Below are 55468 nucleotides of genomic sequence, written 5' to 3'. Positions count from 1 at the left end.
GCCGAAATCAAGGACCGCGAGAACGCGCTTATCATGGACACGACCAAGGGCAAGGTCGTCATCGAATTGTTTCCAGATCTGGCGCCCGGCCATGTCGGCCGTATCAAGGAGCTGGCGCGCGAAGGCGCCTATGACGGCGTGGTCTTCCACCGCGTCATCGACGGCTTCATGGCGCAGACCGGCGACGTGAAGTTCGGCAATTCCAACAAGCCGTCTTTCGCGCCATCGCGCGCCGGCACTGGCGGTTCCGACAAACCCGATCTGAAGGCCGAGTTCTCCAACGCCAACCACGGCCGCGGCACCTGCTCGATGGCGCGCTCGCAGAACCCGAACTCGGCCAATTCGCAGTTCTTCATCTGCTTCGACGATGCCGCCTTCCTCAACCGCCAGTACACGGTATGGGGCCAGGTCATCGAAGGCATGGACAACGTCGACAAGATCAAGCGCGGCGAACCGGTGCAGGATCCTGACAAGATCGTGTCGCTCAAGGTCGCGGCCGACGTGAAATGACCGGCCGGGCTGTCGCGGCAATCGCATTTGTGCTCGTCGCGGCGGCCACTCCGGCGCTGGCAACGGAATCGATCGTCTGCAGCGCCGACGGCGGCGCGGCATCGATCGACGTTTTGATGGGACACACGGCCGTCATTGCGGTCGCGCGTGTGTGGCTGGATGCCGGCGGCAAGACATGGACCACGGATGGACAGCCAGGCTCAACGAAAGTCATCGTTGGACAGGCATTCGAAGACGACGAGCGCATGCTGATCGACCTCACCGACGAAGGCATCAGCTCGATCGTCGCCAAATTGCGGCTGGTCAAGGCCAGCGAGCAGTCCAGCTTCGCGATGGGCGGCACATTGAGCATAGACGGTGTCGGCGCCTGGGCGGTGACCTGCCCGGAACCTTGAGGCGGGGATCTCTTGCGCGTCGACCTTTTCGACTTCGATCTGCCGGAGGAGCGCATCGCGCTTCGCCCAGCCGAGCCGCGCGACAGTGCCAGGATGCTGGTGGTCAGGCCGGGTGAGGGGCTCGAAGACCGGACGGTGCGCGACCTGCCGGCCCTGCTCAAGGCCGGTGATGTGCTGGTCTTCAACGACACCAAGGTCATTCCGGCACAGCTGAAAGGCATCAGGCGGCGCGGCGAGGCGGCGGCGCAGGTCGAAGCCACGCTGCATATGCGGATGGCGCCCGACCGCTGGCTCGCCTTCATGCGTCCGGGCAAGCGCATCGCCGCCGGCGATCGTATCCATTTCGGTCATGACGCCAATTCCTGCCTTCTCGGCCAGCTCGACGCGAACGTGATCGAGAAGGGAGAAGGCGGCGAGGTGCTGCTCGGCTTCGACCTGTCAGGTCCGTTCCTCGACGAGGCGCTGCATGCAGTCGGCCACATCCCGCTGCCGCCCTACATCGCCTCCAAGCGTGACGACGACGAACGCGACCGCAGCGACTATCAGACCATTTATGCGAGGGAGGAGGGCGCGGTCGCCGCGCCGACGGCAGGGCTGCATTTCACGCCGGAGCTGTTTGCGACGCTCGACGCCAAGGGCATAGAGCGCCGTTTCGTCACGCTGCATGTCGGCGCCGGCACGTTCCTGCCGGTGAAGGCGGACGACACCGCCGACCACAAGATGCACGCCGAAACCGGTTCGGTCAGCCCGGAAACCGCCGAGGCGCTGAATGCGGCGAAAGCAAAAGGAGGGCGCATTATCGCCGTCGGCACGACATCGCTGCGCTTATTGGAGAGCGCGGCTGGCGAGGACGGCAGGCTGGCCGCATGGTCAGGCCCGACAGACATCTTCATCACGCCCGGCTATCGTTTCAAGACCGCAGACTTGCTGATGACCAATTTCCATCTGCCGCGTTCGACGCTGTTCATGCTGGTTTCGGCCTTCTGCGGTTTGCAGACGATGCGGGCGGCCTATGCGCATGCCATCGAGAATCGCTACAGGTTTTATTCCTATGGAGACGCAAGTCTTCTGTTCAGGGAGGATACCGATGGACGATGACCTGGAAACCTTCGACCGGGAAGCCTTGATCGCCGAGGTCAGGAAACTGCGCGCCGGCATCCGCCAACACCGCGACGCCACCGGCCATGATCTGTGCTGGCACCATCCCGACCTCTGGTCACTTTTGCCCGAAAAGACCGACCCGGCGATTGCCGTGCCGCCGTGGCCGAAATTCATGCGCGGCTGCATCCGCTACCGGCAATCACTCGACAAGCAGGCCCCGGACGCGCCGGTATTCGACAAGGAGTTCGATGGCTAGGGAATTCAATGACTGACGCATTCACCTTCAAGGTGCTGGCGACCGACGGCAGGGCGCGGCGTGGTGCAATCACCATGCCGCGCGGGGAAATCCGCACGCCTGCCTTCATGCCGGTCGGTACCGGCGGCACGGTGAAGGCCATGTATATGGATCAGGTGCGCGGCGTCGGCTCGGACATTATCCTCGGCAACACCTACCACCTGATGCTAAGACCCGGCGCCGAGCGCGTGGCGCGGCTCGGCGGCCTGCATGAATTCGCCCGCTGGCCGCATCCAATCCTGACCGACAGCGGCGGCTTCCAGGTGATGTCGCTGTCGAAGCTGCGGAAACTGACCGAGAACGGCGTTACCTTCCGTTCGCATATCGACGGCGGCGCCTACGAGATGTCGCCGGAGCGTTCGATAGAGATCCAGGGGCTGCTCGATTCCGACATCCAGATGCAGCTCGACGAATGCACGGCTCTGCCGGCCAAGCAGAACGAGATCGAGCGTGCCATGGAGTTGTCGTTGCGCTGGGCCGAGCGTTGCAAGACGGCATTCGGCGAGCAGCCCGGCAAGGCGATGTTCGGCATTGTGCAAGGCGGCGACGTGCCGGATCTGCGGCTGCGCTCGGCGCAGGCGCTGAAGGCAATGGAGCTGAAGGGCTACGCGATCGGCGGGCTGGCTGTCGGCGAGCCGCAAGCGGTGATGCTGGAGATGCTCGACATCACTTGCCCGGAGCTGCCGGCTGACCGGCCGCGCTACCTGATGGGCGTCGGCACCCCGGACGACATTTTGAAGTCGGTGGCGCGCGGCATCGACATGTTCGACTGCGTGATGCCGACGCGGGCAGGGCGCCACGGCCTAGCCTACACACGGCGCGGCAAGGTCAATCTGCGCAACGCCCGCCATGCCGACGATCCGCGTCCGCTCGATGAGGCAAGCGACTGCCCGGCCGCACGCGACTATTCGCGGGCCTATTTGCATCATCTGGTGCGCTCGCAAGAGGCGCTTGGGGCGATGCTCCTGACCTGGAACAATCTGTCCTATTACCAGCAGCTGATGCGCGACATTCGTGAAGCGATCGAGGCTGGCAGGTTCGCCGAAGAAGCCGAGATCATCACGCAGCAATGGGCAAACGGTGACCTCGCCGTCCGGTAGGCATGCTCGCCAGGAATCCGGCTCCAGGGAGGAGTTGTCCCTGCCATGAACTGTTTTGAAACGACTGCCCAATAAGCATTGCCGGACGACATCGGGCGAGGATCAAGAACCTGTTCGTTTCGCGGCAAGTTTCAGTTCCTGGCACGACGGTGCGGACGAACGGCATCGCCGAGCCTTCGCCTTCGACCCCCATCGCGGTTCAGCGATGGACGGCTGGGTCGTTGCTTGCGATTCTGGCGATCGCAGTGACCGGCCTGGTCTTGCGCTTGCTTGGCGCGCGCGGCGACCTTTGGCTGGACGAGATCTGGAGCTTTGCGCTGATCGAGCCGCTGACCTCGATCGACCAGATATTCTGGCGCGTCAATCACGACAACAATCATTTCCTCAACTCGGTCTATCTCTATCTCATTGGCCCCGATGCTTCGCCGCTGATCCAGCGAGGTCTGTCGATAGCTTTAGGTGTTGCCACGATCGGTGCGGCGGCAGCGAGCGCCGCATCGCGCGGACGACAGGCGATGATTGCCACAAGCCTGTTGTTTGCCGTGAGCTACCCAATGGTCCATTACGGCTCGGAGGCGCGCGGCTATGCCGGCCTTGTGCTGTTCACGCTGCTCTCGGTGGTTTTTCTGGAGCGCCGGCTCGACAATAGACGGTGGTCTGGCGCGGCCTTGGCAGCGGCGATCCTTTTCGGCTTCCTGTGCCATCTCACAATGATCGGAATGGTGGCGGTCCTCGCAATCTGGACCGCCTGGCTCGCCTGGCAGCGTACGGCGAAGGTCGGCCGCGTCGTTGCGGACCTGGCGTCGATCTTCCTGCCGGGCTTGCTTGCCGTGCTGCCGCTGGCTGTCGGCGTGTTTGTCGGCTGCAGGCTGTTCGGCTTCAGTGTCGGTGGTGTTTCGCCATTCTCGATTGCCGCCTTCGCGCAGGGCTATGGCGGGATGATCCGCTCTCTGTTCGGCCTGCCACCCTGGTTTGGCGACGGGCCTTATATCGTTGCCGCCTGCGGTCTTGTCGGCCTCTCCGCCGGTGTCTGGCGCGGTCGTCGAGCCAGCCTTTATGCCATCGGGATTATCGGACTGCCTTTGCTCATGGCGGCGGCGCATCTGCCCAACCTTGAGTTCCCGCGCTATTTCATCATCAGCGGAACATTGCTGCTGCTCTGGGCCGGCGAGATGATTGGCCGCGGCTTGGATGCTCGCGGGACTGCCAGGCTGCTTGCGATGGGAGCGCTGGCGATCGTGGTGAGTGGAAGCATTTCGTCGCTGCTTCAGTTCTATCAATATGGACGCGGCTCCTACGCCGCTATCGTTGATGAAATGACCAGGAACGGCGCAACCACCTATGCCAGCGACGGTAATTTCCGCACCCCCATTGTCGTCAACTATTTTGCGGCGCGAATGGATCGTCGGGCATTGCTGGTCACAGACGACGGGATGTGCACCGAACGGCCCGCCTGGCTGGTCCTCGAGGGGGACGTGGACAAACAAGCCGAACATGTCCAACCGACGGCCGCATGCGCTCTGGCGTATGAACGGGCCGATGCGTCGAGGCATTGGGGGTTTTCTGGCCTGAGCTGGACGCTCTACCGGCGACAGGATTGAAACACCCCTTTAGGTGCTGAGCGACGTGGACGCACGCAGGCTGCAGCCGGTGATCCGAAAGCTGTCGTCAGGCTGTAGTTCGAGCGTGTAGACCGCCTCGTAGTCCTTGCCATCCGGGCCGACGATCAGCACTTGCTGGATGATCGAGGTCGGGCTCGTCTCACGAACCTTGCCGAAGGAGTAGGTCTGCGGTTGGCGCACCGGTGGATAGCCTTTTGTCACCATGTTCATGAAGGTATCGACGGTCGGAAAGATGCGTTTCACATTCGGTGCGGCAAAGCTGTAGGCCGTCATTCCGTCATTGGCGATGAAGGCCCTCAACTGCCCATCGATGACTGTCTGCGCCGCTTTGACTTCGGCGTCGCCAGCAAAGGCCTGGGATGCGAAAATGAATGGAACGACTGCGAATGCGAAAAACGCGCGGCGCATGGCCTGTCTCCGTTGTCCCTGAGAAATCGCTGCCTGAAGGTACATGATACCATACGCTTTGCAGTGCTTCAGGGTTTCAGCCGAGCGCAAACATTCGGCGTGGCAGTCCGTGTCCGAGCCGAGAAAGCATTGTCGAGGCGAGAACAGCCTGAGCGATTGCCGATGCTTGAAAGGCGAACGGCAGTCTGCCACAAGGGCCGCTCGATTAGAGCGTGCGATGTGAGCAGGACCAGGCAATGAAGGCATTTTTCGTGCAGATAAAGTGCGATCTGGGCAAGGCCTACGACGTTGCCAGCGCCCTGGCCGATGCCGAGATTGCTTCGGAAATCTACTCGACAGCCGGAAACTACGACCTGCTCGCCAAATTCTATGTCGACGACGAGGAAGACATCGGCCACTTTGTCAACGAGAAAGTGCAGATTCTTCCCGGCATCAAGGACACGTTCACGGTCGTCACCTTTCGCGCGTTTTGATCCGCATCCGGCATCTGCCCGGACACCAGGCAAAGCCTGATCAAGGCCCTATTGGTGCTGCCTTAATTTTAGGCAAGTGCGATATACTGATCGCCGGCGCCCAACAAATCACCGATTGCGCTTGATTTTCTCCAGCCAGGCCAGTGAAATGGCGCCACAGGGGAGTATGCGATTGGCAGCGTTCGATGAAATGCTTCCGGAAGTTTCCGGGCTGAGAAAACCGTATTCGGCTTACGATCGCTGGCTGAAGGAACAGGACCCGGCCAGACTTACCGAGAAGATGCAGGACGCCGAACGCGTCTTTCGCAAGACAGGCATCACTTTCGCCGTCTACGGCGAGCAGGAAGCATCGGAGCGGCTGATACCCTTCGATATCGTTCCGCGCATCATTTCGGGCAATGAATGGCGACGGCTGACGCAAGGCATCGAGCAGCGCGTCCAGGCGCTGAACGCCTTTCTCGACGACATCTACCATCGCCAGGAGATCTTACGCGCCGGCCGGGTGCCGAAGGAGTTGATCGCCAAGAACGAGGCGTTCCTGCCCGAGATGATCGGGGTGCGGCCGCCGGCCGGCGTCTATACCCACATCATCGGCGTCGACATCGTACGCATCAGCGAGAACGAGTTCTACGTGCTGGAGGACAATGCGCGCACGCCGTCCGGCGTCTCCTACATGCTGGAGAACCGCGAGACGATGATGCAGCTCTTTCCCGAGCTGTTCCAGCAGATCAAGGTGCGGCCAGTTGAGAATTACCCGCAGCTCTTGCGCCAGTCGCTGGCGGCAGTGCGGCCGCAAAGCACCAAGGGCGCGCCGACCATTGCCGTGCTGACGCCGGGCAGCTTCAACTCGGCCTATTTCGAACATGCTTTCCTTGCCGACCAGATGGGCGTGCAGCTTGTCGAGGGGCAGGATCTGCGCGTCGTCGATGGCCATGTCGCGATGCGCACCACCGAGGGCTACAAGCAGATCGACGTGCTTTACCGTCGTGTCGACGACTCGTTCCTCGATCCGCTGACCTTCCGCCCCGACTCGGCACTTGGCGTGCCGGGCATTATGGACGTCTACCGCGCCGGCAACATCACGATCGCCAATGCGCCGGGAACCGGCATCGCCGACGACAAGGCGATTTATTCCTACATGCCCGAGATCGTCGAATTCTATACCGGCCGCAAGGCGATCCTCGGCAACATCCCGACCTGGCGCTGCTCGGAGCCGGACAGCCTGAAATACGTGCTCGAGCACATCGATGAATTGGTTATCAAGGAGGTCCACGGTTCCGGCGGTTACGGCATGCTGGTCGGTCCGGCGGCGACCAAGAAGGAATGCGAGGAGTTTTCCAAAAAGCTCGCGGCAAAACCGTCGAACTACATTGCTCAGCCGACGCTGGCGCTGTCGACCTGTCCGATCCTGACGGACAAGGGGCTGGCGCCGCGCCATGTCGATCTGCGCCCCTATGTGCTGGTTTCCGACCGTATCCAGATCGTGCCCGGCGGGCTGACCCGAGTAGCGCTCAAGGAAGGCTCGCTGGTCGTCAATTCCTCGCAAGGCGGGGGCACGAAGGATACGTGGGTGTTGGATGATTAGAGTTGAAGTAGCGAGTAGTGAATAGTGAATAGTGAATAGTGAATAGGTAAGGATACGGGTCGTTGATGTTGGTGAAATGCCCTGAAGTGAAGCGCGCGGAATCGTGCCCTGGGATCTGGATAGTCACCATTCACCATTCACCTTTCACTATTCACCACAGGACCGCCTGACATGCTTCTCGGCCGCACTGCCAACGGGCTCTACTGGATGAACCGCTATATCGAGCGGGCGGAAAACATGGCGCGGCTGGTGGATGCCGGCTTGCGCATGGCGCTGACTCGTACCCAGAACGCTTCGGAGGAGTGGAATTCGGTGCTGCTCAGCGCCGGTTCGGACGCCAGCTTCACGCAGAAATATTCCGACTACACCGCCGCCAATGTCGCCGACTATCTGCTGCGCGACACATCGAACCCGTCGAGCACGATGTCGTCTATCGAAACGGCCCGTAACAATGCCCGCATGGTGCGTACCGCACTGACGCGTGAAACCTGGGAAAGCATCAACGAGGCCTGGATGTCGCTGAAGCGGATGCTGGCCAAGCCGATCGACGAGCGCGACCTGCCCAACGCGCTCGACGCAATCAAGCGCGAGACGGCGCTGATCCGCGGCTCGTTCTACGGCACGATGCTGCGCAACGAGATTTTCGATTTTTCGCAGCTCGGCACGTATGTCGAACGCGCCGACAACACCGCGCGCATCCTGGATGTGAAATACTACGTGCTGTTGCCGTCGATCTCCTGGGTCGGCTCGACGCTCGACAACTACCAGTGGGAATCGATCCTGCGCTCGGTGTCGGCGCACCGTTCCTATCGCTGGGTCTATGATGCCGACTACAAGCCGAGCAACATCGCCGATTATCTGATCCTCAACGTCCGCATGCCGCGCTCGCTGACCTTTTGCTACCGCTTCCTGACGGAGCATCTCAAATTCCTGGGTGACGACTATGGGGAGCGCCACGCCTGTCATGCGACGGCTGCCAAGACCCAGGCCATGCTGACGGCCGGGTCGATCAAGGATATTTTCGACGCCGGCCTGCACGAATTCCTGGCCAATTTCATCCGCGACAACACCAGGCTCGGCGACGAGATCGCGCAGGATTACAGGTTCTATTGAGCATGATCCCAAAAAGCGGAGACCGGTTTTCGGAAAAGCTCATGCTCCAGGGACGAGTGCGATGCGGCTGAAGATCACCCACCGGACCGAATACCGCTACGATGCGCCGGTGCATTATCTGTTGCAGCGTTTGCGGCTGCTCCCGGTGAACGGGCGCACCCAGACGGTGCTGTCCTGGGCGCTGAGGATCGAAGGCGCACGCGAGGAAGTGCGCTTCACCGACCATTTCGGCAATGATACCCGGCTGTTGAGCGTCGAGGGCGAGCGCGACTTCATCACCGTCGAAGCAGCCGGCGAAGTGGTGACGCGCGACACCGCTGGCGTCTGCGGACCGCACCAGGGTTTCGCGCCGCTCTGGCTGTTCGGCCAGGAAACGCCGCTGACGACGATCGGAAGCGGCATTCGCGAGCTTGCTGCCTCGGTCGGCAAGGGTACCGACATCGAAAGGCTGCACCGGTTGATGGCGGTGATCGGCGAGCGCGTCGCTTATACGCCGGACACCACCAACGTGACGACGCCGGCCGAAGAGGCCTTGGCGCTCAAGACCGGCGTTTGCCAGGACCACAGCCACATCTTCGTTGCCGCGGCGCGTGCCATGGATTTTCCGGCCCGCTATATCAGCGGCTACCTGATGATGGATGCGGCCATCGAGCAGGCGGCAAGCCACGCCTGGGCCGAGGCGCATATCTCGGGCCTCGGCTGGGTCGCCTTCGATGTCGCCAACGGCATTTCTCCGGACGAGCGTTATGTGAAGGTGGCGACCGGCCGCGATTATCGCGACGCCACGCCGGTATCTGGAATTCGGCTGGGACAGGCGGAAGAACAGCTTGCGGTCACCGTCACCGTGGAGCAGTAATCCCCGGCAAGATTGTTGCCAAAGAGATTCGATGACCTATTGCGTCGGCCTGAAGATCGATCGCGGGCTCGTGTTCATGTCGGACACGCGCACCAACGCCGGCATGGATTCGATCTCGACCTTCAGGAAGATGCATGTCTGGGAAGAGCCGGGCGAGCGCGTCATCGTTTTGATGTCGGCCGGCAATCTGGCGACGACGCAGGCCGTGGTCAGCCTGCTCGACGAACGCACCAAGGCAGTGGCGGAGCGCCGTGCCACACTGCTCGAAACGCCCTCCATGTACCAGACAGTCCGGTTGGTCGGAGACACCGTCAAGGAGGTCATCGCCAGTTCGTCGCCGGCGGGCGAAAAGGCGGATTCCTACTTCAACGCCTCCTTCATCCTCGGCGGTCAGATCAAGGGCAGCGCGCCGCGCCTGTTCATGATCTATCCGGAAGGCAATTTCATCGAATCCACCGACGACACGCCGTTCTTCCAGATCGGTGAGACCAAATACGGCAAGCCGATCATTATCCGTGCGTATGAAAGGACCATGAGTTTCGCCGAGACGGTGAAGTTGCTGCTGGTGTCGTTCGACTCGACGCTGAAGTCGAACCTGTCGGTCGGCCTGCCGCTCGACCTGCTGTTCTATGAAAAGGACACTTTCAAGGTCGGCCTCAAAAAGCGAATAACCCAGGACGATCAATATTATCGTACGATCTCGGATAGCTGGTCGAACGCGCTGAAGACCGCCTTTGCCAGTCTGCCTGATTTTCCCGAATGAAAACCTTCGTTTTTCGTGCTCTTTGATCGCGGCTCGATGAGGCGCTACGGAGGCGAAGATGAATAGCAACGAATTCCGCGAATGGTCGCTGCGAGCGGCTGAATGGGGCGTCGACTACAGAAACGGCCTTCGCGAAACACCGGTGCGGCCGCTTGTCGAGCCGGGCGAAATCTTCAAAAGCATCGATGCCGCGCCGCCGGAAGACAGCGAAACGATGCAGGCAATCTTCGCCGATTTCGAACAAAAGATCTTGCCGGGCATGACGCACTGGCAGCATCCGCGTTTCTTCGCCTATTTCCCGGCTAACGCGGCACCGGTCTCCGTGGTGGCCGAGTATCTGGTTTCCGCGATGGCCGCGCAATGCATGCTCTGGCAGACCTCGCCGGCGGCAACCGAGCTCGAGACGCGTGTCGTCGACTGGATGCGGCAGGCGCTTGGTTTGCCGGAGGGATTTTCCGGCGTCATGCAGGATCGGCGACGCTTGCCGCCGTGCTGACAATGCGCGAGCGCGCGCTCGACTGGCAAGGCAACAAGAACGGCTTGCAAGGGCAGCCGGTCGTGCGGATCTATTCTTCCGACCAGGTCCATACTTCTATCGACCGGGCGATCTGGGTGTCGGGCATCGGCGAGGCGAACCTCGTGCGCATTCCGGTCGCCGGACGCTTCCGCGCCATGCAGACGGCGGCTCTGGAAGCCGCGATCGTTACCGACCGCGAAAACGGCATGCTGCCGGCGGGCATCATCGCCAGCGTCGGCGGCACAAGTACCGGCGGCACCGACAATGTGGCGGCTGTTGCCGAGGTGGCGAAGCGGCACGGGCTCTACCTGCATGTCGATGCCGCATGGGCCGGCTCCGCCATGATCTGCCACGAGTTCCGGCATTTCTGGACCGGCGCCGAAAATGCCGATTCCATCGTCTTCAACCCGCATAAATGGTTGGGGGCACAGTTCGATTGCTCGATGCAGTTCATCCGCCAGCCGGAAGAGCTGGTCCGCACGCTGGCGATCAAGCCCGAATTCCTGAAAACGCATGGCCGCGACGGGGTCATCAACTACTCCGAATGGTCGGTGCCGCTCGGACGGAGGTTCCGCGCTCTGAAACTTTGGTTCCTGCTGCGTGCGCATGGCTTGGAAAATCTGCGGAACATGATCCGCAACCATGTTGCCTGGAGCGAGAGCCTCGCCGCGCGGCTGGCTCGGGAACCGGATTTCGAGATCGTCACGGAACCCATGCTGTCGCTATTCTCATTCCGCCATCTCGCGGCTGCGGCCATCGACTCTGACGAGCACAATTTGCGGTTGGTCAGCGCGATCAACGATGACGGCCGCATTTACCTGACGCAGACCCGGGTGGACGGGCAGGTGGCGATCCGCTTTCAGGTCGGGCAGTTCGAAACGACTGCGGCGGACGTCGATACTGCTTTCTCGGTCATCACTGAGATCGCGCGGGGGCTGAGTTGATAGCCTCGTCGAGATTGCACCGGAGCTTTTCTCGCTGCAGTCGCCCGATTTTCATTAGCCGGCCCATACCTGTTCATGGCTTTCGTTTTCAGCTATAGACGAGAAAAACGAAAATGAGAGGTTGCTAGATGTATCTGTCGCCGCGTCATTCCGAAATCATCCAGATGGCCAAGGACCATGGCCGCGTACTGGTCGAGGAACTGGCGACGCATTTCAACGTGACGCCGCAGACGATCCGCAAGGATCTCAACGATCTCTGCGACCAGCGGCTTTTGTCCCGCATCCATGGCGGGGCATTGTTCCCCTCCGGCATCGAGAACATGGAATATGAGGCTCGGCGCAAGATCGCCGCCGAGGAGAAGGAGGCGATCGGCCGCGCAGCAGCCCGGCTGATCCCCGATAACGCGTCTCTGTTCATCAATATCGGGACAACGACGGAAGCTGTCAGCAAGTCGCTGCTCGATCACAGCGGCCTGATGGTCATCACCAATAACATCAATGTTGCCAACAGGATGCGCATATATCCTTCGATCGAGGTGGTGATCGCCGGCGGTGTCGTGCGCGGTTCCGACGGCGGTGTGGTCGGCGAGGCCGCGGTCGATTTCATCAGGCAGTTCAAGGTCGATTTTGCGGTGATCGGCGCCTCGGCCATCGACCATGACGGCGCACTGCTCGACTTCGATTTTCGCGAGGTTAAGGTGGCTCAGGCGATCATCGCCAACGCCCGACATGTGATCCTGGTGTCGGACCAGACCAAATTCGAGCGCACCGCGCCCGTCCGCATCGGCCATCTGTCGCAGGTCAACACCTTTATCACCGATCGTTGCGACATCCCGTCGGTGCGTAAGATCTGCCAGGAGGCAGAAGTTCAGCTGATCGAAACGTCGCTATCCTAGAGATGCCGTCGCGGCATCTTCCGCCTATCACATTTCGTTTGACATTCGTTATCATTTCGAAATAATTCCCGTACGGTTTCGCAAGAACCCAAAAATGCTGCAATGCGAAATCGAGGGAGGATTCTTTGAGCGCATCACCGATTCATGACATTTTCGTCATCGGTGGCGGCATCAATGGCTGCGGCATCGCCCGCGATGCCGTTGGACGTGGCTTTTCGGTTTTTCTTGCCGAGATGAACGATCTGGCCAGCGGGACCTCTTCCGGCTCGACCAAACTGATCCACGGCGGCTTGCGCTATCTCGAATTCTACGAATTCCGTCTGGTGCGCGAAGCGCTGATGGAACGCGAGGTCCTGTGGAGGAACGCGCCGCACATCATCTGGCCGATGCGCTTCGTGCTGCCATACGCCAAGGGACTGCGTCCGGCCTGGCTGATCCGGCTCGGGCTTTTCCTCTACGACCATATTGGCGGGCGCAAATTGCTGCCGCCGACGAAAACGCTGGACATGGCCAAGGATCCGGCCGGCAAGCCGCTGAAGCCGCTGTTTCGAAAGGCGTTCGAATATTCGGACGGTTGGGTCAACGATGCCCGGCTGGTTGTGTTGAACGCCCGCGACGCTGCCGAGCGCGGCGCAACCATTCGAACCCGAACAAAGGTCGTCAGCGCACGCCGCGAAGGCAATCTCTGGACGGTCAGGCTTGAAAATGTGCGGACCGGCGATACCGAGGAGGTCAAGGCGCGGCTGCTGGTCAATGCCGCCGGCCCGTGGGTCGATCAGGTGCTGTCGGCCACCGTCGGCTTGAACGACGTGCACAATGTCCGCCTCGTACAAGGCAGCCACATCGTCGTGGGCACGAAATTCGACGACCCACGCGCCTATTTCTTTCAGAACAAGGACGGGCGCATCATTTTCGCCATCCCTTACGAGGACGAGTTCACGCTCATCGGCACCACCGACCGTGACTATCCCGGCGATCCGCACAACGTCAGGATCAATGACGCCGAGATCGACTATCTCTGCGCTGCGGCAAGCGAATATTTCGTGCAGCCGGTCAAGCCGTCGGATATCGTCTGGACCTATTCCGCGGTGCGACCGCTCTACGACGATGGCGCCTCAAAGGCGCAGGAAGCCACCCGAGACTATGTGCTGAAGGCCGATGGAGGCGAGGGTGCCGCCCCGATCGTCAACGCCTTTGGCGGCAAGATCACGACCTACCGCCGATTGTCGGAATCGATGCTCGAGAAGATCGAGGGTTTTCTCGGCAAGCGCGGCAAACCATGGACGGCAAACGCGCCGCTGCCCGGCGGTGACTTTCCCGTCACCGGCTTCGATGCCGAGGTGGCGAAACTGAAAACGGCGTACCCGTTCCTCGACGCCCGGCTGGCCCGCCGGTTGACCCGGCTCTACGGCACCCGCGCAAGGAAGCTGCTGGGCCTCGCCAAGTCGAACGTCGATCTTGGCCGCAACTTCGGCGCCGATCTCTACGAAGCCGAGGTGCGCTACCTCGTCGAAAACGAATGGGCGATGACTGCCGAGGATGTATTGTGGCGCCGGACCAAGCGCGGCCTGCGTCTCAGCCGTGAGCAGGCGGCAGTGCTCGACGAGTTCATGCGCGGAATAAGCCGGCAGCACGTAGCGGCTGCCGAATAGGAACGGCCGACTGATGCAGAAAGCCTGGGAGGAGGCATCATGCTTGAACTGAGAAATGTGACGAAGACGGTGGGTGCGGCGGAACATATCCGCGACGTCTCGCTGACGCTTCAGCACGGCTCGCTCAACGTCCTGCTCGGGCCGACGCTCTCCGGCAAGACCAGCCTGATGCGGCTGATGGCGGGCCTCGACGTGCCGACCTCGGGCTCGGTCTGGTTCGATGGCAAGGATGTCACCGGCATGCCCGTGCAAAAGCGCAACGTCGCCATGGTCTACCAGCAATTCATCAATTATCCGGCGATGACGGTCTACGAAAACATCGCCTCACCGCTGCGGGTGGCCGGCACTGAGCAGGCAACGATCGACAGGGAGGTGCGCAATGCCGCCGCCCTTCTCAAACTAACGCCCTATCTCGACCGGACGCCTCTCAGTCTGTCGGGCGGCCAGCAGCAGCGCACCGCGCTGGCCCGCGCGATCGTCAAGAATGCCAGCCTCGTGCTGCTCGACGAGCCGCTCGCCAATCTCGACTACAAGCTGCGCGAAGAATTACGCGCGGAACTGCCGAAAGTCTTCGCGGCCGCCGGTACAATCTTTGTCTATGCCACGACCGAGCCGCACGAAGCCTTGCTGCTCGGCGGCAACACGGCGACGCTTTCCGAAGGCAGCATCACCCAGTTCGGGCCGACCATCGAAGTGTTCCGCAAACCGGTTGATCTGGTGACGGCGAGAACCTTCGCCGATCCGCCGCTCAACACCATCGTGCTTGCCAAGAAGGGTCTGGATTTCCTGCTCGAGGGCGGCGTGAAATTGCCGGTGCCGGCGGAACTCTTCGGCATTGCCGATGCGATCTATACGATCGGCTTCCAGCCGCATCATCTGTCCCTCGATCGGCCCAACGCCGCCGCAGTGCCGGTGCGCGCAAAGGTGACGATCACCGAGATCACCGGATCGGAAAGCTTCGTCCATCTCGATTTTGCCGATGCGCGCTGGGTCATGCTGACCCATGGCATTCGCGACTTCGAGCCGGACGAGGAGGTCGAGGTGTTCATCGACCCGCGCCACATCATGGTCTTCGACGAGCACGGCCGTGCCGTGGCCGCGCCGAAGCTGGCGGCCTAGGAGGAAGCGATGGCGCGCATCGATGTTAATCATATCCGCCACTCCTATCTGCAGAACCCGCGCACGGATGCCGATTTCGCGCTGAAGGAAGTGCACCACACCTTCGAGGATGGCGGCGCTTATGCGCTGCTCGGCCCATCCGGCTGCGGCAAGACCACGCTGCTCAACATCATTTCGGGATTGCTGCATCCCTCGCATGGCCAGCTGCTGTTCAACGGCAGGGACGTGACCAATCTGTCGACCCAAGAGCGCAACATCGCCCAGGTCTTCCAGTTCCCGGTGATCTACGACACGATGACCGTCTACGACAATCTGGCGTTCCCGCTGCGCAATCGCGGCGTGCCGGAGCCCGACGTCGACCGCAAGGTGCGCGAGACGCTGGAGATGACCGGGCTGGCCGATATGGCCAAACGAAAGGCGCGCGGACTGACCGCCGACCAGAAGCAGAAGATCTCGCTCGGGCGCGGGCTGGTGCGCTCCGACGTCAACGCCATCCTGTTCGACGAGCCTTTGACAGTCATCGACCCGCATATGAAATGGGTGCTGCGCTCGCAGTTGAAGCAGCTTCACCGCCGCTTCGGTTATACCATGGTCTATGTCACGCACGACCAGACCGAGGCGTTGACCTTCGCCGACAGGGTGGTCGTCATGTATGACGGCGAAATCGTGCAGATCGGCACACCGGCGGAGCTGTTCGAGCGCCCGCGCCACACCTTTGTCGGCTATTTCATCGGCTCGCCCGGCATGAATGTCATGCCGGTGGCGATCGACGGCAAGATAGCGAAGCTGGGCTCGCAGCAGATCGAACTGCCGGGCGTGCCCAAGGCGGGCGGCGGCGCCATCGAACTCGGCATCCGTCCCGAATATGTGCGCCTGGGCAGTAAGGGCATGGCCGTCCGGATCAGCAAGGTCGAGGACGTCGGCCGCCACAAGGTGGTCCGTGCCAATCTTGAAGGGCGCGAGATCGCCGCCGTCATCGGCGAGGACGAGACAGTTCCGGCTGATCCGAAGGTGCGGTTCGACCCGGCCGGCATCAACATCTATGCCAATTCCTGGCGCGTCGAGATGGGAGCCTGAAGTGGAAAAGACCTGGAACAACAGAGCCTGGTTCCTGGTGCTGCCGGTGCTGCTGCTGGTGGCGTTCTCGGCGGTCATACCGCTGATGACGGTCGTCAATTATTCGGTGCAGGACACTTTCGGCAATAACGTCTTCTTCTGGGCCGGCACGGAATGGTTCGAGGAACTGCTTTCCTCCAGCCGCTTTTGGCAGGCGATGATCCGCAACCTTGTCTTCTCCTTCATCATCCTGGCGATCGAAGTGCCGCTCGGCATCTTCATTGCGCTCAATATGCCGAAGAAGGGTTGGGGCGTGCCTGTTTGCCTTGTTTTGATGGCGTTGCCGCTGCTGATCCCGTGGAACGTCGTCGGCACCATCTGGCAGGTGTTCGGGCGCAACGACATTGGCCTGCTCGGTTATTACGTCAACGCGCTCGGCATCGACTATAATTATGTGCAAGACCCATACGACGCCTGGGTCACGGTCATCATCATGGACGTCTGGCATTGGACCAGCCTCGTCGTTCTGCTCTGCTACGCCGGCCTGGTCTCGATCCCGGATGCCTTTTATCAGGCGGCCAAGATCGACGGTGCCTCGCGCTGGGCGGTGTTCCGCTACATCCAGCTGCCGAAGATGAACCGCGTGCTGCTGATCGCCGTGCTGCTGCGCTTCATGGATAGCTTCATGATCTACACCGAACCGTTCGTGGTGACCGGCGGCGGACCCGGCAACTCGACGACCTTTCTTTCGATCGATCTCGTCAAGACCGCGCTCGGCCAGTTCGACCTCGGCCCGGCGGCGGCGATGTCGCTGGTCTACTTCCTTATCGTCCTGTTGTTGTCATGGGTGTTCTACACCGTGATGACCAATTACGACGCGGAGCGTTGAGATGAGCCGCACCGAAGAGAGAGCCGATAGGGTGAGCGAGACGACAGCTTCGGAAGGGCTCGCCAGCACGCTACGGCAGGACGAGATCGCACGGCTGATGCGCCGTCGCGGCGAGGAGTCGCGTTGGTGGTGGATCGTGCCGACGCTCTACATCATCGTTCTGCTTTTGCCGATCTACTGGCTCATCAATATGAGCTTCAAGACCAATGGCGAGATCGTCTCGTCGCTGACGCTCTACCCGCACGCACCGACATTGGCGAATTACCGCACCATCTTCACCGACGCGTCCTGGTATTCGGGCTACATCAACTCGATCACCTATGTGGTTATGAACATGGTGATTTCGGTGGCTGCGGCACTGCCTGCTGCCTATGCCTTTTCGCGCTATCGCTTCCTCGGCGACAAGCATCTGTTCTTCTGGCTGCTGACCAACCGCATGGCGCCGCCGGCGGTGTTCGCGCTGCCATTCTTCCAGCTTTATTCGGCCTTCGGCCTTATCGACACCCACATCGCCGTGGCTCTGGCGCATTGCCTGTTCAACGTGCCGCTGGCGGTGTGGATCCTCGAAGGCTTCATGTCGGGCGTGCCCAAGGAGATCGACGAGACCGCCTATATCGACGGCTATTCGTTCCCGCGCTTCTTCATCAAGATCTTCATGCCGCTGATTGCGAGCGGCATCGGCGTGGCGTGCTTCTTCTGCTTCATGTTCTCGTGGGTCGAGCTCTTGATCGCCCGCACGCTGACGACCACCGACGCCAAGCCGATCGCCGCGACCATGACCCGCACCGTTTCGGCCGCCGGTATGGATTGGGGGCTGCTTGCCGCCGCCGGCGTGCTGACGCTGATTCCTGGCGCGCTCGTCATCTGGTTTGTGCGCAACTACATCGCCAAGGGCTTTGCCCTGGGGAGGGTATGATGGAGCAGGTCGACAGAAGCCCATGGTGGTGGGCCGTGCTGTTTCTCGCCCTGGTCGTCGTGGCCTGGGTGGCACTTCAAATCGATTTCGTGGCAATAACGGTAGGCTTCAGCGATCCGGCTAATATCCGCCTGTGGGGATTTAACCTCTCGTCCAACCTCGATTTTTCGTGGATGGCCTGGACGTGGCCGACCGCGGCCTTCTTTGGAACCATCTTTCTGCTGCTTTGCGGCATGGCGTTGTGGGAATACGTCTCGCCGGGCGGCAATCCGCGCGTCGGCGTGCTGCGGTTCGAAACGACGCGCGGCGACCGCCTGTTCCTGTCGCTGCTTGGCAGCGCCTTTATCCATCTCGCTTGGCTGGGTCTAGTCGGACCCAATCTGTGGTGGGCTCTCGCTCTCTCCGTGGTCTACGCCGTCGGCGTGTTCCGCTACGTATAGAGGGGAAACTGTTGGAACGGCGGCGTGCCGGCCGCCGATCCAGATCGCACTTTGAACTTTAACAGTGGAGGAAATACATGCGACGGCAATTCTTGACATCAACAACTGCGCTTGTCCTATTGCTCGGGGCAAGCAATGCCTATGCCGGAATGGACGAGGCCAAGGCCTTCCTCGATAAGGAAATCGGGCCCCTTTCGACGCTTTCGCGCGCCGACCAGGAAGCCGAGATGCAATGGTTCATCGATGCCGCGAAACCTTTCGCCGGCATGGATATCAAGGTGGTTTCCGAAACCATCGCCACGCATCAGTATGAATCGCAGGTGCTGGCGCCGGCCTTTACGGCCATCACCGGCATCAAGGTTACGCATGACGTCATCCAGGAAGGCGACGTCGTCGAGAAGATCCAGACCCAGATGCAGACCGGCCAGAACCTCTATGACGGCTGGGTCAACGATTCCGATCTGATCGGCACGCACTGGCGCTACCAGCAGGTGCGCAACCTGACCGACTGGATGGCAGGCGACGGCAAGGATGTCACCAACCCGAATCTCGACCTGAAGGATTTCATCGGCACTTCGTTCACCACCGCGCCCGACAAGAAACTCTACCAACTTCCAGACCAGCAGTTCGCTAACCTCTACTGGTTCCGTTACGACTGGTTCAACGACGAGAAGAACAAGGCGGACTTCAAGGCCAAATACGGCTACGACCTCGGCGTGCCGGTCAATTGGTCGGCCTATGAGGACATCGCCGAGTTCTTCACCGGGCGTGAGATCGATGGCAAGAAGGTCTACGGCCATATGGATTATGGCAAGAAGGACCCGTCGCTCGGCTGGCGGTTCACCGACGCCTGGCTGTCGATGGCCGGCAATGGCGACAAGGGCATTCCGAACGGTCTGCCCGTCGACGAATGGGGCATCAAGGTCGACGAGAATTCGCGTCCGGTCGGTTCCTGCACGGCGCGCGGCGGCGACACCAATGGTCCGGCTTCCGTCTATGCCATCCAGAAGTACCTCGATTGGCTGAAGGCCTATGCACCGGCGGAAGCCCAAGGCATGACCTTCTCCGAATCGGGGCCAGTTCCGGCGCAGGGCGCGGTTGCCCAGCAGATCTTCTGGTACACCGCCTTCACGGCCAGCATGGTCGACGCCAGCGCCAAGGCGGTGCTGAACGACGACGGCACGCCGAAGTGGCGCATGGCGCCGTCGCCGCATGGCGTCTACTGGAAGGACGGCATGAAGCTCGGCTATCAGGACGTCGGTTCCTGGACGCTGATGAAGTCGACGCCGACCGACCGCGCCAAGGCCGCCTGGCTCTACGCGCAGTTCGTCACCTCGAAGACGGTCGACGTGAAGAAGAGCCATGTCGGCCTGACCTTCATCCGCGAGAGCACGATCCACGACAAGAGCTTCACCGAACGTGCGCCAAAGCTCGGCGGCCTGATCGAGTTCTACCGCTCGCCAGCGCGCGTCCAGTGGTCGCCGACCGGCACCAACGTGCCGGACTATCCGAAGCTGGCACAGCTCTGGTGGCAGGCGATCGGCGATGCTTCGTCGGGTGCCAAGAGCGCGCAGGAAGCGATGGACTCGCTCTGCGCCGAGCAGGAAAAGGTGATGAGCCGCATCGAGAAGTCGGGCGTTCAGGGCGATATTGGCCCGAAGATGGCCGAAGAGCATGACCTCGCCTACTGGAATGCGGACGCGGTCAAGAAGGGCAATCTCGCTCCTCAGCTCAAGATCGAGAACGAGAAGGAAAAGCCGGTCACCATCAACTACGACGAGCTGGTGAAGAGCTGGCAGCAATAGGACCGTTTGATGCGGGCGTCCGCGCCCGCATCGCCATGCTCAGGGGAGGCGGCATGTTGCCGTCTCCCCTGTTTGCGTGAACGGCTCCGCGCCATCTGGCGTCGAGACATCGCAGCACCTTGAATTCGCTTCGACGGGAGAGAGAATGACCGGATATATCCTTGCAATCGACCAGGGGACGACATCGAGCCGGGCGATCCTGTTCGACGACAAGATGATGGTCGTCGGCAGCGGGCAAAAGGAATTCACCCAATATTATCCGGCCTCCGGCTGGGTCGAGCACGATCCCGAGGAGATATGGGCAAGCGTCGTGGAAACGGTGAAGGCCGCGCTGAAGACAGCCGGCCGCAACGCAGCGGAAGTCGCCGCGATCGGCATCACCAACCAGCGCGAAACGGTCGTCATCTGGGACAAACAGACCGGCAAGCCGATCCACAACGCGATTGTCTGGCAAGATCGTCGCACCGCGCCGCTATGCCAGAAACTGAAGAAGCTGGGGCTGGAGAAGAAATTCACGAGAAAGACCGGCCTGCTGCTCGATCCCTATTTCTCCGGCACCAAGATCGCCTGGATGCTGGACAAGGTGAAGGGTGCCAGAAAATGCGCCGAGAAGGGCGAACTGCTGGCCGGCACCATCGACAGTTTTTTGATCTGGCGGCTGACCGGCGGCAAGATCCACGCCACTGACGCCACCAACGCCTCGCGCACGCTGGTCTACAACATCGAACAAAACGCCTGGGACGACGAGCTGCTGGCCATTCTTGGCATACCGGCAAGAATGCTGCCACAGGTGAAAGATTGTGCCGATGATTTTGGAATAACCGACAAAAGCCTGTTTGGTGCAGAGATCAGAATCCTCGGTGTGGCCGGCGACCAGCATGCGGCGGCAATCGGCCAGGCCTGTTTCGAGCCAGGCATGATGAAGTCGACCTACGGCACCGGTTGCTTTGCGCTGCTCAACACCGGAAGCGATCTCGTGCGTTCTAAGAACCAGCTTTTGACCACCATCGCCTACAGGCTGAACGGCAAGACCACCTATGCGCTGGAGGGCTCGATCTTTATCGCCGGCGCCGCCGTGCAATGGCTGCGGGACGGCATCAAAGTGATCGGCAAGGCCGAGCAGAGCGGCAAATTGGCGGCGGAAGCCGATCCAACGCAGAACGTCTATCTGGTGCCGGCTTTCGTCGGGCTCGGCGCACCGCACTGGGATGCCGAGGCGCGCGGCGCCATCTTCGGGCTGACCCGCAATTCGGGGCCGGCGGAATTTGCCCGCGCGGCACTGGAATCCGTTGCGTTCCAAACGCGCGATCTGCTTGACGCCATGCGCCGGGACTGGAAAGGCGCCTCGGTCAAGACCGTGCTCAGGGTCGATGGCGGCATGGTGGCGTCGGACTGGACGATGCAGCGGCTGGCCGACATTCTCGATGCGCCGGTCGACCGGCCGACAATTCTCGAGACGACAGCACTCGGTGCGGCTTGGCTGGCCGGCTCGAAGGCGGGTGTCTGGCCGAAGGCCGCGGAATTCGCCAGGAGCTGGGCGCTCGAGCGCCGGTTCAAGCCGGACATGGATGCTTCGACACGTGCCGCCAAGCTGGCAGGTTGGCGCCACGCTGTGCGCAGGACGCTAAGTGCGCAATAGGCAGGGATGCCACCGGATTCGCACTAATGAAAAACCCGCGCCGTTGCGGGCGCGGGCTTGCAGCCTCTAATCTGGGACTCAGTAAGGCGACCGGCACTGCCGGCGCGGACCGTAGTTGGGCTGGTAAGTGTTGTCAGAAGCGCGATAGCTCCGATAATGATCATAGCACCACTGCACGTGGGCATCGCCACGATAGACACGATTCTGGTTGACAATCGCGCCAGTGATCAACGCTCCGGTAGCAAACGCGGCCAGCGGGAACCAGAAGTCGCCGTGGCGGCGGTAGCCGGGACGGTAGTAGCGATAGCCGCGATGGCCACGCCAGTACATGCCGTCGTCACGCGAAAAATTGCGACGGGAGAAATCGCGACGCGAGAAATCGCGATTGAAACTCCGGTGCCTCCGCCACGGCTCGTACTGGACGGTCTGGATATTCGAGGTGAGCCCCTGGGCCGGGGGCGCATAGCTGGGCTGAGCGTTGACTGGCACGATCTCCGCGGCAGCGAATGAGATCGAAAGAGTGGTCGCCAGCAGGCCCGACATGATCCTATTCATGGTCTTCTCCTTGAAACGCATGTCCCTTATCGCGGGAAACGGGCAGGCTGCGCAAATTGTTCCGCCAAAAATCCCAAGCTGCTGATCCGCAAAGGTTCTTCCGATTTGCTGCTTGCCTTTGTCGGCATAGAGGGCGAGCTTCGGTCTTGCGCGAGAACGAGGCCGTTCCGTCGACGCCGAAGCGCTCCGCAAGGCATGATGACACTGCAGGACAGTCCGGTTTGCGAGCCGTCTTTTTCCGGTTGACCGGCAGAGGCACTCTCCCTATGTTCCGCGCAATTTCGAGGGCGGCCTTTCTGAGCCCGCGGGAGCGCGTAGCTCAGCCGGTAGAGCAACTGACTTTTAATCAGTAGGTCATGGGTTCGAATCCCATCGCGCTCACCACAATCAAGATGTACGGCCCGGAGACATGGGTAACAGTTTGTACCTAAGACATGGGTGACAACCTCGTGCCGAACGCATGCAGTGGCTCTAGCCGCCCGCCCCATCGTCCATCATCGTGCCTGTGAGTGCCTCATAGGCTTTGCTGCACAGCTGAGAACCCGGACAATCCTTCACGATAAGCACTGGCGCCACGGTAAGAACCGCTGCGGCAAGGATTTGCAGGCAAAGACCGACGGCGCTTACCTTTCTGCCGAACACGCCGGCCAGGAAAAAGTAGAGACCCTGGGCCATGCAGGCTGCGGTCAGAATGCCCAGAAGCGTGCTGGTCGCTCTTGCGAAGGGCGTTATGTAGCCATCAGGAAAACCCAGCATGCCGAGATCGGCGGACCATTGCAGCGCCAGCATGACGCTCAGCGCTGACCAGACGAGGGCCGTCGTACGAGTGAACAGCGTCTGCTTTGGTTTGTTGCTCGGATCGGCCATCGGGATCACGTCGGGATTGCTTGCCGTGACATGCGCAAGCTCTCGGTCAGATCAGTGAGACGTTGCCGCCGGGATGGCGTTCGAGCCGTCCGGCGAGGTCGAGCTCCAGCAGCACCATGAACACTTGAGCGGGATGCAGGCCGGTGTGGCGGATGATCTCGTCTACCGCCACTGGCGTCGGGCCGAGCGCCTCGGCGACGCGGTCGCGGTCGTCCTCGCGCGGCGGCGGCGTTGCCGAAAAGTCGGGCGGCTCCTCAAGCGGCGATGTCCTTGGGGCCCGGGCGCCGACCAGCGGGGCGATCGCACTGGTGATATCGGCGGCCTCGGTGACAAGGGTTGCGCCGTCCTTGAGCAGGCCATTGGCGCCGGTAGCGCGCGGATCGAGCGGCGAACCGGGAACGGCAAAGACCAGCCGGCCCATCTCGCCGGCAAGCCGGGCGCTGATCAGTGAGCCGGAGCGCTGTGCGGCCTCGACCACCACCAGCCCTAATGCAGCACCCGCGACAAGCCGGTTGCGGCGCGGGAAATCCTGCGCGCGCGGCTGCCAGCCAAACGGCATTTCGGAGATGATGGCGCCGCCGCGCTCGGCAATCTCGTCGCACAGGCCGGCATTTTCGGGCGGATAGGGCAAATCGAGGCCGCCGGCGAGCACGCCGATTGTGCCAGTCGCAAGGCTGCCCTGGTGCGCGGCCGTATCGATGCCGCGCGCCAGGCCGGAGACGATGCCATAGCCGTCGCGGCCGAGATCCGCCGCCAGCATCCGCGCCATCTTGATGCCGGCCAGCGATGCGTTGCGAGCGCCGACGATGGCGACCGCTGGCAAGCGGAACACCGCGCTATTGCCCCTGACCGCGAGCAGCGGCGGCGGATGATCCATGCTTTTCATCAGCGGCGGATAATCCGCTTCGCCGATGCCGACGAAGCGGGCGCCAGCCCGCCGGGCGGTCTCCAGCTCCGCCTCGGTCTCGGCAATGGACGGGATGCGGACGATTTTTTTGGCGCCCCCCGAAATCATCAGCTCGGGCAGCATCGATAGCGCTGCTTCGGCCGAACCGAACCGGTTGATCAGGTCGCGAAAGGAAGCCGGGCCGACATTCGGCGTGCGGATCAGACGAAGCCAGCTCAGCCGCTGCCGGTCGCTGAGGCGCGGCCCAGCGTCGGGCTCGCTCACTCCTTGGCCCCGATCTTACCCTCGGTGCCGGCAAGCAGCCGCGCAATGTTGGCGCGGTGCTTTACGATGACGATTAGGCTCATCGCCGCGAAAAGCCCGGCAATCTGCGGCGTGCTCAGGAAATACAGTGCCATGGGCACCACGACTGCTGCCGTCAGCGCCGCGAGCGAGGAGTAGCGGAACAGGAAAGCCACCGCCAGCCAGACGACGGCGAAGATCAGCGCCGCCTGCCAGGCAAGGCCGATCAGCACGCCAAGGTAAGTGGCGACACCCTTGCCCCCCTTGAAGCCGAGCCAGACCGGAAAGAGATGACCTAAAAACGCGCCGAAGCCGGCCCAAAGTCCGAGCTCGGGCGCAAAGCGGCCTGCGATCAGCACCGCCGCGGTGCCTTTAAGGGCGTCGAGCAGAAGCGTGGCCGCGGCCAAGCTCTTGTTGCCGGTGCGCAGCACATTGGTGGCGCCGATGTTGCCGGAGCCGATGTTGCGCACGTCGCCGAGGCCGGCGGCACGGGTGATCAGCAGGCCAAACGGGATCGAGCCGAGAAGATAGCCGAACACCAATGCCAAGACGGGACTGTAAGCCATTGTTCCCCCGAACTTTCCTTGGCTGAGCGGATTTTAAGCCCTGACGCCTGTTTTCGTCCTAGGCCGAAAACACTGTGCGGCCCGCCACCATCGTTTGCAAGACCTTGCCTTGCAGTCGTGCGCCTTCGAAACAGGTGTTTTTCGAGCGTGAGCGGATGCCGCTCTCGCTGACGACCCATGGCTCGTCCAGATCGACGAGCGAAAGGTCGGCCAATGCCCCCGGTTTCAGCGTGCCGCCGGGCAGGCCGAACAATCTTGCCGGCGCGGTCGACAGTGTCTCGACCAGCCGGAGCAGCGTCACGTCGCCATTGTGATAGAGCCGCAGCGCTGCGCCTAGCAGCGTTTCCAGGCCGATGGCGCCGGCCGCGGCATCGGCAAAGGGAAGGCGCTTGGTGTCGACGTCCTGCGGGTCGTGCGAGGAGACGATGAGATCGATGGTGCCGTCCTTGATCGCTTCGATCATCGCCAGCCGGTCTTCCTCGGCGCGCAGCGGCGGCGTCAGCCGGAAGAAGGTGCGGTACTCGCCGACATCATTCTCGTTGAGCGACAGATTGTGGATCGACACGCCTGATGTGACATTGGCGCCATCGGCTTTCGCGCGTGCTACCGCGCTTGCCGCCATAGCCGTCGAAATCTTGGCAGCGTGATAGGCGCCGCCGGTCAGGCGAGCCAACGCGAGATCGCGCTCCAAGGGGATCGATTCGGCTTCGCGCGGAATGCCGGCAAGGCCAAGCCAGCTTGCGTAAAGGCCTTCGTTCATCACGCCGGCCGAAGCGAGGTCGGCGTCTTGGGTTTCATGCGCGATGACGCCACCGAAATCGCGCGCATAGGTCAGCGCGCGGCGCATCACCAGCGCGCTGGCAATAGAATGCCGGCCATCGGTGAAGGCGACCGCGCCGGCCTCGCGCAGCAGGCCGAATTCGGTCATCTCGCGGCCTTCCAGCCCCTTGGTGATCGCTGCTGCCGGCAAGATGTTGACGATTGCGGTGTCCTTGGCGGTGCGCAGCACGAACTCGACCAGTGCGACATTGTCGATCACCGGGTCGGTGTCGGGCATCATGACGATTGAGGTGACGCCGCCAGCCGCCGCAGCGATGCTCGCCGAAGCAATGGTCTCCCGGTGTTCGCCGCCGGGTTCGCCGATGAAGACACGCGCGTCGATCAATCCGGGGATGATAGTCTTGCCGGCGCAGTCGATGATGGTGGCGCCGTCGGGCGCGCCCTGGTTCAAGGCCGCCCTGCCGGCGGCAACGATTTTACGGCCTTCGACGATGACGGTGCCGACCTCATCGATGCCGCGCGACGGGTCGACGATGTGGGCCCGGCGGAAGACCGTTATGCTCATCAGGCGCGGCCCTCGTGGTTTCGACGGGGGTCGAGCAGCGCTTCCATAACCGCCATGCGCACGGCGACGCCCATCTCAACCTGTTCCTGGATAACGCTTTGCGGGCCGTCGGCGATCTCGGAGGCGATCTCGACGCCGCGGTTCATCGGGCCGGGATGCATGACCAGCGCACCGTCCTTGGCCGCCTTCAGCTTCTCCGCGTCGAGGCCGAAATAGCGGAAATATTCGCGCACCGACGGTACGAAAGCGCCTTCCATGCGTTCGCGCTGTAGGCGCAGCATCATTACCACGTCGGCGTCCTTCAGACCCTCGGCCATGGAACGTGTGACGATGACGCCCATCCTCTCGATGCCGGCGGGCAAAAGCGTCGAAGGGGCGACGACCCTGACCTGGGCACCAAGCGCGTTGAGCAGGATGATGTTGGAGCGGGCCACGCGCGAATGCAGGATGTCGCCGCAGATCGCCACGATCAGCTTCGAGAGCGGACCCTTGACGCGGCGGATGGTCAGTGCGTCGAGCAGCGCCTGGGTAGGGTGCTCATGGGCGCCGTCGCCGGCATTGACCACCGAACAGCCAACTTTTTGGGCAAGAAGTGCTGCCGCGCCGGCCGATTGATGGCGGATGATCAATATGTCGGGACGCATGGCATTCAGCGTCATCGCCGTATCGATCAGCGTCTCGCCCTTTTTCACCGACGAACTCGCTACGGACATATTCATGACGTCGGCGCCGAGCCGTTTGCCGGCCAGCTCGAATGACGATTGCGTACGGGTCGAGGCTTCGTAGAAGAGATTGATCTGGGTGCGGCCGCGCAGCGTCGATGTCTTCTTGTCCGATTGCCGCGAGATGGCAACGGCCCTGTCCGCCCGGTCGAGCAGAAGCTCGATGTCGGCAGGGGAAAGATCGCGGATGCCCAGAAGATGGCGGTGGGGATAAAGCGGCAGGGACGATGCGTCGGTCATCTCAAGTCGCTGCTATAGGGGGGAGGCTCCGCGGCTGCAAGCACCGGCTTGGGATTGGATTGGTTCTCCCCGGTATTTTCGTCGCGCGCCGCTGGCCATAGGCTATAAACCGCCTTGGCTTTGGATTCGCAGCCTTCAGGTGATAAGGACGAAGCGTGACTGACGACGTGACCAACCAGCCGCCGCCGCTGGCCGGCGGCAACGCCTGGCGGGGCGATCCGTTGCTGATCCAGCTTGCCGAGCGCTTTTCCGATCCGGTGCGCAAGGACCTCGACGGGCTTGGCCGGTTCGTTCTGACCCATGAGGCGCAGGAACTGGCCCGTCTTGCCAATGTCGAGATGCCGAAGCTCAGGACCCATGACCGCCAGGGCCGGCGCATCGACCAGGTCGAGTTCCATCCCGCCTATCACGCGCTCATGCGCCGCTCTGTTGCCAACGGGCTGCATTCGTCGGTCTGGGAGAATGGCGACGCCGAGATCGGCCGGCGCCACCAGGTGCGCGCTGCACGCTTTTACCTCACGGCTGAGCTCGAGACCGGACATCTCTGCCCGATCACCATGACCAGCGCTTCGCTGGCAGCGCTGATGGCCAGCCCGAAGCTGTTTCGCGAATGGGCGCCTCGGGTGACGACGCGCAAATACGATCAAAGCCAGAAGCCTCCGGTCGAAAAAGCCGGGCTGACGCTCGGCATGGGCATGACCGAGAAGCAAGGCGGCACCGATGTCCGTGCCAACGTCACCAGGGCCGAGCGCGCCGGCAGCGGGTTTTATCGCCTGACCGGCCACAAATGGTTCATGTCGGCGCCGATGTCGGATGCCTTCCTGGTGCTCGGACAGGTGCCGGAGGGACTGTCGTGCTTTCTCGTTCCCCGCCTGCTCGGCGACGGATCCGGCAACGGCTTCCGTTTTCAACGGCTGAAGGACAAGCTCGGCAACCGATCCAATGCCTCGTCGGAGGTGGAATTCGTCAATGCCATCGGCGAGATGGTCGGCGAGCCCGGCGCGGGCGTGAAGACGATCATGGACATGGTGACCCTGACGCGGCTTGACTGTGCCGTCGCCTCATCGGCGATCATGCGGGCCGGACTGGCCGAGGCCGTCCACCACACGCGCCACCGCAAGGTGTTCGGAACCAATCTGGTCGAGCAGCCGCTGATGCAGCGGGTGCTGGCCGATATGGCGCTCGACGTTGCCGCCGCTACTGCGCTGTCGTTCCGGCTGGCGCGCTCCTTCGACGAGGCGGCCGGCGACCGCGGCGAGGCGGCCTTCGCGCGCGCCATGACGCCGGTCGTCAAATACTGGGTCTGCAAGATTGCGCCGCCGCTGCTCTATGAAGCGATGGAGTGCCTCGGCGGCAATGGCTATGTCGAGGAGGGGCCGCTCGCCCGCTACTATCGCGAAGCTCCGGTCAACGCGATATGGGAGGGATCCGGCAACGTCATGGCGCTCGACGTGCTGCGTGTGCTGGGGCGTGCACCCGGCCTGTTCGATGACGTGCTGGCCGGCATCGACCGCGATCTCGGCGCCGGCGGACGCGGCACCGTCGGCGTGCTCAAAGCGGCAATGCAGGTCGCTGCAACCGACGAGGGCTCGGCGCGGCTCTTGACCGAGCAATTGGCATTGTCGGCGGCGGCGGCAGAGCTTCGCAGGTTGGGGGCAGGGCGGATCGCCGACGCCTTCGTCGAAACGCGCCTCGCCGGCCAGTGGCGCAATACCTATGGCATGATCGATTCCCGCCATGATGCGCGCATGATCATCGATACGCTCTACCCGCCGATCAACTAAGGGCCGTCGCCCAATTCGCTGCCGCTCTCGCGACCCTGTGGATGGCCGTTAACCTTAACGAATGGTTTCCATTGCGGCGGCCGGTGGCAAAGCCCAGTGTTATGGTTAAGGCAAGGATTGTTCAGCTTGAGCGGCTTTGCCCTGCGAAGCAGGAGCGTCATGCGGCATATTCTGAGCTCTTTTCTGGCATTGCATTGGGCGGCCGTTTTCGCCCTGCTGGCGTTCATTTGCATCGACGGGAATCGAGGCGTGGCGACGGCCCTTGGCGTACTGGGCGTTCCCGTCCAGAACACTCGATTTGCCGATCTCGAAAACGCCGTCGTCGTGGCGCCGCTCGCCGTGGCACTGCTTGTCGTCGCGGTGCTGTTCTGCTGGGCCTTTGTTGAAGCACTGACCAGCGACACGACCAACCCGGATCCCGCCGACAGCGTCATGCGAATCGCCTTCATTTCCGCCTTAGGCGTGCTGTCGCTGATCGTCATCGGCGGCGCCGCGCAAGGCATCAGTGGGCTGTTCATGATTGTCGCGGTGCAATTGGCGGCACTTCTGGCGTCCTATGTCGCGGTGCTCGCGGAGCGGCGGTCGACCGTTGCCGCGGCAGCTCCAGGGACCGGCGAAATCCGAGCGGCCGCGCATGTTATGGCCAAGGCAGCGGCGCATAATTCCTCGCTTGCCCGCATTTCCGGCCGGCTGGATTCGAGGGATGACCGCTGATGCGCACCTTGTTCGCGCTGTGGGCGGCTCCGCTCCTCTTGTTTTGGGGCTGGTTCTTTCTGTCGCTCAACGACATCAATTTCGGCTATGTCATGCTGAGCCGCCAATTACACGATCTCGTCTTCCAGCTCTATGGACAGATGCTGGGCGTCGATCCGGCGCTCATTCCGGGCATGGTGGCGAAAGCTTGCGTATTCGACGGCGTGCTGCTGGTGGCGTTCTGGGCATTTCGCCGCCGCAAGACGATTGGTGGCTGGATCACGGCGATGCGCAACCGCTATTTCGACCAGGCATCGACGCCGAGTGCCTGAACCCGGTCGAGAACGCCCTGGAGGATGAAAGCGGCCGCCGCTGAATCGATCTTGCCGGCGCGTTTCTTGCGGGAAAAATCCATCTCGATCAGTGTTCGCTCGGCCGCCACCGTCGACAGCCTTTCGTCCCAAAAGACGAACGGCAGATCGGTCAATCCAGCCATGTTGCGGACGAAAGCGCGGGATTTTTGGGCGCGCGGGCCTTCCGAGCCGTCCATGTTGATGGGGAGGCCGATTGCCACGGCGCCGGCATTCTCCTTCTGCAACAGGGCGAGCAGCACTGCGGCATCGAGCGAGAATTTCTTGCGCATGATGACGGGGCGCGGGTGCGCGAACGACAAGCCGCGGTCCGAAACCGCCACGCCGATCGTTTTGTCGCCAAGGTCGAGACCGGCCAGGGTCTTGCCGCCGCCCAGCCGGGCCGGCAACTCCTCGATGGTGATGATGCCCAACGGCTTTTCCTTTGACCGCGACGCCGCACGTCCTATACGCGCAAAGCGTGCGCGGCACTTTAATTTCGCCGTCGGCGTTCTATCCTCTACCGAAGCAAAAATCGAGGAAAGCATTGATGAAACTGACCTGGTACGGACATTCGGCATTCAGAATCGAAATCGAAGGCGCGAAAATCCTCATCGACCCCTATCTGGTCGGCAATCCGTCATGGGCGGGCGGCTGGGAAGGGCCGGCCGAAGGGATCACGCACGTGTTGCTCACCCATGGCCACAGTGACCACATCAGCGGCGCCGTCGAAGTGCTCAAGAAGAGCGGGGCGATGCTGGTCGCCAATTTCGAGATTTGCATGTACCTGGTCGGCAAGGGTGTCGGTGACAAGCAGATCAATCCCGGCAATATCGGCGGCACCGTCGATTGCGGCGGCTTCACCACCACCTTCGTTCAGGCTCTGCATTCATCGTCCTTTCCGGGCGAGGGTGGCCAGAATACCTATCTCGGCAATCCGGGCGGGCTCGTCCTGCACTTTCCCGAGGACAAGACGCTTTATCATATGGGCGACACCGACATTTTTTCCGACATGGCGCTGATCAACGAGTTGCACGAACCGAAGATCGGCATCATGCCGATCGGCGACCGCTTCACCATGGGTGGCGCGGTAGCAGCCCTTGCCTGCCAGCGTTTCTTCAAGTTCGAGACGGTCGTTCCCGCTCACTTCGGCACGTTTCCGATGATCGATCAGACCGCCGACAAATTCGTGGCCGGGCTGGATGGATCGGGTGTGAAAGTTGCGTTGCCGAAGATCGGCGAGACGATTACGCTGTAAAGAAAGCCGGTCCGGAACGATACGATGCGCTTGAGAAATTCTCTTTGCATTTCAATGCTGGTTGCCGCGTCGCCGACGCTGGCCGCGGAAAATTTCATCGAGGGCGTCTATCTGCAATCGGAGGACCTCTGCGCGCAGGCCAAAAAGGATACGCTGCAGACGGTGATCGAGGGCGGCAATATCGTGCTGTCGGCAAATGGCCTGGAAAGCATCGAATATAATTGTGAATTCCTGCAGATCACCAAAGCGACACGCTCACCGAGCTGGGCGGTGACCGCTATATGCCAGGAGCCGGGCTACGTCTTTCCCGATGTTCTCTCACTGACACAGATGAGCCCGAAGCAGATCGACCTGGTATCGGTTCGGCCTGCCGCCGACGAAGGCGAGCAGAGCGGCAACGGCGGCAGTTATTTCCTCTGCGACGGCGTGGCGATGCCATAGGGCAGTTGAAGGCACGATGCATGTTGCGTGGCACGCGCCGCGCCGCTATAGCGCTGGTTTTCCCCGAGGCACAAACATGTCCGTTGATATAAAAACTGTGAAGCGCGTCGCGCATCTTGCCCGTATTGCGGTGAGCGAGGAGGATGCAGAGCGCATGACCGGCGAATTGAACGCCATTTTGGGCTTTGTCGAGCAGTTGAACGAGGTCGATGTTTCCGGCGTCGAGCCGATGACCTCGGTCACGCCGATGGCAATGAAAAAGCGCCAGGACGTCGTCACCGACGGCGGCAAGGCAGCCGACATCGTCGCCAATGCACCGGCGACCGAAGAAAATTTCTTCCTTGTGCCGAAGGTCGTGGAGTAGCAGGCCGATGGCAATCGACATCGCGGCTGAGACGCCGCTGCAGGACGATGTGCGTGGGCTGATCGAGGAGCTCAACGCCACATTGCTGGAGCTGACGCCGCCAGAGCATTGCTACCACTTGACGGTCGAGCAGATGGCGGACCGCAACACGACCGTCTTCATCGCCCGCGACAACGGCCTTGCCATCGGGTGCGGCGCACTGAAGCGCCACGATGCTGTCGTAGGCGAGGTCAAGCGCATGTATACGCGACCGTCGCATCGCGGCCACAAGATCGGCGCGAAGATTGTCGAGCGTATCGAGGCGCTGGCGCGCCAAGAAGGGCTTAAGCGTCTGGTGCTGGAGACGGGCGACCGTCATCCCGCCGCCTGGACCGTCTACGAACGCGCCGGTTTTTCGCGCTGCGGCCCGGTACTGGATTATCCCGATTCCGAGTGGTCGGTGTTTTACGAAAAGAGCCTTGCCTGATGAGCGACCTTACCCAGCTGACGATTTCGCAGGCCCGCGCCAAATTGCGCTCCAGGGAGATCACCGCCACCGAAATCACCGAGGCTTATCTATCGGCGGTCGAGCGAGCCAATCCGGCGCTCAATGCCTACGTCGTGGTCACCGACGACAAGGCGCGCGACATGGCCAAGACCTCCGACGCGAAACTGGCCAAGGGCGAGGGCGGGTCGCTTGAGGGTATCCCGCTCGGCATCAAGGATCTGTTCGGCACCGAAGGCGTCCACACCCAGGCCTGCAGCCATGTGCTGGACGGCTTCAAGCCGTGCTACGAATCGACGGTCACCGCCAATCTGTGGGCGGATGGTGCCGTCATGCTCGGCAAGCTCAACATGGACGAGTTCGCCATGGGCTCGTCCAACGAGACCTCGCATTACGGGCCGGTCATCAACCCGTGGCGGCGTTCGCGCCTCGACACGGTGGTGATGCCGACGACACATCAGGGCGAGGGCGGCTTCGTTTCGGCGGGCGGCACCAGGACCGCGCGCACGTTGGACAATGCCCAACTGGTGCCGGGCGGTTCGTCCGGAGGCTCGGCGTCAGCCGTCTCGGCCTTCCTGTGCGCCGGCGCTACCGCGACCGACACCGGCGGCTCGATCCGCCAGCCCGCCGCCTTCACCGGCACGGTCGGCATCAAGCCGACCTACGGCCGCTGCTCGCGCTGGGGGATCGTAGCTTTCGCCTCTTCGCTCGACCAGGCCGGGCCGATCGCGCGCGACGTCCGCGATGCCGCGATCCTGTTGAAGTCGATGGCTTCGGTCGACCCGAAGGACACGACGTCCGTCGACCTGCCGGTGCCGGACTACGAGGCGGCGATCGGCCGCCCGATCAAAGGCATGAAGGTCGGCATCCCAAAGGAATATCGTGTCGACGACATGCCCGCGGAGATCGAGGCGCTGTGGCAGAAAGGCATTGCCTGGCTGCGGGATGCCGGCGCCGAGATCGTCGATATCTCGCTGCCGCACACAAAATATGCGCTGCCGGCCTATTACATCGTGGCGCCGGCCGAAGCCTCGTCCAACCTCGCCCGTTACGATGGCGTCCGCTATGGCTTGCGCGTGCCCGGCAAGGACATTGTCGACATGTATGAAAAGACCCGCGCCGCCGGCTTCGGGCGGGAGGTCAAGCGCCGCATCATGATCGGCACCTATGTGCTTTCCGCCGGCTACTACGATGCCTACTATCTGCAGGCGCAGAAGGTTCGAACCCTGATCAAGCGTGACTTCGAAAATGTGTTTGCAGCAGGCGTCGACGTCATCCTGACGCCGGCAACGCCTTCCGCTGCCTTCGGCATCGCCGACGAGGACATGGCCGCCGACCCGGTCAAGATGTATCTCAATGACATTTTTACGGTGACGGTGAACATGGCCGGCTTGCCCGGCATAGCGGTTCCAGCCGGGCTCGACGCCAAGGGGCTGCCGCTCGGCCTGCAGCTGATCGGCCGGCCTTTCGACGAGGAGACGCTGTTCCAGACCGCCCACGTCATCGAACAGGCGGCCGGCACATTTCAGCCGGAAAAATGGTGGTAGGATCGTTTCTCATCTGAGGGGTGAGGGATGTTCTTCTATGTCTCCAAGGTTCTGTGGCTCTTCGTCCAGCCGCTTAATCTCGCGATCATCCTGCTGCTGGCTGGATTGCTTGCGGCATTGGTCGGGCGCAAGAGGCTGTTTGCCACCGGCAGCGTGCTGGCATTCCTTGTCCTTGGACTCTCGGCGTGGACCTCGCTCGGCGCAGTGATGCTTAATCCGCTCGAGGAGCGTTTCCCTAGGCCAGCCCTGCCGGAACGAGTTGACGGAATCATTGTGCTCGGCGGCGGTATGGAGAGCGCCATCAACTTCGTCCGCAGCGGCTATGAACTCAACGCCAGTGGCGATCGAATGGTCGAGGCAGCGGTGCTGGCACTGCGTTTTCCGACAGCTAAGGTCGTCATTTCAGGTGGCCCCATTGCAATGGTCCGCGAAGACGAGGGCGATGCGGCGACAGCTCCACGCCTGTTCACTGCGCTCGGCGTGACGGCCGATCGGCTGATCCTTGAGGGCAAATCACGCAACACCTACGAGAATGCGGTCTTCACCAAACAACTGATCACGCCAAAGCCGGGCGAGACCTGGCTGCTGGTGACCTCGGCCTTCCACATGCCACGCGCCAAGGCGCTGTTCGACAAAGCCGGTTTTGCGACGGTTCCGTGGCCGGTCGACTACCGCACCTCCGGCAGGGAAGGCATCGGCCTGTTCCGCACGGATGCCAACGAAGCACTGCAGACCACAACCATCGCGACCCGTGAATGGATCGGGCTGATTGCCTACTGGCTGTCGGGCCGGATAGACCGGCCTTTTCCGGCGCCGGATGTTGGGCCGGGCGGCTGACCGAGCACCGCCTGCCGCGCCGCCGAGAAAAACTGGCGGCGCACCAGCACCGCCAGGAGCAGCAGCGTCGACAGGACGAACACCGCGGGATCGACGAACCAGCCAAGATAGCCAATCGAGAAGAACACGCCGCGCAGGCCCGAATTGAAATGCTTTCCGGCCAACATGTTCATGCGCGCGGCACGCCACACCGCCGTTTCGGTGACCGGATTGCGCGACGCCTCGCCATGCGGAATCGGCACGGCGCCGATCAGGATCGAGCAATAGTTGAACAGCCGGTAAGCCCAGCCGAATTTGAAGAAGGAAAAGGCCAGGATCAGCACCAGCCCGAGCACCTTCGTCTGGAAGGCTGCGCGTGAGGACGTGGCGCCAAACGGCAGGTCGCTCAGCACGGTCAGAACCTGATCGGAGGCGCCGAGCAGGGCAAAACAGCCGCCGATCGCAATCAGCGAACTGGAGGCAAAGAAGGCGGTCCCCTGTTGCAGCCCGCTCATGATAGCGGTGTCGACGATGCGGATCTCGCGTTCGGCCATGGTCTGCATCCAGGCCTCGCGCTGCGTGTTCATAGCCCTCGTCAGCGACATGCGGCTGACCAGCATTCCATCGGCGGCGAGCGTATGCAGCACCCACGCGGTAAGGAAGAACCCCAGCGCCGCAAGGTCGGCCGTCGATAGGTGAAAGGAATCGCTCATGCGTTGCTTTTACCACAGGCGGCAGTAATGCTTCGATGGCCGAAGTTGGAATGTCGCTGCCGGAGCAAACAAGGTCGGCAGGCGCAGCGCCGCAATCTTCAAAACAGCGGAAAACATCATGGGAATTCCTATATGTAGACCTCAACAGGGTCCCAGGAGAAAACACCCACGTGTTCCTTTCGGTTTTCGACTTGTTCAAGATCGGCATCGGCCCATCGAGTTCGCACACGATGGGGCCGATGACGGCCGCGCGGCGGTTTCTCGACGAGATTGCGGGAGACGACTGGCCGCGCCCGGCCGGCGCCAAGGTCGACCGGATCGCTGCCAGCCTGCATGGCTCGCTCGCCTACACCGGCATCGGCCATGGCTCCGACCGAGCCGTGGTGCTCGGCCTCGCGGGCCAGACGCCGCAGACGGTGGATCCCGACCTAGCAGACGGCATCGTCGCTGGCATCGCCGCCGAGAAACGGATTTCGCCGCCCGGCCATCCGTCCTACCGTTTCGACCCGGCAACGGATCTTGTGCTGGATCGCAAGACGCCGTTGCCGGGTCACGCCAACGGCATGGCCTTCTCTGCCCATGATGCCGGCGACCGGTTGCTGCTGAGGCGCGTCTATTATTCGATCGGCGGCGGCTTCGTAGTGTCCGAGGAAGAACTGCAGCGGATGAAGGCGAGGGGCTCGGCGACAACCGAAGGCAAGAAGGTTCCGTATCCGTTCAAGAACGCCGTCGAAATGCTCTCAATGGCAGCGAAAAGTGGCCTTTCCATCGCCGAGATGAAGCGCGTCAACGAGGAAACGCAGATGTCGCGCGAGGAGCTCGACGCCGGCCTCGACGACATCTGGAGCGCCATGAAGGGGTGCATCGAGCGCGGCCTGTCGCAAGACGGCGTCATGCCGGGCGGACTGAAGGTGCGCCGTCGTGCGCGGATGCTGCACGACAGGCTGCAGGAGCAATGGCAGCAGAACCGGCCCAACCCGCTGCTCGCCAATGACTGGCTGTCGATCTATGCAATGGCGGTCAACGAGGAGAACGCCGCCGGTGGCCGTGTCGTCACCGCGCCAACCAATGGGGCGGCCGGCACTCTGCCGGCGGTGTTGCGCTACTGGTTGCATTTCCATCCCGAAGCCGACCAGCCCAGCATCCGCGATTTCCTGCTGACGGCGGCGGCCGTCGGCGGCATCATCAAAACCAATGCTTCGATCTCGGGGGCGGAAGTCGGCTGCCAGGGCGAGGTCGGTTCGGCTTCGGCAATGGCTGCGGCGGGATTGTGCGCCGTCATGGGCGGCACGCCCGAGCAGGTCGAGAATGCTGCCGAGATCGCGCTGGAACATCATCTCGGCATGACCTGCGATCCGGTCGGCGGCCTGGTGCAGGTGCCGTGTATCGAGCGCAACGCGCTTGGTGCCGTCAAGGCGGTGACCGCCGCTTCGCTGGCCATCAAGGGCGACGGCGTTCATTTCGTGCCGCTCGATGCCGCGATCGAGACGATGCGCCAGACCGGCCTCGACATGAACGAAAAGTACAAGGAAACCAGCCTTGGCGGATTGGCCGTCAATGTCGTGGAGTGCTGAGCGCCAATCTGGCGGCATGGACCACCACTGTGGAGAAGTCGATCAGGCCGTTGACGCGTTCGCGTGCTGGACTAAACCTTAAACGATGTCTCTCAATCTCATAAAGCTTTGCGTCGGCTGTGACAGCGTCGAGGATCTGGAAGAGTGGATTGCCTTCCGTCTCGACGAGCGCCGCCGCGCCGGCGAACCGGCCGAGCACTACCACACCACCCGCATGGTGCCGACTCGCGGCGCCGAGATTACCGACGGCGGCTCGCTCTACTGGGTGATCAAGGGTAATGTCCAATGCCGCCAGTTGATCACCGAAATCCGGCCATTCACCGATGACGAGGGCATCGGCCGTTGCCATCTGATCCTCGATCCCGAGGTCGTGCGCACTGACTGGCAACCGCGCCGTGCATTCCAGGGGTGGCGCTACCTGAAGCCGGCGGACGCGCCGGCCGATCTCGGCAAGGGCAAAGCCGGGCTGATCGAGATGCCGCCGAAGCTCAGGCGTGCGCTTGCCGATCTCGGCCTGCTCTGACGCCGAGAAACGCAAACGCCAAGACCACCAGCCGAAGCGCTGTCCGCAGGTGCCATCATCACAGGTCCTCCAGGTCGCCTCATCTGGGCTTGCAAGCCGGGGAACAACGCCACATCTTGAATGTCATGAGCGACAAGAAGCAGCCCGTGCCTGCAAGGGCCAATCCTGCGCCGGTCGAGTCTCAATCGAGCACCGGCGAGATCGACGCGTTTCTCCGTCAGGCAAGGACGCTCGCTGCATCCGCCACCGGTTCAGGCAGGCTGATCCTGTCCCTCGACGCGACAATGAGCCGCCAGCCGACCTGGGATCTCGCCTGTGCGCTGCAGGCCGAGATGTTCGACGCCGTCGGCAAGGCCGGGGCGCTCAAGGTTCAACTTGTCTATTTTCGCGGCCTTGGCGAGTGCCGCTCATCCGCATTCGTCACCGATACCGCAGCTCTGAAACAGCTGATGACGCGCATCAACTGCCGCAGCGGCCATACCCAGATCGGCAAGGTGCTCGCCCACGCGCTGAAACAGACGGCGGCGGCCAAGGTCAACGCGCTGGTCTATATCGGCGACGCGATGGAAGAAAACATAGATGATCTGGCTGAAAAGGCCGGCAGCCTCGGTCTGCACGGCGTTCCTGTCTTCGTCTTTCAGGAGGGCCATGATGCCGCTGCGGAAAAGGCGTTCAAGGAAATTGCGCGGCTGTCGAAAGGGGCCCGGTTCCGGTTCGATCGGCGGGCTGCCGCGACGTTGGCCGGCCTGCTTTCGTCTGTCGCCGTGTTTGCGACCGGCGGGCTGAAGGCACTGGAGGCCCGGGGCAGGCCGGAGGACCGACTGATGATCGAGCATATGCGGGGCGGCGGAAACTGATGGGCGCGATTATCGCTTTCGTAGCATTGCTTCTGGTGTTTCTCGGCATGCTCACCATCTTCCTGCGCGCCGATCCGGCGAAGCTTGCAGGCGGCATGAGGACGCTTGGACCTGTGCTGCTCGGGCTGGTCGGCGTCGCCGTGCTGCTGGTCGGGCGCGAGGGCATCGGGGGCTTGATCCTGTCGGCTGCGCTCGCCTGGTACGGCTCCATGCGCATGAATCGGCCGGCAGCCAAACTGGCGGCAGGCAAGCGTTCGACAGTTCGTACGGCGGCGCTTGAGATGGAACTCGATCACGATACCGGCGGCCTCGAAGGCCTTGTGCTGGCCGGGCGCCATGAAGGCAAGATGCTTGGCTCGATGGGGCTTGCCGAATTGCAGCAACTCTATCGCGAACTCTCCGGCGATCCGGAGAGCCGCCAATTGCTAGAGACGTATCTTGACGGCCGATTTCCCATCTGGCGCAAAGACGCTGATGCGAATGGTGGCGAAGGGCTGGGTGTTGCGCCAGGTTCTGGCGCCATGACTAAGGAGGAGGCCTACAAGATCCTTGGTCTTGAAGCGGGGGCTGCCGCGGCGGATGTCCGCAAGGCGCACCGCCGCCTGATGCAGCGCCTGCACCCCGATATCGGTGGCACGTCTTTCCTGGCGGCGCGGATCAATGAAGCCAAGGACGTCTTGCTCTCCAATCACAACTAGTCTCCTTCGACGCAAGAACTTCGGGACAGATATCGTTTCGCGCCGCTTACTGCTGGACGGCGTAGCACTCGATCTTCTTCTTTTTCAAAGCGTTGCAGGCTTTCCAGGCAGCCGTCTTCGAACCGAAACCACCGAACCGGGCGCGGTAGTAGGTGACACCGTCCTTGTCGAAGGCGACGGTGAAACCGGAGGCATCGGTCAGAGCGGAGGGCGCCTGCTTCGTCGCCTTGTCGAGGAAAGCCTTCGCTTCGGCCTGTTTTGGCGAAGAGGCGACCTGTATTGCCCAGCCGGATGGCACCGACGCCGTGCTGACCGGATCGACCTCTGCCGCCGGTTCGGCATAGGCTGCGGCGACCCGGGCTGTCGCCACGTCGTCCACCGTCGACACAGCCGTCGTCTTGACCCTCTTGGCCTGAACGACCGGAGCGGTCTCTTCGACGACGGGCGCATTTTCCTCGACAAGAGAGGCAACGGCATCGTCGTCCGGCTTGCTGTCCGGTGTCGGCGCGTCATGCTTCGGTAGAAGCACCTTGGCCAAAGCTGAAATCGGATTGCCGCCGCCGGCCTTGGCAATCAGCAGCCCGCCCCCGCGCGACGACGCCTGCGGCATGTAGGCATTGATCAACCCGGCCATCTGGCTGTCGCGGCTGCCTCCGGACCTGCCGCCCATGACCACCGCTACGATGCGCCGATCGCCATCCGAGACCGAGGAGACCAGATTGTAACCGGAGGCGCGGGTGTAACCGGTCTTGATGCCGTCGACGCCCTTGATGCGTCCGAGCAGACGATTGTGGCCGTTGATGCGCTGCCGCCCGTAAAGAAAGGAGCGCTGCGAGAAATAGCCGTAATATTGCGGGAAATGCTCTCTCAGGGCGATGCCGAGCATCGCCATGTCGCGCGCGGTCGTGAACTGGCCGGGATCAGGCAAGCCGTTGGCGTTGCGGAAAACGGTTCCCCTCATGCCCAGCGCCCGCGCCTTGGCGGTCATCATGCGGGCGAAATTGGCTTCGTTGCCGCCGAGCGTCTCGCCAAGCGCCGTTGCGGAATCGTTTGCCGATTTGGTCACCATCGACAGGATCGCGGTCTCGACCGTGACCGAGCCGCCCCGCTTGACGCCGAGCTTCGTCGGCGGTTCGGCAGCGGCATTGGCCGAGAACACGACCGGGGAATTCTTGCTGATCCTGCCCTTCGCCAACGCCTCGAACGTCAGATAGAGCGTCATCATCTTGGTAAGCGAAGCCGGATAGCGCCGGCCATCGGCATCCGACGAATAAAGCACCTTGCCGGTCTTGGCATCGATGACGATGGCCGCCGACTTGGCCGCCATGGATGAAGCCGCGTCCGCGACGACGAAGCTCATCGCCATGGCGAGGATCATGATCGTTTTGAAGGGGGACACGGATTTGGAAACGAAGCCCGACAACGCCTTACGCACTGATAGTTCCTTTGAATTTCCGTTGCCTTGGAGGCGGCAAAGGGTCCTGCCTCACCTCCGGCCACGCTAACGCAGGCAGCGTTACCAATCCGTTTATGGTAACCGCCTCGTTCACCATTTTCTGTGGGATTGAGCTTCTCTTTATTCGAATCTTAGCGAATGCCGGCAGCTCACGATCCGCATTGCCGCGGGAATCTTGACTTTTGTGCACTGCACAATATATTTACACGCATTGCACAACGCGGCCCGGACAAGCCGCGTCTATCGTCCAAGGCAACCGTTCAAGGGAATGCGTGAAATGACCCAGACCTATGAAGATTTCAGCAAATACGGCAAGGAATTTGCGGACACCGGATTGAAGAGCTTCGCCTCGCTGTCCAAGGGGGCGCAGGCTATCGCCGCCGAGGCCGGTGAGTACACCAAGAAAAGCTTCGAAGCCGGTAGCGCCGCTGTCGAGAAGCTCTTTTCCGCCAAGTCGCTGGACAAGGCGATCGATATCCAGTCCGACTATGCCAAGCAGTCCTATGAGAGCTTCGTCACCGAGGCCACCAAGCTTGGCGATCTCTATGCCGAACTCGCCAAGGAAGCTTACAAGCCGTTCGAATCGATCGTCGCCAAGGCGAAGTAAATTCGACGAACATTCCGAGCCGGCCCTTGGGCTTGCAAAGACAGACCCGGTCGCGAACGCGCGGCCGGGTTTTTTCATGCCAGCTCGAAATCGGGGGCCTGCGGTCTTCACGATTTGAAAAATCGGTCAAGTTTGGCCACCTAGCCATATTGTCAGCTAAACAGAAGGGCTTAAAATCGTCCATCGAACACCTACATGTCGAGCATGCATGAGGATTCGAAAGAGGCAGGACTACGTGACTATAGGTTTGACTGCCACGAGCTACGTGGTGCGAATGCAGAACGGCAGCAACGGCAATGAGGCCGGTCGCGGCACGGCCGTCATCACGCGCACAAAAACCAAGACCAAGAAGCCCAGTCTGTATCGGGTCCTCATTCTTAACGACGACTACACACCCATGGAATTCGTGGTCCACGTGCTGGAGCGCTTTTTCCAGAAGGACCGCGAAGCCGCCACACGCATAATGCTTCATGTTCACAATCATGGGGTGGGCGAGTGCGGGGTCTATACATTCGAGGTGGCCGAGACCAAAGTGTCTCAGGTCATGGATTTCGCCCGACAGAATCAGCATCCGCTGCAATGCGTGATGGAGAAGAAGTGAGGTAACATGCCGGCTTTCTCCCAAGGCCTGGAAAAGGCGCTTCACCAAGCGCTGACGCTCGCCAATGAGCGGCACCATGAATATGCAACCCTTGAACATTTGCTGCTCGCCCTGATCGACGACACCGAGGCGGCCGCTGTCATGCGTGCCTGCAACGTCGATCTCGACGAGTTGAAGCATACGGTCCTCACCTATATCGACACCGAGCTCGACAACCTCGTCACCGGCTACGATGAAGATTCCAAGCCGACTGCCGGTTTCCAGCGCGTCATCCAGCGCGCGGTGATCCATGTGCAGTCGTCAGGCCGCGAGGAAGTGTCCGGCGCCAACGTGCTCGTCGCCATCTTCGCCGAGCGCGAGAGCCACGCCGCTTACTTCCTGCAGGAACAGCAGATGACCCGCTACGACGCGGTCAACTACATCTCGCATGGCATCGCCAAGCGCCCCGGCGCTTCCGAGACGCGGACGCCGCGCGGCGCCGACGACGAGCAAGGCAGCCAGAGCGGAGCCGAGCCGCAAGAGGAAGGCGGCAAGAAGAAGCAGCAGCAGGACGCGCTGACTGCCTATTGCGTCAACCTGAACAACAAGGCCAAGGCCGGCAAGATCGATCCATTGATCGGTCGCGAGAGCGAGATCAACCGGACCATCCAGGTGCTGTGCCGCCGCTCCAAGAACAACCCGCTCTATGTCGGTGATCCTGGCGTCGGCAAGACGGCAATCGCCGAAGGCCTCGCCAAGCGCATCGTCGAAGGCGACGTTCCCGAAGTGCTGCACAATGCCACCATCTTCGCGCTCGACATGGGCACGTTGCTGGCCGGCACCCGCTATCGCGGCGATTTCGAGGAGCGGCTGAAGCAGGTCGTCAAGGAGCTCGAGGATTATCCCGGCGCCGTGCTGTTCATCGACGAAATCCACACCGTGATCGGGGCAGGGGCCACCTCCGGCGGCGCCATGGATGCGTCGAACCTGTTGAAGCCGGCGCTGTCTTCGGGCGCGATCCGCTGCATCGGCTCGACCACCTACAAGGAGTTCCGTCAGTTCTTCGAGAAGGACCGCGCGCTGGTGCGGCGCTTCCAGAAGATCGACGTCAACGAGCCGACCGTCGAGGACGCCATCGAGATCATGAAGGGCCTCAAGCCTTATTTCGAGGAGTTCCACAAGGTCCGCTACACGAGCGAGGCGATCAAGGCTTCGGTCGAACTCTCGGCGCGTTACATCAACGACCGCAAGCTGCCGGACAAGGCGATCGACGTGATCGACGAGACCGGCGCCTCGCAGATGCTGGTGCCGGAAGCCAAGCGCAAGAAGACCATCGGCATCAAGGAGATCGAAGCGACGATCGCCACCATGGCGCGCATCCCGCCGAAGACAGTTTCCGCCGACGACGAGAAGGTGCTGCAAGGCCTCGACATCGAGTTGAAGCGCGTCGTTTACGGCCAGGACACCGCGATCACAGCGCTGACCTCGGCCATCAAGCTGGCGCGGGCCGGCCTGCGGGAACCGGAAAAGCCGATCGGCTCGTACCTGTTCTCGGGTCCGACCGGTGTCGGCAAGACGGAAGTGGCCAAGCAACTCGCCGCGTCGCTCGGCGTGGAGCTGATCCGCTTCGACATGTCGGAGTATATGGAACGCCACACCGTTTCGCGGCTGATCGGTGCCCCTCCCGGCTATGTCGGGTTCGACCAGGGCGGCCTTCTGACCGACGGCGTCGACCAGCATCCGCATTGCGTGCTGTTGCTGGACGAAGTCGAGAAGGCGCATCCGGACCTGTTCAACATCCTGTTGCAGGTCATGGACCACGGCAAGCTGACCGACCATAACGGCAAGCAGATCGACTTCCGCAATGTCATCCTGATCATGACCACCAATGCGGGCGCGTCCGATGCGCAGCGCGCGGCCATCGGTTTCGGTTCGACCAAGCGCGAAGGCGACGATGTCGAAGCGATCAACCGGCTGTTCACGCCGGAGTTCCGCAACCGTCTCGATGCGATCATTCCGTTCGGCTCGCTGCCGGTGCCGGTCATCCATCAGGTGGTGCAGAAGTTCGTCATGCAGCTGGAAGCGCAGCTTTCCGAGCGCGGCGTGACATTCGACCTGTCGCAGGAGGCGATCGCATGGCTGGCCGACAAGGGCTATGACGAGCGCATGGGCGCCCGGCCGCTTGGCCGTGTCATCCAGGAGCACATCAAGAAGCCGCTGGCCGACGAGGTGCTGTTCGGCAAGCTCAAGAAGGGCGGCACGGTACGTGTCACCGTCGAGAAGAAGGAAACCGGCGAGACCGGCCTGAAGCTCGAATCGCTCGCCGACGAGGCGCCGGTGAAGCCGAAGAAGGAAGAGCCGGACGACGTGCCGAAGGCCAAGAAGGCCGTGGCGAAGAAGCCCGCCGCGAAAAAGGCGGTGGCGCCGAAGCCGGAGCCGAAAGGCAAGGATGGTGGCAAGCGCAGCCTTGTGCCGCAACTGCCGCGTAAGAACTGACGAACCAGCCAGTAAAAAAGCCCCGGAAACGGGGCTTTTTTTGTGACACCTTCCGGTTAACCGCCCGGCGCCCGCCAGAGCGGTTGCACCGGTTCAGCTTGCCAGCGCCATCCGTATCTTGCCGGCGTTTTCGGCCAGGACTTCAGGCTTTTCCATCTGTCCGCTGTGCGGTTTCAGGGGAATGCCCTCGAAGCGCGGAATGACATGGACGTGAAGGTGAAAGATAGTCTGCCCCGAAGCTGGTTCGTTGAACTGCATAACCGTGACGCCATCGGCATCGAAGGCCTTCTTTACGGCCCGCGCAACTTTCTGGACGTGAGCGAAGAGCGGGCCAAGCACCGCCGGATCCGCGTCAAGCAGGTTGCGCGACGGCGCTTTCGGCACCACCAGCGTGTGACCCTGTCCTTGCGGCATCACATCCATGAAGACAATGACCGCGTCATCCTCGTAGACGCGGTGCGAAGGGATTTCTCCGCGCAGGATTTTGGCGAAGATGTTGCTGCTGTCATAGGTTGCTTCGGCCATGGCGCGCGCTCCGGTTCTTGGCTCGCTGTCTCGTGTAGCGAAGCTGTTCCGGGCGGGCAAGACGATCGGTCGACATCGGCCGTGCCGGCCCGCTCGGCTGAGCGATTGGGGCTCGCTACTCTACTCCGCCATGTCCTTGCGGAACGGGGTGTGCTCTTCCAGATATTCGCTCATCCGCTCGACTTCGCGCCGCTCGCGCTGGAGGTAGTCGGCCACTGCATTGCGCAGACCTGGATGGGCGATGTAGTGCGCCGAATGCATCGTCACGGGCCGGTAGCCGCGCGCCAGCTTGTGCTCGCCCTGCGCACCGGCTTCAACCACCTTCAGCTTGCGCGAGATGGCGAAATCGATCGCCTGATGGTAGCAGACCTCGAAATGCAGGAACGGGTGGTCCTCGATGCAGCCCCAATTGCGGCCGTAGAGCGCGTCTGAACCGATGAAGTTGATGGCACCTGCAATGTAGCGCCCGCTGCGTTTGGCCATGACCAGCAGGATGTCGTCGGCCATGCGTTCGCCGATAAGTGAGAAGAAATCGCGGTTGAGGTAGGGCCGGCCCCATTTCCTGCTGCCGGTATCCATGTAGAACGCGAAAAAGTCGTCCCAGGCCTTTTCGGTCAGATCCTTGCCGGTCAGCCAGTCGATCGAGATGCCGTCGGCGAGGGCCTCGCGCCGCTCTTTCTTCATTGCCTTGCGCTTGCGCGAGGCTAACGTTGTGAGAAAATCGTCGTAGCTCGAAAAGCCTTCGTTGAAGAAGTGAAACTGCTGGTCGGTGCGATGCAGGAAGCCGGCCGCCGCCAATACCTGGACGTCGTCCTCCGGCGCGAAAGTAACATGCGCGGAAGACACGCCGAGCTTATCCGTCACCGCCTTCAGGCCGGTCGCAAGACCGGCCTTGACGGTGGGGATGTCCTCGCCCCTGCCGACCAGCAGGCGAGGGCCGGTGACGGGTGTGAACGGCACCGCGCATTGCAGCTTCGGATAGTAGCGCCCGCCGGCGCGTTCGAACGCGTCCGACCAGCCATGGTCGAAGACATATTCGCCCTGGCTGTGCGACTTCAGATAGCAGGGGACCGCTCCGAGCAACATGCCTCGCGCGGTTTCCAGCCTGAGGTGATGGCCTTGCCAGCCTGTGCGCCGAACAGCGCAGCCGGAATCTTCCAGCGCGCTCAAAAAAGCGAATGAGACAAGCGGGTTGTAGCCGTATTCTGCATCGCCGCGTGTAGTGCCGCCGAGGCTGTCCCATTCAGCGCTGGTAAAGGCGCCGATGCCCGCGGCGATGCGGATCGACAGCTCCGCATTCGCCGTTTGTCTTTCACAGTCGTCCCCTTGATCCATGAGGCTTACCTAAGCTCGCTGCGGACCCATACAAGCCCGCTCAGGCAAGCCGTACCAGATCGGGCTCGAATCCTTCGAACGTCATCTGGTCGGCATATTTGAAGGTCAGGTCGACGGCAGGCTGGTCGTGCACGGTCCAGGTGATCACCGGCATACCGAGTCTCTCTCGCACGAAGGAGACGAACCGGTTCGGCAGGTCGCCGGCAGCGTAGGAGGTGAAGGCGATGTCATGCGCCAGCATGGCGAAATGCGCCTCGATCAGGTGGTTGTCGTTGCCGTAGGCGGTCAACCCGCCGGGTATGCCGGGTGCATATTTCGGGAACTCGCGGATCAGCCAATGGTCGAACGACATGATCGCGGTCTTGCCCTTGTAATGCTTGAGCATCTTGCCGACGCTTTCGACCAGGCCTTCGTCATGCCCGGCAGCACCTTTCAGTTCGACAACCATCGGCACACGGCCGTCGACCAGATCAAGCGCCTGCTGCAGCGTCGGCAAATGGTCGGCGGTGCCGCCGACCTTCAGCGCCGTGATCTCTGCAGCCGTACGCTGCCAGACGAAGCCGTCCTCGCCGGTCAGCCGCCGCAGATCGCCATCGTGGATGATAACGGGGACGCCGTCGGATGACAGGTGCACATCGCATTCGATCGCGTAGCCGCGCTCGGCCGCCGCAGCGAAGGCGGAAAGGGTGTTCTCCCAGCGCGTCTTGTTCATGTCGTGGAGGCCGCGATGGGCGACGGGCCGGGCGGTCAGCCAGGAAAGATCGGTCATGGTTGCAGTCCCGGTCATTCGACTTCGAAGATCGCTTCGATTTCCACTGCGGCATTAAGCGGCAGGGAGGCGGTGCCGACGGCGGAGCGAGCGTGCTTGCCACGATCGCCGAGCACGGCGGCGAGAAAATCCGAGGCGCCGTTGGCAACCAGATGCTGTTCGACAAAATCCGGTGCCGAGGCGACGAAGACAGTGATCTTCACCAAGCGACGGATTTTCTCGAGATCGCCAAGTGCCGCCTGAGCCTGGGCCAAGATGTTGATCGCACAGTATTTTGCGGCTTCCTTGCCGGTCGCGGTGTCGACATCGCGGCCAAGCAGTCCGCTCGCCTGGAGCTTGCCCTCCTTGAGCGGCAACTGCCCGGCGGTGAACAGCAGATTGCCGGTCCGGCAATAGGGCACGTAATTGGCGGCGGGCGCGGCGGCGGCCGGCAGCGTCACGCCGAGATCGCTTAGCCGCTTTTCGATTGTTTCGCTCATGCTATTTCCCTATTGCTTGAAGGTGCCGCGCAGGCCGGGCCGAAATTGCTATTTTTGCCTCGCTTCCGCCACGACTTTTTTTAAGCTGGACCATCTTTCCATGCGGCTTGCCACTAGCCGCGATGATCGGAGCACCCCATGCGCGCAACGCGCCTTGCATTCAACGCCGTTCTCTTGACAGCGGCTTCCTGGGCGGCTCCCGCTTTTGCCGTGCCTGCGCTGCAGGCGCATCGTGCTGTTTACGACATTTCACTCGACAAGGCCTCAGACCGTTCCGGCATCACCGGCATCACCGGCCGCATGGTCTACGAGTTCAACGGCTCGCCTTGCGAGGGCTATACGGTAAAGTTCCGTTTGGTGACCCAGATCGTAACCAGCGACAACACAAGGCTGACCGACCAGCAGATGACCACCTTCGAGGATGCCGAGGGCAAGACCTTCTCCTTCGTCAACAAATCCTTTGTCGACCAGAACCTCGACAAGGAGGTCAAGGGTACCGCAACGAAGGAAGCCAACGGTCTCAAGGTCGATATCGACAAGCCCGAGAAGAACAGCCTGGAACTCGCGCCGACCCAGTTCCCGACCCAGCAAATGGTCGAAATGATCGGCAAGGCGGAAAAGGGCGAGCGTTTCTACGAAACCAACCTGTTCGACGGCTCTGAGGACGCCAACAAGGTGGTGACCACCACCGTCGTCGTCGGCAAGCAAGCCGATGCCGACAATGCCGATCCGGAAGCGCCGGCGCTGGCCAAGCTCGCCACCGACAAATACTGGCCGGTCGACATCGCCTATTTCGATGATGCCGACAAAGGCGGCGAGGAGGTGCCGGAATACCGGATCAGCTTCAAGCTGCACAAGAACGGCATCACGCGCGATCTCGTCATGGACTATGGCGAGTTCTCGATGACCGGCAAATTGGTCAATCTGTCACTGTTCGATCAGCCTAAGACCTGCCCGTCTAAATAAGCTCGAGTGAACGGCAAGCCGCCGGCCGCTATCCGGGATAGTAGCGCTTAATCTTGCGGGGCAAGTCGCATCGACTTGAGCATGCCGCAATTGCCTATCAACGTTTTATTACGGTATGCGCCGCGGGGGAGCAGGTTGAGCAGGATCGACGTTTTTGTGGCGCCGCGGCCCAATGCGACACTGATCAACGCTATGACATTCGTCAACCGGATTGTCATGCTGCACGGCATTCCGGGGTTTCGCGACCTGTTGCCATTCAACCGTCTGGCCGGTTTGCGCGGCGTCGCCAATGTCCGCCACATCGATTTTCCGGAGGATGACCGGCAAAGGCTGAAGGCTTGTTGCGGCGCGGGCAAGGCGACGTTCATCACGCCCAACCATCCTGAATTCTTTACCGACTGGATGATCGACAAGGAGGTCGTCTCGCGGGTAAGCCCGCTGGCGGCATCCTGGGCCACGCACGGCGTCGTCAACGGGCTTGGCCGGCTGATGCAGAAATTCTGGTTGGCCAACAATCTGATCGCGCAAATCCCGGGCAACAGCGCGGCCGCCAAGGAACATTCGGTGGCCTGGGCGCTGAAGGGGCACGGCGTGCTCCTGCATCCCGAAGGCGGTGTCGGCTGGCATGCCAACATCATTGCCCCGCTGCTGCCGGGCGCGGTCGAAATGGGGTTCGAGGCGTTGAAGCGCGGCCGCCTGACGGATCCGGATTTCAAGGTTTGGATCGCGCCCGTGATCTGGAAGCTTGCTTTCACGGGGAATGTCGAGGCAGCGCTGGCAAAGGAATGCGCCTATGTCGAGCACAGCCTGAAAATCGAACGCCGTGCCGCCGATTCGCTGCCGGAGCGCATCCATCATATCTATGCGACGTTGCTGTCGCGCGATGAGGCTGCATATGGCCTGCGGTCCGATGAGCGGGCTTCGTATGACGCACGTCAAAAGGACCTGCTGACCGAACTCGGCCGTCGCCTTGCCGAACTTGTCTCGGTCGACGCCGGCACGCTCGACAATGCCGACCTTTTGCGCCGTTCGCGGCGCTGGCTGCGGGAAAGCACGGATGGCAGCGGAAGCCAGAAGCAGGTCCGAACGCTGGCAGATGCGATCCAGCGCCTGCAGCGTGTCGGGCCGTGGGCCTCAGCCAACCCGCGCATCACGCAGGAGGAGATCGCCGAACATTTGAAGCGGATCCGCAACGATTATTGCAAGGGTACGCTGCGCGATGCGATCAACCGTTTCGTGCCGCAGCCGGCAGGCCCACGTCGCGCCTATGTCCGGGTACCGGAGCCGCTAGGCTTGCACGCCTATCAAGGCTCCGTCGAGGAGGCACTCGCCGAACTGCACGACCGGATGCAGGAGACCGTCACCAAGACGATGACGCAACTCGAGGCTGGCGGCGGCTTCATTTTCTATGCCAATCCCTTCTATCATCGTTAGCGGTGTGTTGGTCGGCGCAAGATGAAGGAGTGCGGCAAGCCTGTGGCGGTCTATGTCGATGCGGCGATCTGGAAATGGGTCGGCCACCGCTGGTGTCATCTGCTGGCAGACGACACCGACGAGCTGCATCGCTTTGCCGGGCAGCTCGGCATCAAGCGCGCGTCCTACCAAGGACCGCCGAAGACATCGGCACCGCACTATGACATAACCGGGTTCGAGCGCGACCGCGCAGTGCGGTTAGGCGCCATCGAGTGCAGCCGCGAGGAGATCGTCGCCGTTTTCCGGCGTGTGCGGGTGCCGAAGGGGAAGATGCGGGGATGACACTGGTGCGCTGATCGCCGCGCGCTGAACCACAAGATGCCACAACGCTTGCGTTTGTCGCGCTTCCCCTCTATATGCGCGCTCATTCCACACACGGACTTTGGTGTCTGCCCGGGAGAAATCCGGCTGAAACCTCCGGTGGCGTTCGAGGACAAAGTCCAAAAATGCCTGTGTCCGTGGAGGCTAACCGGAAAGGAAATAAGAATGGCTCTGCCTGATTTCAGCATGCGCCAGCTATTGGAAGCTGGCATTCACTTCGGCCACCAGACCCACCGCTGGAACCCGAAAATGGCGCCCTATATCTACGGCGCCCGCAACAACATCCACATCATCGACCTCTCGCAGACGGTGCCTTTGCTGCACCAGGCGCTGAAGCAGGTTTCCGACACTGTTGCCAAGGGCGGCCGCGTGCTGTTCGTCGGCACCAAGCGCCAGGCCTCCGACATCGTCGCCGATGCCGCGCAGCGCTCGGCCCAGTACTATGTCAACTCGCGCTGGCTCGGCGGCATGCTGACCAACTGGAAGACGATCTCGAATTCCATCCAGCGCCTGCGCAAGCTCGACGAAATGCTGGCCGGCGAGGCTCAGGGCCTGACCAAGAAAGAGCGCCTCAACCTCGACCGCGAGCGTGAGAAGCTCGACAAGGCGCTGGGCGGCATCAAGGATATGGGTTCGACGCCCGATTTGATGTTCGTGATCGACACCAACAAGGAAGCGATCGCCATTCTCGAGGCCAAGCGTCTCGGCATCCCGGTCGTTGCCATCATCGATTCCAACTGCGACCCGGACAAGATCGACTTCCCGATCCCCGGCAATGACGACGCGGCCCGCGCCATCCAGCTGTATTGCGATTTGATCGCGAAGGCAGCTATCGACGGCATCGCCCGTCAGCAGGGCGCGCTCGGTGTCGATATCGGCGCATCGGTCGAGGCTCCGGTCGAGCCGGCGCTCGATCAGACCCCGGCCGCCGAGAGCCCGGCAGCCCAGACCCCGGAAGCATAGTAGCGAAGGCCGGCTGCGGCCTTCATCTTTCCAATATGTTGGCGCGGTAAGCGCTACCAGCACCAGGCGCATCATCGAAAATCGATGGTGCGTCAGTGCATTTAGACAAAGAGGCGACAATGAGCATTTCGGCTGCACAGGTCAAAGAACTCCGCGACTTGACCGGCGCGGGCATGATGGACTGCAAGGCGGCGTTGAACGAGACCAACGGCAATATGGAAGAAGCCATCGACTGGCTGCGCAAGAAGGGCATTTCCAAGGCCGACAAGAAGGCTGGCCGTACCGCTGCCGAAGGCCTGATCGGCGTAGATTCCGGCGTCCGCGAGGCAGCGATCGTCGAGGTCAATTCCGAGACGGACTTCGTTGCCCGCAATGCTGCGTTCCAGGAGATCGTCGCCAATGTCGCGAAGGTCGCGCTTGCCTATGGCGGCAAGACCGAGGCCGTTGCCGCCGCTCCCTATCCGGGATCGGGCAAATCGGTCGCCGAGACCATCAAGGACGCTGTCGGCACCATCGGTGAGAATCTGGGCTTCCGCCGCTCGGCCAAGCTCACGGTCGAGCACGGCGCTGTCGCAACCTACGTTCACAATGCGGTCGCCGACGGCCTTGGCAAGCTCGGCGTGCTGGTGGCCATCGAGACGACGGGCAACGCGCATGCCGCCAACGCCTTCGCCCGTCAGGTTGCCATGCATGTCGCTGCCACCAATCCGATGGCCCTGACCACCGAAGAGCTCGATCCGGCCGCAGTGGAACGCGAGAAGGCGATCTTCGCCGACCAGGCGCGCCAGTCCGGCAAGCCGGAAGCGATCATCGAGAAGATGGTCGAAGGCCGTTTGCGCAAGTTCTATGAAGAGGTCGTGCTGCTCAAGCAGGCTTTCGTGCTCAATCCCGACATTACCGTCGAGAAGGCGCTGAAGGATGCCGAGAGCGAAATAGGCGCGCCAGCCAAAATCGCTGCCTATCTGCGCTTCGCGCTCGGTGAGGGTATCGAGAAGGAAGAGACCGATTTCGCGGCGGAAGTCGCGGCAGCGGTCAAGAAGTAACTATTCGTTTGAAAGGCTTTTTTCGGCCGGGTATCCGCGAGGATGCCCGGCCGATTTCTTGCGCGGTGTCGATGAAGGCGCGGAGCTTCGGGGCCATCGCGGCGCGGCGCGGGAAATAGAGGAACAGTCCCGGTTCCTCGATCGATGCCTCGCCAAGGACTTCGACCAGCCGGCCTGCCTCGATGTCAGGCTTGACAAGCGGCTCGAACAGATAGGCGAGGCCGATGCCGGCAAGCGCCATTTCCCTTGCCGACAGCGGATCGCTGACGACCACGCTGCCGCGTGTCTCGACGCTGATATCCTTGCCCTGATCGGATAGATCCCAGTGATAGAGCGCACGTGATCGCAACAGCCGATAGCCGATGCAGTTGTGCACGGCGAGATCGGCCAACGCCCATGGCCGCCCGCGCCGGGCGACATAGGCCGGCGAGGCAACGATGATGCTGCGGAAAGGCCCTGTCAGTCGCACCGTCACCATATCCTCGGCGATCATCTCGCCCAGCCGGATGCCGGCGTCAAAACCCTCGCCGACGATATCGCTCAGACGTTCGTCGGTGACGATCTCCACCGTCACGTCAGGGTAACGTTCCGCCATCGCCGTCAGGATGGGCATCAGCGCCAGAGGCAGCGCCAAACGCGGCGCGTTTATCCTGAGCAGTCCGCTTGCCCGGCCTTTGACAGAGCGGATACGTTCGATCCGGTCGGCAATGTCTTCCAGCGCCGGCTCCGCCGCAGCGACAAGCGCGGTGCCAGCCTCGGTCAGCGAGACGCTGCGCGTGGTGCGGGCAAACAACGGCTGGCCGATTCGCTCCTCTACCAGCCGAACCGCATGGCTGACCGCTGACGGGCTCATGCCGAGCTCGGCGGCTGCCGGCGCGAAGCCGCCACGCCGCGCGACGGCAACGATTATAGGTAGGTGGCTAAGCAGATCGCGGTCCATTCATGCATGGTATCGCATAGTCCATTCGGATAATGCAATCTTATCGGTGGGGAAAGGAGGGCGCATCTTTGGCTACATCACACGGCAATCGCCGAGCAGCCAAGGAGACGTCTAATGACCGACCTCGATTCCGGACGAACCCGTAATATCGAGACCGTGCGTAAATTCTTTGATCTGATGCACCGCAAGGACATTGAGGCATGGGGCGACCTTTGGGCTGAAGATGGCCGTATACTTGTCTTCTACCCGCCGGCAGGATTTGGAAACAGCATCGATGGTAAGGCCGCGATCCTGGCGGCCTTCCGAGGCCTCTTCGGTAATTTCGAATCCTTCGATTCGCAGCTGACAGCCATCTATCCGGCAGCGGATTCGGACGCGATCGTCGTTGAGTACAAGAACCGCGCGGTGCTGATCGGCGGCACTGAATACACCAACAGCAATATCGCGATTTTCCACTTCAAGAGCGGTCTGATCAGCGCCTACCACGATTATTTCGATCCGCGCCGCTTCCAGGTGGTGGTCGATGCGCTGGCCAAGGCCTGACTGCGTATCCCAGGCAAGACCTCAATCCCGCTTTTCAAACTTCAGGAGAAATCCATGACCATGTCCTACTACACGCTCGGCAACAGCGGGCTGCGTGTCACCCGCCTGGCGCTCGGCACCATGACGTTCGGCACGGAATGGGGCTGGGGCGCGGAGAAGGAAACCGCGCGCGCCTTGGTTGATGCCTATGTCGAAGCCGGTGGCAATTTCTTCGATACCGCCGATCTCTATACCGGTGGCACGGCCGAAACCTGGCTCGGCGAATTCATCGCCGAGCGCGGGCTGCGCGACAAGGCGGTGATCAGTACCAAATTCACCTACAACGCCGAACCGGGCAACCCGAACGCCGGGGGCAACGGCCGCAAGAACATCCTGCGGGCGATAGACGGTTCGCTGAAGCGGCTCGGCACCGACTACATCGATCTCTACATCCTCCATACCTGGGACAGGCTGACGCCGCCGGAGGAGGTGATGCGGACGCTGGACGATCTGGTGCGCGCCGGAAAGATCCGGCATGTCGGTCTGTCCGACGTGCCGGCCTGGTACGCAAGCCGGGCGCAGGCCGTCGCCGAGCATCGCGGCTATGAACCGGTTTCGGCGCTTCAGCTCGAATATTCGCTGGCCGAGCGCAACATCGAGCACGAGTTCGTACCGTTCGGCACGCGCTATGGCGCCGGAATCATGGTCTGGAGTCCATTGGCCAGCGGCCTGCTCAGCGGAAAATACCGTTTCGATACAGTCGTCGAGGATGGTGGCCGGCTGGAGACAATGCGTGGTTCGACCAATCCCGGTTTCCAGAAATTCACCGATCGCAACTGGCAAATCGTCGCCGAACTGGAGAGGGTTGCCGGCCAGCTCGGCCGCAGCATGGCCCAGGTCGCCCTGAACTGGACGGCCAACAGGCCAGGCATTGCGTCCGTCATCGTCGGCGCCACCAGGCTTGACCAGCTCAAGGACAATCTCGGCGCGCTTGATTTCGACATTCCCGAAGATCTTCGGGTACGGCTCGATGCGGTGAGCCGGCCGGTCACGCCCTTTCCGTATTCGTTCTTCGGCCCTGAAATACAAGGCGGCCTGACCGGTGGGCAGGCGGTTGGCGGTAAGCCGGCAAGCTATCTGCCGGATCTGCTCATGCGAGGCACTTTTGCCGGCGTGAGCTGACGGCTATCCAGGTCCACGATCTCAACTTCCGGCTCGGGGGGGGGGGGGGGGGGGGGGCGGGCGGGGGGGGGGGGTGGGGCCGGGGGGGGGGGGGGGGCGCCGGCCGGCCGGGCCCCCCCGCGGGGGGGGGG

58 protein-coding genes, 1 tRNA gene and 1 pseudogene (1 of these 60 cut by a window edge) are annotated in these 55468 nt (G+C 62.0%); 45 read left to right on the top strand and 15 right to left on the bottom strand.

The annotated features are described in order from the left end of the window. The 6 genes from NKI41_RS10610 to NKI41_RS10585 form a co-directional block, all read left to right on the top strand. Nucleotides 1-510, top strand: partial view of a peptidylprolyl isomerase gene (locus NKI41_RS10610; RefSeq protein ID WP_254817363.1) — the 3' portion only. It extends 3 nt beyond the left edge of the window; the window shows 510 of its 513 coding nt (coding positions 4-513); its start codon lies off the left edge, out of view; it ends in the stop codon at nucleotides 508-510. Further along, complete coding sequence (locus NKI41_RS10605; RefSeq protein ID WP_352682863.1) at nucleotides 507-905, top strand: hypothetical protein; 399 nt, start codon at nucleotides 507-509, stop codon at nucleotides 903-905. Before NKI41_RS10610 ends, NKI41_RS10605 begins: the two co-directional genes overlap by 4 nt. 12 nt (nucleotides 906-917) lie before the next feature. Then, on the top strand, nucleotides 918-2003 hold the full coding sequence (gene queA, locus NKI41_RS10600) for a tRNA preQ1(34) S-adenosylmethionine ribosyltransferase-isomerase QueA (protein WP_352682861.1): 1086 nt from the start codon (nucleotides 918-920) through the stop codon (nucleotides 2001-2003). Next, nucleotides 1993-2262, top strand: a complete 270-nt coding sequence (locus tag NKI41_RS10595) for a hypothetical protein (protein WP_352471691.1) — start codon at nucleotides 1993-1995, stop codon at nucleotides 2260-2262. The genes queA and NKI41_RS10595 overlap by 11 nt, the downstream gene beginning before the upstream one ends. An 8-nt stretch (nucleotides 2263-2270) precedes the next feature. Next, nucleotides 2271-3401, top strand: coding sequence for a tRNA guanosine(34) transglycosylase Tgt (gene tgt / locus NKI41_RS10590; RefSeq protein WP_352502505.1), 1131 nt, complete (start codon nucleotides 2271-2273; stop codon nucleotides 3399-3401). A gap of 221 nt (nucleotides 3402-3622) precedes the next feature. Then, entirely contained in the window at nucleotides 3623-5002 is a 1380-nt protein-coding gene (locus NKI41_RS10585; protein WP_352682859.1) for a glycosyltransferase family protein, read from the top strand. Between the two features lie 9 nt (nucleotides 5003-5011). Here NKI41_RS10585 and NKI41_RS10580 read toward each other — a convergent pair whose 3' ends face one another. Continuing rightward, on the bottom strand, nucleotides 5012-5431 hold the full coding sequence (locus NKI41_RS10580) for a DUF4864 domain-containing protein (protein ID WP_352682857.1): 420 nt from the start codon (nucleotides 5429-5431) through the stop codon (nucleotides 5012-5014). A 236-nt stretch (nucleotides 5432-5667) separates the two neighbouring features. Here NKI41_RS10580 and NKI41_RS10575 point away from each other — a divergent pair, with 236 nt between their 5' ends. The 15 genes and pseudogenes from NKI41_RS10575 to glpK all read left to right on the top strand — a co-directional run bounded on the left by NKI41_RS10575 (nucleotide 5668) and on the right by glpK (nucleotide 22094). After that, nucleotides 5668-5904: an Lrp/AsnC ligand binding domain-containing protein gene (locus NKI41_RS10575; RefSeq protein WP_023674883.1), complete on the top strand. Its 237-nt coding sequence runs from the start codon at nucleotides 5668-5670 to the stop codon at nucleotides 5902-5904. Between the two features lie 172 nt (nucleotides 5905-6076). Then, the gene (locus NKI41_RS10570; protein WP_352613762.1) at nucleotides 6077-7489 is read left to right on the top strand and encodes a circularly permuted type 2 ATP-grasp protein; all 1413 of its coding nucleotides are present in this window, start codon (nucleotides 6077-6079) and stop codon (nucleotides 7487-7489) included. 171 nt (nucleotides 7490-7660) lie between these two features. Beyond that, nucleotides 7661-8602, top strand: coding sequence for an alpha-E domain-containing protein (locus NKI41_RS10565; protein ID WP_023674885.1), 942 nt, complete (start codon nucleotides 7661-7663; stop codon nucleotides 8600-8602). Nucleotides 8603-8663: 61 nt separating this feature from the next. Continuing rightward, nucleotides 8664-9458 (top strand): transglutaminase family protein, encoded by a 795-nt coding sequence (locus tag NKI41_RS10560; RefSeq protein WP_352682855.1) that lies wholly within the window; start codon nucleotides 8664-8666, stop codon nucleotides 9456-9458. A 31-nt stretch (nucleotides 9459-9489) separates the two neighbouring features. Further along, a complete protein-coding gene (locus tag NKI41_RS10555) occupies nucleotides 9490-10221 on the top strand; it encodes a proteasome-type protease (RefSeq protein WP_254817354.1) in 732 nt (243 codons plus the stop codon). 58 nt (nucleotides 10222-10279) lie between these two features. Continuing rightward, nucleotides 10280-11682, top strand: a pseudogene (locus tag NKI41_RS10550) (pyridoxal phosphate-dependent decarboxylase family protein). Nucleotides 11683-11810: 128 nt separating this feature from the next. Next, nucleotides 11811-12578 carry a DeoR/GlpR family DNA-binding transcription regulator gene (locus tag NKI41_RS10545; protein WP_023674889.1) on the top strand — a complete coding sequence of 256 codons (768 nt, stop codon included), beginning with the start codon at nucleotides 11811-11813 and terminating at the stop codon, nucleotides 12576-12578. A 125-nt stretch (nucleotides 12579-12703) separates the two neighbouring features. Further along, nucleotides 12704-14230 (top strand): glycerol-3-phosphate dehydrogenase, encoded by a 1527-nt coding sequence (gene glpD, locus NKI41_RS10540; RefSeq protein ID WP_352682853.1) that lies wholly within the window; start codon nucleotides 12704-12706, stop codon nucleotides 14228-14230. Nucleotides 14231-14269: 39 nt separating this feature from the next. After that, nucleotides 14270-15349 (top strand): ABC transporter ATP-binding protein, encoded by a 1080-nt coding sequence (locus NKI41_RS10535; protein WP_352682851.1) that lies wholly within the window; start codon nucleotides 14270-14272, stop codon nucleotides 15347-15349. Between the two features lie 9 nt (nucleotides 15350-15358). Beyond that, nucleotides 15359-16426 (top strand): ABC transporter ATP-binding protein, encoded by a 1068-nt coding sequence (locus NKI41_RS10530; protein ID WP_352682849.1) that lies wholly within the window; start codon nucleotides 15359-15361, stop codon nucleotides 16424-16426. 1 nt (nucleotide 16427) lies between these two features. Then, nucleotides 16428-17294 carry a carbohydrate ABC transporter permease gene (locus NKI41_RS10525; protein WP_023674893.1) on the top strand — a complete coding sequence of 289 codons (867 nt, stop codon included), beginning with the start codon at nucleotides 16428-16430 and terminating at the stop codon, nucleotides 17292-17294. A 1-nt stretch (nucleotide 17295) separates the two neighbouring features. Next, the gene (locus tag NKI41_RS10520; protein ID WP_352448784.1) at nucleotides 17296-18210 is read left to right on the top strand and encodes a carbohydrate ABC transporter permease; all 915 of its coding nucleotides are present in this window, start codon (nucleotides 17296-17298) and stop codon (nucleotides 18208-18210) included. A gap of 173 nt (nucleotides 18211-18383) precedes the next feature. Next, nucleotides 18384-18650, top strand: coding sequence for a DUF2160 domain-containing protein (locus tag NKI41_RS10515; protein ID WP_352471796.1), 267 nt, complete (start codon nucleotides 18384-18386; stop codon nucleotides 18648-18650). A gap of 77 nt (nucleotides 18651-18727) precedes the next feature. Then, entirely contained in the window at nucleotides 18728-20455 is a 1728-nt protein-coding gene (locus NKI41_RS10510; RefSeq protein ID WP_352471681.1) for an ABC transporter substrate-binding protein, read from the top strand. A gap of 145 nt (nucleotides 20456-20600) precedes the next feature. After that, nucleotides 20601-22094, top strand: a complete 1494-nt coding sequence (glpK, locus tag NKI41_RS10505; protein WP_352682847.1) for a glycerol kinase GlpK — start codon at nucleotides 20601-20603, stop codon at nucleotides 22092-22094. A 78-nt stretch (nucleotides 22095-22172) separates the two neighbouring features. On the opposite strand, the gene NKI41_RS10500 is transcribed toward glpK, so the two are convergent. Next, complete coding sequence (locus NKI41_RS10500) at nucleotides 22173-22649, bottom strand: BA14K family protein (RefSeq protein WP_352682845.1); 477 nt, start codon at nucleotides 22647-22649, stop codon at nucleotides 22173-22175. Between the two features lie 308 nt (nucleotides 22650-22957). Here NKI41_RS10500 and NKI41_RS10495 point away from each other — a divergent pair. After that, nucleotides 22958-23033: transfer RNA gene (locus NKI41_RS10495), tRNA-Lys, on the top strand. A gap of 87 nt (nucleotides 23034-23120) precedes the next feature. Here the strand turns inward: NKI41_RS10495 and NKI41_RS10490 are convergent. The 5 genes from NKI41_RS10490 to NKI41_RS10470 are packed head-to-tail and all read right to left on the bottom strand — an operon-like array spanning nucleotide 23121 to nucleotide 27578. Next, nucleotides 23121-23516, bottom strand: a complete 396-nt coding sequence (locus NKI41_RS10490; protein ID WP_352682962.1) for a hypothetical protein — start codon at nucleotides 23514-23516, stop codon at nucleotides 23121-23123. 46 nt (nucleotides 23517-23562) lie between these two features. Continuing rightward, complete coding sequence (gene dprA, locus NKI41_RS10485; protein ID WP_352682843.1) at nucleotides 23563-24687, bottom strand: DNA-processing protein DprA; 1125 nt, start codon at nucleotides 24685-24687, stop codon at nucleotides 23563-23565. Continuing rightward, complete coding sequence (plsY, locus tag NKI41_RS10480; protein ID WP_352471677.1) at nucleotides 24684-25271, bottom strand: glycerol-3-phosphate 1-O-acyltransferase PlsY; 588 nt, start codon at nucleotides 25269-25271, stop codon at nucleotides 24684-24686. Before plsY ends, dprA begins: the two co-directional genes overlap by 4 nt. Before the next feature lie 58 nt (nucleotides 25272-25329). Continuing rightward, a complete protein-coding gene (locus NKI41_RS10475) occupies nucleotides 25330-26616 on the bottom strand; it encodes a dihydroorotase (protein ID WP_352682840.1) in 1287 nt (428 codons plus the stop codon). Continuing rightward, a complete protein-coding gene (locus NKI41_RS10470) occupies nucleotides 26616-27578 on the bottom strand; it encodes an aspartate carbamoyltransferase catalytic subunit (protein WP_352502370.1) in 963 nt (320 codons plus the stop codon). The genes NKI41_RS10475 and NKI41_RS10470 overlap by 1 nt, the downstream gene beginning before the upstream one ends. Nucleotides 27579-27733: 155 nt before the next feature. Here NKI41_RS10470 and NKI41_RS10465 point away from each other — a divergent pair, with 155 nt between their 5' ends. From NKI41_RS10465 to NKI41_RS10455, 3 genes are all read left to right on the top strand, one after another. Continuing rightward, complete coding sequence (locus NKI41_RS10465; RefSeq protein WP_352471675.1) at nucleotides 27734-29362, top strand: DNA alkylation response protein; 1629 nt, start codon at nucleotides 27734-27736, stop codon at nucleotides 29360-29362. Nucleotides 29363-29521: 159 nt separating this feature from the next. After that, the gene (locus NKI41_RS10460) at nucleotides 29522-30076 is read left to right on the top strand and encodes a hypothetical protein (RefSeq protein ID WP_352682837.1); all 555 of its coding nucleotides are present in this window, start codon (nucleotides 29522-29524) and stop codon (nucleotides 30074-30076) included. After that, nucleotides 30076-30387, top strand: a complete 312-nt coding sequence (locus NKI41_RS10455; protein ID WP_352471672.1) for a DUF6105 family protein — start codon at nucleotides 30076-30078, stop codon at nucleotides 30385-30387. The genes NKI41_RS10460 and NKI41_RS10455 overlap by 1 nt, the downstream gene beginning before the upstream one ends. Here the strand turns inward: NKI41_RS10455 and ruvX are convergent. Continuing rightward, a complete protein-coding gene (ruvX, locus tag NKI41_RS10450; protein WP_352682834.1) occupies nucleotides 30354-30839 on the bottom strand; it encodes a Holliday junction resolvase RuvX in 486 nt (161 codons plus the stop codon). The two genes, NKI41_RS10455 and ruvX, sit on opposite strands and share 34 nt — an antisense overlap. Nucleotides 30840-30955: 116 nt before the next feature. On the opposite strand from ruvX, the gene NKI41_RS10445 reads away from it, so the two are divergent. The 6 genes from NKI41_RS10445 (at nucleotide 30956) to NKI41_RS10420 (ending at nucleotide 35336) form a co-directional block, all read left to right on the top strand. Then, the gene (locus NKI41_RS10445; RefSeq protein ID WP_352682832.1) at nucleotides 30956-31663 is read left to right on the top strand and encodes a metal-dependent hydrolase; all 708 of its coding nucleotides are present in this window, start codon (nucleotides 30956-30958) and stop codon (nucleotides 31661-31663) included. 24 nt (nucleotides 31664-31687) lie between these two features. After that, a complete protein-coding gene (locus NKI41_RS10440; RefSeq protein WP_352471669.1) occupies nucleotides 31688-32104 on the top strand; it encodes a hypothetical protein in 417 nt (138 codons plus the stop codon). Nucleotides 32105-32180: 76 nt separating this feature from the next. Then, entirely contained in the window at nucleotides 32181-32468 is a 288-nt protein-coding gene (gene gatC, locus NKI41_RS10435; protein WP_023674910.1) for an Asp-tRNA(Asn)/Glu-tRNA(Gln) amidotransferase subunit GatC, read from the top strand. 7 nt (nucleotides 32469-32475) lie between these two features. Continuing rightward, entirely contained in the window at nucleotides 32476-32934 is a 459-nt protein-coding gene (locus NKI41_RS10430) for a GNAT family N-acetyltransferase (protein WP_352502374.1), read from the top strand. Continuing rightward, on the top strand, nucleotides 32934-34499 hold the full coding sequence (locus tag NKI41_RS10425) for an amidase (protein ID WP_352682830.1): 1566 nt from the start codon (nucleotides 32934-32936) through the stop codon (nucleotides 34497-34499). Before NKI41_RS10430 ends, NKI41_RS10425 begins: the two co-directional genes overlap by 1 nt. A gap of 27 nt (nucleotides 34500-34526) precedes the next feature. After that, nucleotides 34527-35336, top strand: coding sequence for a YdcF family protein (locus NKI41_RS10420; protein ID WP_352682828.1), 810 nt, complete (start codon nucleotides 34527-34529; stop codon nucleotides 35334-35336). On the opposite strand, the gene NKI41_RS10415 is transcribed toward NKI41_RS10420, so the two are convergent. Continuing rightward, entirely contained in the window at nucleotides 35273-36028 is a 756-nt protein-coding gene (locus NKI41_RS10415) for a DUF599 domain-containing protein (protein ID WP_352682826.1), read from the bottom strand. The genes NKI41_RS10420 and NKI41_RS10415 overlap by 64 nt on opposite strands. A gap of 170 nt (nucleotides 36029-36198) precedes the next feature. On the opposite strand from NKI41_RS10415, the gene NKI41_RS10410 reads away from it, so the two are divergent. From NKI41_RS10410 to NKI41_RS10395, 4 genes are all read left to right on the top strand, one after another. After that, nucleotides 36199-37602: an L-serine ammonia-lyase gene (locus NKI41_RS10410; RefSeq protein WP_352682824.1), complete on the top strand. Its 1404-nt coding sequence runs from the start codon at nucleotides 36199-36201 to the stop codon at nucleotides 37600-37602. 85 nt (nucleotides 37603-37687) lie between these two features. Then, on the top strand, nucleotides 37688-38125 hold the full coding sequence (locus NKI41_RS10405) for a DUF1489 family protein (RefSeq protein ID WP_352682822.1): 438 nt from the start codon (nucleotides 37688-37690) through the stop codon (nucleotides 38123-38125). Nucleotides 38126-38250: 125 nt separating this feature from the next. Beyond that, nucleotides 38251-38982, top strand: a complete 732-nt coding sequence (locus NKI41_RS10400) for a vWA domain-containing protein (protein ID WP_352682820.1) — start codon at nucleotides 38251-38253, stop codon at nucleotides 38980-38982. Continuing rightward, nucleotides 38982-39680, top strand: coding sequence for a DnaJ domain-containing protein (locus NKI41_RS10395; protein ID WP_352448805.1), 699 nt, complete (start codon nucleotides 38982-38984; stop codon nucleotides 39678-39680). The genes NKI41_RS10400 and NKI41_RS10395 overlap by 1 nt, the downstream gene beginning before the upstream one ends. Before the next feature lie 46 nt (nucleotides 39681-39726). Here the strand turns inward: NKI41_RS10395 and NKI41_RS10390 are convergent, their stop codons facing one another. Then, a complete protein-coding gene (locus tag NKI41_RS10390) occupies nucleotides 39727-41115 on the bottom strand; it encodes an SPOR domain-containing protein (protein WP_352682819.1) in 1389 nt (462 codons plus the stop codon). 298 nt (nucleotides 41116-41413) lie between these two features. Between NKI41_RS10390 and NKI41_RS10385 the strand changes: the two genes are divergently transcribed. The 3 genes from NKI41_RS10385 (at nucleotide 41414) to clpA (ending at nucleotide 44819) form a co-directional block, all read left to right on the top strand. After that, nucleotides 41414-41743, top strand: a complete 330-nt coding sequence (locus tag NKI41_RS10385) for a phasin family protein (RefSeq protein WP_352471661.1) — start codon at nucleotides 41414-41416, stop codon at nucleotides 41741-41743. Nucleotides 41744-42017: 274 nt separating this feature from the next. Then, the gene (gene clpS, locus NKI41_RS10380; protein WP_023717744.1) at nucleotides 42018-42344 is read left to right on the top strand and encodes an ATP-dependent Clp protease adapter ClpS; all 327 of its coding nucleotides are present in this window, start codon (nucleotides 42018-42020) and stop codon (nucleotides 42342-42344) included. A gap of 6 nt (nucleotides 42345-42350) precedes the next feature. Beyond that, nucleotides 42351-44819: an ATP-dependent Clp protease ATP-binding subunit ClpA gene (clpA, locus tag NKI41_RS10375; RefSeq protein ID WP_352613749.1), complete on the top strand. Its 2469-nt coding sequence runs from the start codon at nucleotides 42351-42353 to the stop codon at nucleotides 44817-44819. A 93-nt stretch (nucleotides 44820-44912) separates the two neighbouring features. Here clpA and NKI41_RS10370 read toward each other — a convergent pair whose 3' ends face one another. The 4 genes from NKI41_RS10370 to NKI41_RS10355 form a co-directional block, all read right to left on the bottom strand. After that, nucleotides 44913-45344 carry an HIT family protein gene (locus tag NKI41_RS10370; protein WP_352502384.1) on the bottom strand — a complete coding sequence of 144 codons (432 nt, stop codon included), beginning with the start codon at nucleotides 45342-45344 and terminating at the stop codon, nucleotides 44913-44915. Nucleotides 45345-45464: 120 nt separating this feature from the next. Further along, nucleotides 45465-46679, bottom strand: coding sequence for a GNAT family N-acetyltransferase (locus tag NKI41_RS10365; RefSeq protein ID WP_352682816.1), 1215 nt, complete (start codon nucleotides 46677-46679; stop codon nucleotides 45465-45467). Between the two features lie 40 nt (nucleotides 46680-46719). Further along, a complete protein-coding gene (locus NKI41_RS10360; RefSeq protein ID WP_023674925.1) occupies nucleotides 46720-47448 on the bottom strand; it encodes a glycerophosphodiester phosphodiesterase in 729 nt (242 codons plus the stop codon). 14 nt (nucleotides 47449-47462) lie between these two features. Continuing rightward, complete coding sequence (locus tag NKI41_RS10355; protein ID WP_352448812.1) at nucleotides 47463-47927, bottom strand: RidA family protein; 465 nt, start codon at nucleotides 47925-47927, stop codon at nucleotides 47463-47465. A 138-nt stretch (nucleotides 47928-48065) separates the two neighbouring features. Here NKI41_RS10355 and NKI41_RS10350 point away from each other — a divergent pair, with 138 nt between their 5' ends. From NKI41_RS10350 to tsf, 5 genes are all read left to right on the top strand, one after another. Continuing rightward, nucleotides 48066-48893: a cell envelope integrity EipB family protein gene (locus NKI41_RS10350; protein ID WP_023674927.1), complete on the top strand. Its 828-nt coding sequence runs from the start codon at nucleotides 48066-48068 to the stop codon at nucleotides 48891-48893. 135 nt (nucleotides 48894-49028) lie between these two features. Continuing rightward, nucleotides 49029-50327: a lysophospholipid acyltransferase family protein gene (locus tag NKI41_RS10345; protein WP_352540569.1), complete on the top strand. Its 1299-nt coding sequence runs from the start codon at nucleotides 49029-49031 to the stop codon at nucleotides 50325-50327. Between the two features lie 42 nt (nucleotides 50328-50369). After that, nucleotides 50370-50648, top strand: coding sequence for a DUF4031 domain-containing protein (locus NKI41_RS10340; RefSeq protein ID WP_352682960.1), 279 nt, complete (start codon nucleotides 50370-50372; stop codon nucleotides 50646-50648). Between the two features lie 204 nt (nucleotides 50649-50852). Beyond that, complete coding sequence (gene rpsB / locus NKI41_RS10335) at nucleotides 50853-51650, top strand: 30S ribosomal protein S2 (protein WP_031211288.1); 798 nt, start codon at nucleotides 50853-50855, stop codon at nucleotides 51648-51650. 119 nt (nucleotides 51651-51769) lie between these two features. Further along, on the top strand, nucleotides 51770-52693 hold the full coding sequence (gene tsf, locus NKI41_RS10330) for a translation elongation factor Ts (RefSeq protein ID WP_352471655.1): 924 nt from the start codon (nucleotides 51770-51772) through the stop codon (nucleotides 52691-52693). Here tsf and NKI41_RS10325 read toward each other — a convergent pair. Then, entirely contained in the window at nucleotides 52683-53633 is a 951-nt protein-coding gene (locus tag NKI41_RS10325; RefSeq protein ID WP_352471653.1) for a LysR family transcriptional regulator, read from the bottom strand. The two genes, tsf and NKI41_RS10325, sit on opposite strands and share 11 nt — an antisense overlap. 114 nt (nucleotides 53634-53747) lie before the next feature. On the opposite strand from NKI41_RS10325, the gene NKI41_RS10320 reads away from it, so the two are divergent. Together NKI41_RS10320 and NKI41_RS10315 are read left to right on the top strand one after the other, a co-directional pair. Beyond that, complete coding sequence (locus NKI41_RS10320; protein ID WP_352471652.1) at nucleotides 53748-54176, top strand: nuclear transport factor 2 family protein; 429 nt, start codon at nucleotides 53748-53750, stop codon at nucleotides 54174-54176. Between the two features lie 54 nt (nucleotides 54177-54230). Beyond that, a complete protein-coding gene (locus tag NKI41_RS10315; RefSeq protein WP_352471651.1) occupies nucleotides 54231-55337 on the top strand; it encodes an aldo/keto reductase in 1107 nt (368 codons plus the stop codon). Nucleotides 55338-55468 lie beyond the last annotated feature (131 nt).

Source organism: Mesorhizobium sp. M0601 (genome assembly GCF_040320845.1).
Lineage (GTDB): Bacteria > Pseudomonadota > Alphaproteobacteria > Rhizobiales > Rhizobiaceae > Mesorhizobium.
Note: the sequence above shows the minus strand (reverse complement) of the source record. Positions and strands in the feature narration are given on the sequence as shown.

Bases quoted from the DNA above. Each gene is read 5' to 3' on its own strand.
- NKI41_RS10500 (WP_352682845.1), bottom strand. From the start codon at position 22,649: ATGAATAGGATCATGTCGGGCCTGCTGGCGACCACTCTTTCGATCTCA.
- NKI41_RS10445 (WP_352682832.1), top strand. From the start codon at position 30,956: ATGAAACTGACCTGGTACGGACATTCGGCATTCAGAATCGAAATCGAA.
- NKI41_RS10510 (WP_352471681.1), top strand. From the start codon at position 18,728: ATGCGACGGCAATTCTTGACATCAACAACTGCGCTTGTCCTATTGCTC.
- clpA (WP_352613749.1), top strand. From the start codon at position 42,351: ATGCCGGCTTTCTCCCAAGGCCTGGAAAAGGCGCTTCACCAAGCGCTG.
- NKI41_RS10575 (WP_023674883.1), top strand. From the start codon at position 5,668: ATGAAGGCATTTTTCGTGCAGATAAAGTGCGATCTGGGCAAGGCCTAC.
- NKI41_RS10400 (WP_352682820.1), top strand. From the start codon at position 38,251: ATGAGCGACAAGAAGCAGCCCGTGCCTGCAAGGGCCAATCCTGCGCCG.
- NKI41_RS10405 (WP_352682822.1), top strand. From the start codon at position 37,688: ATGTCTCTCAATCTCATAAAGCTTTGCGTCGGCTGTGACAGCGTCGAG.
- NKI41_RS10355 (WP_352448812.1), bottom strand. From the start codon at position 47,927: ATGAGCGAAACAATCGAAAAGCGGCTAAGCGATCTCGGCGTGACGCTG.
- NKI41_RS10365 (WP_352682816.1), bottom strand. From the start codon at position 46,679: ATGGATCAAGGGGACGACTGTGAAAGACAAACGGCGAATGCGGAGCTG.
- NKI41_RS10605 (WP_352682863.1), top strand. From the start codon at position 507: ATGACCGGCCGGGCTGTCGCGGCAATCGCATTTGTGCTCGTCGCGGCG.
- NKI41_RS10530 (WP_352682849.1), top strand. From the start codon at position 15,359: ATGGCGCGCATCGATGTTAATCATATCCGCCACTCCTATCTGCAGAAC.
- NKI41_RS10535 (WP_352682851.1), top strand. From the start codon at position 14,270: ATGCTTGAACTGAGAAATGTGACGAAGACGGTGGGTGCGGCGGAACAT.
- NKI41_RS10580 (WP_352682857.1), bottom strand. From the start codon at position 5,431: ATGCGCCGCGCGTTTTTCGCATTCGCAGTCGTTCCATTCATTTTCGCA.
- NKI41_RS10455 (WP_352471672.1), top strand. From the start codon at position 30,076: ATGCGCACCTTGTTCGCGCTGTGGGCGGCTCCGCTCCTCTTGTTTTGG.
- NKI41_RS10595 (WP_352471691.1), top strand. From the start codon at position 1,993: ATGGACGATGACCTGGAAACCTTCGACCGGGAAGCCTTGATCGCCGAG.
- NKI41_RS10325 (WP_352471653.1), bottom strand. From the start codon at position 53,633: ATGGACCGCGATCTGCTTAGCCACCTACCTATAATCGTTGCCGTCGCG.
- NKI41_RS10475 (WP_352682840.1), bottom strand. From the start codon at position 26,616: ATGAGCATAACGGTCTTCCGCCGGGCCCACATCGTCGACCCGTCGCGC.
- gatC (WP_023674910.1), top strand. From the start codon at position 32,181: ATGTCCGTTGATATAAAAACTGTGAAGCGCGTCGCGCATCTTGCCCGT.
- NKI41_RS10490 (WP_352682962.1), bottom strand. From the start codon at position 23,516: ATGGCCGATCCGAGCAACAAACCAAAGCAGACGCTGTTCACTCGTACG.
- NKI41_RS10315 (WP_352471651.1), top strand. From the start codon at position 54,231: ATGACCATGTCCTACTACACGCTCGGCAACAGCGGGCTGCGTGTCACC.
- NKI41_RS10440 (WP_352471669.1), top strand. From the start codon at position 31,688: ATGCGCTTGAGAAATTCTCTTTGCATTTCAATGCTGGTTGCCGCGTCG.
- plsY (WP_352471677.1), bottom strand. From the start codon at position 25,271: ATGGCTTACAGTCCCGTCTTGGCATTGGTGTTCGGCTATCTTCTCGGC.
- NKI41_RS10430 (WP_352502374.1), top strand. From the start codon at position 32,476: ATGGCAATCGACATCGCGGCTGAGACGCCGCTGCAGGACGATGTGCGT.
- NKI41_RS10555 (WP_254817354.1), top strand. From the start codon at position 9,490: ATGACCTATTGCGTCGGCCTGAAGATCGATCGCGGGCTCGTGTTCATG.
- NKI41_RS10420 (WP_352682828.1), top strand. From the start codon at position 34,527: ATGTTCTTCTATGTCTCCAAGGTTCTGTGGCTCTTCGTCCAGCCGCTT.
- tsf (WP_352471655.1), top strand. From the start codon at position 51,770: ATGAGCATTTCGGCTGCACAGGTCAAAGAACTCCGCGACTTGACCGGC.
- NKI41_RS10545 (WP_023674889.1), top strand. From the start codon at position 11,811: ATGTATCTGTCGCCGCGTCATTCCGAAATCATCCAGATGGCCAAGGAC.
- NKI41_RS10370 (WP_352502384.1), bottom strand. From the start codon at position 45,344: ATGGCCGAAGCAACCTATGACAGCAGCAACATCTTCGCCAAAATCCTG.
- NKI41_RS10515 (WP_352471796.1), top strand. From the start codon at position 18,384: ATGGCCTGGACGTGGCCGACCGCGGCCTTCTTTGGAACCATCTTTCTG.
- NKI41_RS10320 (WP_352471652.1), top strand. From the start codon at position 53,748: ATGACCGACCTCGATTCCGGACGAACCCGTAATATCGAGACCGTGCGT.
- rpsB (WP_031211288.1), top strand. From the start codon at position 50,853: ATGGCTCTGCCTGATTTCAGCATGCGCCAGCTATTGGAAGCTGGCATT.
- NKI41_RS10470 (WP_352502370.1), bottom strand. From the start codon at position 27,578: ATGACCGACGCATCGTCCCTGCCGCTTTATCCCCACCGCCATCTTCTG.
- NKI41_RS10360 (WP_023674925.1), bottom strand. From the start codon at position 47,448: ATGACCGATCTTTCCTGGCTGACCGCCCGGCCCGTCGCCCATCGCGGC.
- NKI41_RS10520 (WP_352448784.1), top strand. From the start codon at position 17,296: ATGAGCCGCACCGAAGAGAGAGCCGATAGGGTGAGCGAGACGACAGCT.
- NKI41_RS10425 (WP_352682830.1), top strand. From the start codon at position 32,934: ATGAGCGACCTTACCCAGCTGACGATTTCGCAGGCCCGCGCCAAATTG.
- NKI41_RS10385 (WP_352471661.1), top strand. From the start codon at position 41,414: ATGACCCAGACCTATGAAGATTTCAGCAAATACGGCAAGGAATTTGCG.
- glpK (WP_352682847.1), top strand. From the start codon at position 20,601: ATGACCGGATATATCCTTGCAATCGACCAGGGGACGACATCGAGCCGG.
- NKI41_RS10565 (WP_023674885.1), top strand. From the start codon at position 7,661: ATGCTTCTCGGCCGCACTGCCAACGGGCTCTACTGGATGAACCGCTAT.
- NKI41_RS10395 (WP_352448805.1), top strand. From the start codon at position 38,982: ATGGGCGCGATTATCGCTTTCGTAGCATTGCTTCTGGTGTTTCTCGGC.
- NKI41_RS10460 (WP_352682837.1), top strand. From the start codon at position 29,522: ATGCGGCATATTCTGAGCTCTTTTCTGGCATTGCATTGGGCGGCCGTT.
- clpS (WP_023717744.1), top strand. From the start codon at position 42,018: ATGCAGAACGGCAGCAACGGCAATGAGGCCGGTCGCGGCACGGCCGTC.
- NKI41_RS10560 (WP_352682855.1), top strand. From the start codon at position 8,664: ATGCGGCTGAAGATCACCCACCGGACCGAATACCGCTACGATGCGCCG.
- NKI41_RS10415 (WP_352682826.1), bottom strand. From the start codon at position 36,028: ATGAGCGATTCCTTTCACCTATCGACGGCCGACCTTGCGGCGCTGGGG.
- NKI41_RS10350 (WP_023674927.1), top strand. From the start codon at position 48,066: ATGCGCGCAACGCGCCTTGCATTCAACGCCGTTCTCTTGACAGCGGCT.
- tgt (WP_352502505.1), top strand. From the start codon at position 2,271: ATGACTGACGCATTCACCTTCAAGGTGCTGGCGACCGACGGCAGGGCG.